General features: G+C 71.5%; 55 protein-coding genes (1 of these 55 only partly in view). 32 read left to right on the top strand and 23 right to left on the bottom strand.

Features of this window, described 5'->3' with window-relative positions; genetic code table 11:
* Both ACWD4B_RS02800 and ACWD4B_RS02795 read left to right on the top strand, forming a co-directional pair.
* Nucleotides 1-1056, top strand: partial view of a sensor histidine kinase gene (locus tag ACWD4B_RS02800; RefSeq protein WP_451419153.1) — the 3' portion only. It extends 147 nt beyond the left edge of the window; 1056 of the gene's 1203 nt are visible here — the last part of the coding sequence; its start codon lies beyond the left edge, outside the window; it ends in the stop codon at nucleotides 1054-1056.
* Between the two features lie 111 nt (nucleotides 1057-1167).
* On the top strand, nucleotides 1168-2064 hold the full coding sequence (locus tag ACWD4B_RS02795; RefSeq protein ID WP_451419075.1) for a C40 family peptidase: 897 nt from the start codon (nucleotides 1168-1170) through the stop codon (nucleotides 2062-2064).
* 56 nt (nucleotides 2065-2120) lie between these two features.
* Here ACWD4B_RS02795 and ACWD4B_RS02790 read toward each other — a convergent pair whose 3' ends face one another.
* Nucleotides 2121-3566, bottom strand: a complete 1446-nt coding sequence (locus ACWD4B_RS02790) for a sensor histidine kinase (protein WP_451419074.1) — start codon at nucleotides 3564-3566, stop codon at nucleotides 2121-2123.
* Nucleotides 3559-4245, bottom strand: coding sequence for a response regulator transcription factor (locus ACWD4B_RS02785; RefSeq protein ID WP_451419073.1), 687 nt, complete (start codon nucleotides 4243-4245; stop codon nucleotides 3559-3561). The genes ACWD4B_RS02790 and ACWD4B_RS02785 overlap by 8 nt, the downstream gene beginning before the upstream one ends.
* A 140-nt stretch (nucleotides 4246-4385) precedes the next feature.
* Here ACWD4B_RS02785 and ACWD4B_RS02780 point away from each other — a divergent pair, with 140 nt between their 5' ends.
* The 5 genes from ACWD4B_RS02780 (at nucleotide 4386) to ACWD4B_RS02760 (ending at nucleotide 10075) form a co-directional block, all read left to right on the top strand.
* Nucleotides 4386-5723 (top strand): peptidoglycan-binding protein, encoded by a 1338-nt coding sequence (locus ACWD4B_RS02780; RefSeq protein WP_451419072.1) that lies wholly within the window; start codon nucleotides 4386-4388, stop codon nucleotides 5721-5723.
* On the top strand, nucleotides 5720-6442 hold the full coding sequence (locus ACWD4B_RS02775) for an ABC transporter ATP-binding protein (protein ID WP_451419071.1): 723 nt from the start codon (nucleotides 5720-5722) through the stop codon (nucleotides 6440-6442). The genes ACWD4B_RS02780 and ACWD4B_RS02775 overlap by 4 nt, the downstream gene beginning before the upstream one ends.
* Complete coding sequence (locus ACWD4B_RS02770; RefSeq protein ID WP_451419070.1) at nucleotides 6439-7716, top strand: ABC transporter permease; 1278 nt, start codon at nucleotides 6439-6441, stop codon at nucleotides 7714-7716. Before ACWD4B_RS02775 ends, ACWD4B_RS02770 begins: the two co-directional genes overlap by 4 nt.
* A 25-nt stretch (nucleotides 7717-7741) precedes the next feature.
* Nucleotides 7742-8389: a hypothetical protein gene (locus ACWD4B_RS02765; protein WP_451419069.1), complete on the top strand. Its 648-nt coding sequence runs from the start codon at nucleotides 7742-7744 to the stop codon at nucleotides 8387-8389.
* A 432-nt stretch (nucleotides 8390-8821) separates the two neighbouring features.
* On the top strand, nucleotides 8822-10075 hold the full coding sequence (locus tag ACWD4B_RS02760) for a L,D-transpeptidase (protein WP_451419068.1): 1254 nt from the start codon (nucleotides 8822-8824) through the stop codon (nucleotides 10073-10075).
* Between the two features lie 20 nt (nucleotides 10076-10095).
* Here the strand turns inward: ACWD4B_RS02760 and ACWD4B_RS02755 are convergent, their stop codons facing one another.
* Nucleotides 10096-10530 carry a hypothetical protein gene (locus tag ACWD4B_RS02755; RefSeq protein ID WP_451419067.1) on the bottom strand — a complete coding sequence of 145 codons (435 nt, stop codon included), beginning with the start codon at nucleotides 10528-10530 and terminating at the stop codon, nucleotides 10096-10098.
* Between the two features lie 76 nt (nucleotides 10531-10606).
* Complete coding sequence (locus tag ACWD4B_RS02750) at nucleotides 10607-11131, bottom strand: MepB family protein (protein WP_451419066.1); 525 nt, start codon at nucleotides 11129-11131, stop codon at nucleotides 10607-10609.
* 312 nt (nucleotides 11132-11443) lie between these two features.
* On the opposite strand from ACWD4B_RS02750, the gene ACWD4B_RS02745 reads away from it, so the two are divergent.
* Nucleotides 11444-11893, top strand: a complete 450-nt coding sequence (locus tag ACWD4B_RS02745; protein WP_451419065.1) for a nucleoside deaminase — start codon at nucleotides 11444-11446, stop codon at nucleotides 11891-11893.
* Nucleotides 11894-11950: 57 nt separating this feature from the next.
* Here ACWD4B_RS02745 and ACWD4B_RS02740 read toward each other — a convergent pair whose 3' ends face one another.
* The 3 genes from ACWD4B_RS02740 to ACWD4B_RS02730 all read right to left on the bottom strand — a co-directional run bounded on the left by ACWD4B_RS02740 (nucleotide 11951) and on the right by ACWD4B_RS02730 (nucleotide 14601).
* Nucleotides 11951-12952, bottom strand: a complete 1002-nt coding sequence (locus ACWD4B_RS02740; protein ID WP_451419152.1) for an alpha/beta hydrolase — start codon at nucleotides 12950-12952, stop codon at nucleotides 11951-11953.
* Between the two features lie 451 nt (nucleotides 12953-13403).
* Complete coding sequence (locus ACWD4B_RS02735) at nucleotides 13404-13562, bottom strand: hypothetical protein (protein WP_451419064.1); 159 nt, start codon at nucleotides 13560-13562, stop codon at nucleotides 13404-13406.
* A gap of 157 nt (nucleotides 13563-13719) precedes the next feature.
* Nucleotides 13720-14601, bottom strand: coding sequence for an NAD(P)-dependent oxidoreductase (locus ACWD4B_RS02730; RefSeq protein WP_451419063.1), 882 nt, complete (start codon nucleotides 14599-14601; stop codon nucleotides 13720-13722).
* 98 nt (nucleotides 14602-14699) lie between these two features.
* On the opposite strand from ACWD4B_RS02730, the gene ACWD4B_RS02725 reads away from it, so the two are divergent.
* A complete protein-coding gene (locus ACWD4B_RS02725; protein WP_451419062.1) occupies nucleotides 14700-15077 on the top strand; it encodes a winged helix-turn-helix transcriptional regulator in 378 nt (125 codons plus the stop codon).
* Between the two features lie 84 nt (nucleotides 15078-15161).
* On the opposite strand, the gene ACWD4B_RS02720 is transcribed toward ACWD4B_RS02725, so the two are convergent.
* Nucleotides 15162-15545, bottom strand: a complete 384-nt coding sequence (locus ACWD4B_RS02720) for a hypothetical protein (protein ID WP_451419061.1) — start codon at nucleotides 15543-15545, stop codon at nucleotides 15162-15164.
* Between the two features lie 313 nt (nucleotides 15546-15858).
* Here ACWD4B_RS02720 and ACWD4B_RS02715 point away from each other — a divergent pair, with 313 nt between their 5' ends.
* The gene (locus tag ACWD4B_RS02715; protein ID WP_451419060.1) at nucleotides 15859-18252 is read left to right on the top strand and encodes an ATP-binding protein; all 2394 of its coding nucleotides are present in this window, start codon (nucleotides 15859-15861) and stop codon (nucleotides 18250-18252) included.
* Between the two features lie 15 nt (nucleotides 18253-18267).
* Here ACWD4B_RS02715 and ACWD4B_RS02710 read toward each other — a convergent pair whose 3' ends face one another.
* Both ACWD4B_RS02710 and ACWD4B_RS02705 read right to left on the bottom strand, forming a co-directional pair.
* On the bottom strand, nucleotides 18268-19167 hold the full coding sequence (locus ACWD4B_RS02710; protein WP_451419059.1) for a DUF4190 domain-containing protein: 900 nt from the start codon (nucleotides 19165-19167) through the stop codon (nucleotides 18268-18270).
* 97 nt (nucleotides 19168-19264) lie between these two features.
* Nucleotides 19265-19693 (bottom strand): hypothetical protein, encoded by a 429-nt coding sequence (locus tag ACWD4B_RS02705; protein WP_451419058.1) that lies wholly within the window; start codon nucleotides 19691-19693, stop codon nucleotides 19265-19267.
* Nucleotides 19694-19958: 265 nt separating this feature from the next.
* Here ACWD4B_RS02705 and ACWD4B_RS02700 point away from each other — a divergent pair, with 265 nt between their 5' ends.
* A complete protein-coding gene (locus ACWD4B_RS02700) occupies nucleotides 19959-21008 on the top strand; it encodes a fatty acid desaturase family protein (protein WP_451419057.1) in 1050 nt (349 codons plus the stop codon).
* A 373-nt stretch (nucleotides 21009-21381) separates the two neighbouring features.
* Nucleotides 21382-21615: a helix-turn-helix domain-containing protein gene (locus ACWD4B_RS02695; RefSeq protein ID WP_451419056.1), complete on the top strand. Its 234-nt coding sequence runs from the start codon at nucleotides 21382-21384 to the stop codon at nucleotides 21613-21615.
* Between the two features lie 66 nt (nucleotides 21616-21681).
* Here the strand turns inward: ACWD4B_RS02695 and ACWD4B_RS02690 are convergent, their stop codons facing one another.
* Together ACWD4B_RS02690 and ACWD4B_RS02685 are read right to left on the bottom strand one after the other, a co-directional pair.
* Nucleotides 21682-22701, bottom strand: coding sequence for a M56 family metallopeptidase (locus ACWD4B_RS02690; RefSeq protein ID WP_451419055.1), 1020 nt, complete (start codon nucleotides 22699-22701; stop codon nucleotides 21682-21684).
* Nucleotides 22702-22705: 4 nt separating this feature from the next.
* Nucleotides 22706-23107: a BlaI/MecI/CopY family transcriptional regulator gene (locus tag ACWD4B_RS02685; RefSeq protein WP_451419054.1), complete on the bottom strand. Its 402-nt coding sequence runs from the start codon at nucleotides 23105-23107 to the stop codon at nucleotides 22706-22708.
* Nucleotides 23108-23260: 153 nt separating this feature from the next.
* Here ACWD4B_RS02685 and ACWD4B_RS02680 point away from each other — a divergent pair, with 153 nt between their 5' ends.
* The 8 genes from ACWD4B_RS02680 to ACWD4B_RS02645 all read left to right on the top strand — a co-directional run bounded on the left by ACWD4B_RS02680 (nucleotide 23261) and on the right by ACWD4B_RS02645 (nucleotide 32834).
* On the top strand, nucleotides 23261-24673 hold the full coding sequence (locus tag ACWD4B_RS02680; protein WP_451419053.1) for an MGDG synthase family glycosyltransferase: 1413 nt from the start codon (nucleotides 23261-23263) through the stop codon (nucleotides 24671-24673).
* Complete coding sequence (locus ACWD4B_RS02675; RefSeq protein ID WP_451419052.1) at nucleotides 24670-25404, top strand: polysaccharide deacetylase family protein; 735 nt, start codon at nucleotides 24670-24672, stop codon at nucleotides 25402-25404. The genes ACWD4B_RS02680 and ACWD4B_RS02675 overlap by 4 nt, the downstream gene beginning before the upstream one ends.
* Nucleotides 25401-26051, top strand: a complete 651-nt coding sequence (locus ACWD4B_RS02670) for a phosphatase PAP2 family protein (protein ID WP_451419051.1) — start codon at nucleotides 25401-25403, stop codon at nucleotides 26049-26051. The genes ACWD4B_RS02675 and ACWD4B_RS02670 overlap by 4 nt, the downstream gene beginning before the upstream one ends.
* 54 nt (nucleotides 26052-26105) lie before the next feature.
* Nucleotides 26106-27707 carry a benzoylformate decarboxylase gene (gene mdlC / locus ACWD4B_RS02665; RefSeq protein WP_451419050.1) on the top strand — a complete coding sequence of 534 codons (1602 nt, stop codon included), beginning with the start codon at nucleotides 26106-26108 and terminating at the stop codon, nucleotides 27705-27707.
* A gap of 409 nt (nucleotides 27708-28116) precedes the next feature.
* On the top strand, nucleotides 28117-29304 hold the full coding sequence (locus ACWD4B_RS02660; RefSeq protein ID WP_451419049.1) for a serine hydrolase domain-containing protein: 1188 nt from the start codon (nucleotides 28117-28119) through the stop codon (nucleotides 29302-29304).
* 174 nt (nucleotides 29305-29478) lie between these two features.
* Nucleotides 29479-30897, top strand: a complete 1419-nt coding sequence (locus ACWD4B_RS02655) for an aldehyde dehydrogenase family protein (protein WP_451419048.1) — start codon at nucleotides 29479-29481, stop codon at nucleotides 30895-30897.
* A 31-nt stretch (nucleotides 30898-30928) separates the two neighbouring features.
* Nucleotides 30929-32026, top strand: a complete 1098-nt coding sequence (locus ACWD4B_RS02650) for a Zn-dependent alcohol dehydrogenase (protein WP_451419047.1) — start codon at nucleotides 30929-30931, stop codon at nucleotides 32024-32026.
* Nucleotides 32027-32072: 46 nt separating this feature from the next.
* A complete protein-coding gene (locus tag ACWD4B_RS02645; protein WP_451419046.1) occupies nucleotides 32073-32834 on the top strand; it encodes a serine hydrolase in 762 nt (253 codons plus the stop codon).
* On the opposite strand, the gene ACWD4B_RS02640 is transcribed toward ACWD4B_RS02645, so the two are convergent.
* Nucleotides 32804-33907 carry an aminotransferase class I/II-fold pyridoxal phosphate-dependent enzyme gene (locus tag ACWD4B_RS02640; protein WP_451419045.1) on the bottom strand — a complete coding sequence of 368 codons (1104 nt, stop codon included), beginning with the start codon at nucleotides 33905-33907 and terminating at the stop codon, nucleotides 32804-32806. The genes ACWD4B_RS02645 and ACWD4B_RS02640 overlap by 31 nt on opposite strands.
* Nucleotides 33908-34174: 267 nt before the next feature.
* On the opposite strand from ACWD4B_RS02640, the gene ACWD4B_RS02635 reads away from it, so the two are divergent.
* The 5 genes from ACWD4B_RS02635 to ACWD4B_RS02615 all read left to right on the top strand — a co-directional run bounded on the left by ACWD4B_RS02635 (nucleotide 34175) and on the right by ACWD4B_RS02615 (nucleotide 37880).
* Nucleotides 34175-34831, top strand: coding sequence for a mechanosensitive ion channel family protein (locus tag ACWD4B_RS02635; protein WP_451419044.1), 657 nt, complete (start codon nucleotides 34175-34177; stop codon nucleotides 34829-34831).
* Nucleotides 34832-34933: 102 nt separating this feature from the next.
* Complete coding sequence (locus ACWD4B_RS02630) at nucleotides 34934-35728, top strand: hypothetical protein (protein WP_451419043.1); 795 nt, start codon at nucleotides 34934-34936, stop codon at nucleotides 35726-35728.
* Nucleotides 35729-35733: 5 nt separating this feature from the next.
* Nucleotides 35734-35907, top strand: a complete 174-nt coding sequence (locus tag ACWD4B_RS02625) for a hypothetical protein (protein WP_451419042.1) — start codon at nucleotides 35734-35736, stop codon at nucleotides 35905-35907.
* A gap of 61 nt (nucleotides 35908-35968) precedes the next feature.
* A complete protein-coding gene (locus ACWD4B_RS02620) occupies nucleotides 35969-36493 on the top strand; it encodes a hypothetical protein (protein WP_451419041.1) in 525 nt (174 codons plus the stop codon).
* Nucleotides 36494-36812: 319 nt separating this feature from the next.
* Nucleotides 36813-37880 (top strand): PucR family transcriptional regulator, encoded by a 1068-nt coding sequence (locus ACWD4B_RS02615; RefSeq protein ID WP_451419040.1) that lies wholly within the window; start codon nucleotides 36813-36815, stop codon nucleotides 37878-37880.
* 72 nt (nucleotides 37881-37952) lie between these two features.
* On the opposite strand, the gene ACWD4B_RS02610 is transcribed toward ACWD4B_RS02615, so the two are convergent.
* The 4 genes from ACWD4B_RS02610 to ACWD4B_RS02595 form a co-directional block, all read right to left on the bottom strand.
* Entirely contained in the window at nucleotides 37953-39419 is a 1467-nt protein-coding gene (locus ACWD4B_RS02610) for a flotillin family protein (protein ID WP_451419039.1), read from the bottom strand.
* 97 nt (nucleotides 39420-39516) lie between these two features.
* A complete protein-coding gene (locus ACWD4B_RS02605; protein WP_451419038.1) occupies nucleotides 39517-40026 on the bottom strand; it encodes a hypothetical protein in 510 nt (169 codons plus the stop codon).
* Between the two features lie 264 nt (nucleotides 40027-40290).
* Nucleotides 40291-41316, bottom strand: a complete 1026-nt coding sequence (locus ACWD4B_RS02600) for an acetamidase/formamidase family protein (protein ID WP_451419037.1) — start codon at nucleotides 41314-41316, stop codon at nucleotides 40291-40293.
* The gene (locus tag ACWD4B_RS02595; protein ID WP_451419036.1) at nucleotides 41309-42784 is read right to left on the bottom strand and encodes an APC family permease; all 1476 of its coding nucleotides are present in this window, start codon (nucleotides 42782-42784) and stop codon (nucleotides 41309-41311) included. Before ACWD4B_RS02595 ends, ACWD4B_RS02600 begins: the two co-directional genes overlap by 8 nt.
* Before the next feature lie 203 nt (nucleotides 42785-42987).
* Here ACWD4B_RS02595 and ACWD4B_RS02590 point away from each other — a divergent pair, with 203 nt between their 5' ends.
* Nucleotides 42988-43383 carry a peptidoglycan-binding domain-containing protein gene (locus tag ACWD4B_RS02590; protein ID WP_451419035.1) on the top strand — a complete coding sequence of 132 codons (396 nt, stop codon included), beginning with the start codon at nucleotides 42988-42990 and terminating at the stop codon, nucleotides 43381-43383.
* 15 nt (nucleotides 43384-43398) lie between these two features.
* Here ACWD4B_RS02590 and ACWD4B_RS02585 read toward each other — a convergent pair whose 3' ends face one another.
* The 3 genes from ACWD4B_RS02585 to ACWD4B_RS02575 form a co-directional block, all read right to left on the bottom strand.
* Nucleotides 43399-43716, bottom strand: a complete 318-nt coding sequence (locus tag ACWD4B_RS02585) for a hypothetical protein (protein WP_451419034.1) — start codon at nucleotides 43714-43716, stop codon at nucleotides 43399-43401.
* 185 nt (nucleotides 43717-43901) lie between these two features.
* Nucleotides 43902-45290: a S53 family peptidase gene (locus tag ACWD4B_RS02580; protein ID WP_451419033.1), complete on the bottom strand. Its 1389-nt coding sequence runs from the start codon at nucleotides 45288-45290 to the stop codon at nucleotides 43902-43904.
* A gap of 149 nt (nucleotides 45291-45439) precedes the next feature.
* Nucleotides 45440-47692, bottom strand: a complete 2253-nt coding sequence (locus ACWD4B_RS02575) for an MMPL family transporter (protein ID WP_451419032.1) — start codon at nucleotides 47690-47692, stop codon at nucleotides 45440-45442.
* A 252-nt stretch (nucleotides 47693-47944) separates the two neighbouring features.
* Between ACWD4B_RS02575 and ACWD4B_RS02570 the strand changes: the two genes are divergently transcribed.
* Complete coding sequence (locus ACWD4B_RS02570; RefSeq protein WP_451419031.1) at nucleotides 47945-49492, top strand: hypothetical protein; 1548 nt, start codon at nucleotides 47945-47947, stop codon at nucleotides 49490-49492.
* Here the strand turns inward: ACWD4B_RS02570 and ACWD4B_RS02565 are convergent.
* A complete protein-coding gene (locus tag ACWD4B_RS02565; protein WP_451419030.1) occupies nucleotides 49453-51042 on the bottom strand; it encodes an FAD-dependent monooxygenase in 1590 nt (529 codons plus the stop codon). The genes ACWD4B_RS02570 and ACWD4B_RS02565 overlap by 40 nt on opposite strands.
* 50 nt (nucleotides 51043-51092) lie before the next feature.
* On the opposite strand from ACWD4B_RS02565, the gene ACWD4B_RS02560 reads away from it, so the two are divergent.
* Nucleotides 51093-51776 carry a TetR family transcriptional regulator gene (locus tag ACWD4B_RS02560; RefSeq protein ID WP_451419029.1) on the top strand — a complete coding sequence of 228 codons (684 nt, stop codon included), beginning with the start codon at nucleotides 51093-51095 and terminating at the stop codon, nucleotides 51774-51776.
* A gap of 57 nt (nucleotides 51777-51833) precedes the next feature.
* Here ACWD4B_RS02560 and ACWD4B_RS02555 read toward each other — a convergent pair whose 3' ends face one another.
* Nucleotides 51834-52196 carry an SH3 domain-containing protein gene (locus tag ACWD4B_RS02555; RefSeq protein WP_451419028.1) on the bottom strand — a complete coding sequence of 121 codons (363 nt, stop codon included), beginning with the start codon at nucleotides 52194-52196 and terminating at the stop codon, nucleotides 51834-51836.
* 251 nt (nucleotides 52197-52447) lie between these two features.
* Here ACWD4B_RS02555 and ACWD4B_RS02550 point away from each other — a divergent pair, with 251 nt between their 5' ends.
* The 4 genes from ACWD4B_RS02550 (at nucleotide 52448) to ACWD4B_RS02535 (ending at nucleotide 55006) form a co-directional block, all read left to right on the top strand.
* On the top strand, nucleotides 52448-52846 hold the full coding sequence (locus ACWD4B_RS02550) for a hypothetical protein (protein ID WP_451419027.1): 399 nt from the start codon (nucleotides 52448-52450) through the stop codon (nucleotides 52844-52846).
* 75 nt (nucleotides 52847-52921) lie between these two features.
* Nucleotides 52922-53338 carry a DnaJ family domain-containing protein gene (locus tag ACWD4B_RS02545; RefSeq protein ID WP_451419026.1) on the top strand — a complete coding sequence of 139 codons (417 nt, stop codon included), beginning with the start codon at nucleotides 52922-52924 and terminating at the stop codon, nucleotides 53336-53338.
* 80 nt (nucleotides 53339-53418) lie between these two features.
* Entirely contained in the window at nucleotides 53419-53865 is a 447-nt protein-coding gene (locus ACWD4B_RS02540; RefSeq protein ID WP_451419025.1) for a hypothetical protein, read from the top strand.
* A gap of 58 nt (nucleotides 53866-53923) precedes the next feature.
* On the top strand, nucleotides 53924-55006 hold the full coding sequence (locus ACWD4B_RS02535; protein WP_451419024.1) for an ABC transporter permease: 1083 nt from the start codon (nucleotides 53924-53926) through the stop codon (nucleotides 55004-55006).
* Nucleotides 55007-55021: 15 nt separating this feature from the next.
* On the opposite strand, the gene ACWD4B_RS02530 is transcribed toward ACWD4B_RS02535, so the two are convergent.
* Complete coding sequence (locus ACWD4B_RS02530; RefSeq protein WP_451419023.1) at nucleotides 55022-55231, bottom strand: cold shock domain-containing protein; 210 nt, start codon at nucleotides 55229-55231, stop codon at nucleotides 55022-55024.
* Nucleotides 55232-55518: the final 287 nt, after the last annotated feature.

The following is a 55518-nucleotide window of genomic DNA, read 5'->3' as shown; positions in this document are numbered from 1 at the left end:
CTGGAACCCGGCGCCGCCTCCCCGGCGCAGCCCCTTCCTTCCCCCCGCCCCTCCGCCGCATCCGCTTCCCCGGGGTCCGAGGTCTTTCAACGCGCCCAGCCTTCCGGAGAGATCGGCACCTTCACACGGGCTGCCGAACAGGCCACCCAGAACCAGCTGTTGACCATCTCCCTGATCACCCTGGCCGTCTTCGCCATCGTCTCGGTCGCGCTCGCGTGGTGGATGGCCGGGCGGGTGCTGCGTCCCGTCGGGGTGATCACCCGTACCGCCCGGAAGCTGTCCGGGGAGAACCTCCACGAGCGCATCGCCCTCGACGCCCCGTCGGGCGAGCTCAAGCAACTCGCCGACACCTTCGACGACATGCTCGACCGCATAGAGCATCTGGTCGGCGCACAGAAGCGGTTCGCCGCCAACGCCGCGCACGAGCTGCGCACCTCGCTTGCGGTGCAGCGGGCGGCGGCGGAGATCGGGCTGGCCACCTCGGACCCCGAGGCCGTCGCCCGTATCCGCCGCAAGCTCATCGAGGTCGCCGACAGCAGCGAACGGCTCATCGAAGGCCTGCTGCTGCTCTCCGTCTCCGATCAGGGCCTGGACCACCGTGAACCGGTCGCCCTGGACGAGCTCGTCCGTTCCGTGACCGCCGAGTACGCCGTCTCGCAGCAGGCCCGCGACCACGGCGTCACCGTCCGGGCCCAGACCACGCCGGTGACGGTGCAGGGCGACCCGGTCCTGCTGACCCACCTCGTGCGCAACCTCGTCGGCAACGCCCTCCGCTACAACCACGACGGCGGCCACGTCACCGTCACCGCACACGGCCGGGCGCTGGAGGTCGACAACAGTGGGCCCCATGTGCCCCCGGAGACCGTCCCGTACCTCTTCGAACCGTTCCGCCGCCTGGAAGAGCGTCGTCACGCGCGCGGCGAGGGCGCCGGCCTCGGCCTGTCCATCGTCGCCTCGATCGCCCGCGCCCACCAGGCCCGTACGGACGCCGAAGCCAACCCCAGGGGCGGACTGACCGTCCGCGTCGTCTTCCCCGGCCCCGAGGATGGTTCGTGAGCGGAGAAGGGCTCCGCTTGGCGCCCCTGACGGACAGGGCGAAGCACGCCAACTGTGGCATATCCCACGATATTTGAATTCGCCGCATCGTTTCTGATAGCCCGTTGTGTTATGTCCCCTCAAACACGCATACGCAGTCACCGGAAGCCCAGCAGTCCCGCCCTGCAGTCGTGGGTGGTCCGTACGGGCGTGGCCGGTGGTGTCCTCAGCACTCTGGCCGTCACCGGGGCCGGCTCCGCCACGGCGGCCGAGAAGCCCTCCGAATCGACCATGGAGATGCCGTCGTTCGACATCGGCCTCTCCGCCTCCATTGCACAGAGCGCGGCCGCCACGCAGCAGGCCGCTGCCGACCAGCAGGCTCGCGCACAGGTGGAACAAGCCGTCGAGCACGCCAGGAACGACGCCAAGAAGGCCGCCCAGAAGACCAGGGAGGAGGCCGAGCGCAAGGCCGAGGCCGAACGCAAGTCGGCCGAGGCGGAGAAGAAGCGCGAGCAGGCCAAGGACAACGGGCCGTCGCGCGCCTCGCGTTCTGCGGACCGTAGTACTCCGTCGGACAAGAACACATCCGAGCCCAGGGCATCGTCCTCGCCGTCGTCCTCTTCGTCCTCGTCCTCTTCGTCCTCGTCCTCCTCCTCGTCGTCCTCTGCGACCGGCAGCGCCGCAGCCGTGCTCGCGTTCCTCAAGGCCCAGGTCGGCAAGGCCTACGTGATGGGCGGCACCGGCTCCTCCGGCTCGTACGACTGCTCCGGCCTGGTCATGGCCGCGTACAAGAAGGTCGGCATCGATCTGCCGCGCGTCTCCCAGGACCAGTCGACGGCCGGCCGCCAGGTGAGCCTCGACAACCTCAAGCCCGGCGACATCCTGTACTGGGGTTCTGCAGGCAGTGCCCACCACGTCGCCGTCTACATCGGCGGCGGCAAGTTCATCGGCGCGCAGAACCCGAGCACGGGTGTCGTGGAGCGCGACATGAAGTGGGACATGCCGACCGGCGCGGTCCGCGTGCTGTGACCGCTGTGTAGTGGCCTGGGCCGGGAGCGAGCTGCACACTCCCGGCTCAGGCAGGCTCAGGCAGGCCCCAGGGGCAGCTCCACCACGAACGTGGCCCCGCCGCCCGGTGGTTCGGGCGCGACGTGGAGCGTGCCGCCGTGCCGCACGGCGATGTCGCGGGCGATGGCCAGCCCCAGGCCGCTGCCGCCGGCATGCCGACTGCGGGACTCGTCGAGGCGTGTGAACCGTTCGAAGATCCGCTCCCGGTCGGCGGGGTCGATGTCCGGACCGTCGTTGTGCACCTGCGCCCGCCAGGTGTCCCCGACTCGCTCGACGGAGACGGTGACCGAGGTACGGGCGTGGCGCAGCGCGTTGTCGAGGAGGTTGCGCAGCAGTCGCGTGAGGTGCAGGGCGTGGCCGCGTACGGGTGCGGTTACGGGTGCCTGGACGTGGATCGCGGGCGCGTCCGGCTGTACTGCCCGTGTCTCGTCGGCCAGTTCGCGGGCGAGGCCCGCCAGGTCGACGAGGGCGGCCTGGTGCGGTTCGGTGTCCGGGCGGGTGAGGAAGAGCAGGTCGTCGGCGAGTGCCTGGAGGCGGCGGGTGGCCGTCAGTGCGTCCCGGGCCGCTTCGGGCCAGTCGGTCTTGCCGGGGTGGGCGAGGGAGATCTCCAGCTGGGAGCGGAGTGCCGTGATGGGGCTGCGCAGTTCGTGCGAGGCGTCGGCGACGAAGCGCTGCTGCTGTTCGGCGGCGCGTTCCAGGCGGTCGAGGGTCTCGTTGGTGGTGACGGCCATGCGGGAGATCTCGTCCCGGGCGCGCGGGACGGGGACACGCCGGTCCAGGTGCCGTTCGCCGATCTCCGCGAGTTCGCGGCGGATCGCCTCGACGGGCCGCAGGGCACGCCGGGTCGAGAGGTACGCGGTGGCCGCGACGACCAGCGCGGCCAGCGGGACGCCGGCTCGCAGGGCGGGGGCCAGCTCGTCCGCGGCGGCCTGGGCGGCGTCGGGCAGGACGAAGACGTAGACCGTGTAACGCCCCCCGTTCGTACCGAAGATGGTGGGTTCGCCCCGCACGACGTCGATGGAGGCCGCGACGGCGGTCAGGGTGCGGTGGGCGAGCGAGACGGTGGGGGGTGCCTCGCCGTGCGGGGTGGGTTCGGCTGCGCCGACGCGGACGGTCCGGGTGTCGGTCCACTCCGGGCGCGCGTCGGCGGGTGCGGGCGGCAACTGCTCCACGAGGCCCTGGTACCCGCCTGCGCCGTTCCCGTGGGTGCCGATGATGCCCTTGGGGGTCAGGACCAGGAACGGCCAGGTCGACTGGTCGGCGAACAGTCCGCTCGCCCGCTGGTTGATGATCATGTTGCGGGCCACGGCGCGGGCCTGGACCCGGGCCTTGTCCATGGTGTCCGCGTAGCGGTTCTCGTACACGTGCCGCTGGAGCCACCACGCTCCGCCGCCGAAGACCATCAGCGCCGCCAGTCCGGCGAGGGTGGCGGTGCGGATGCGGGTGGGCAGCCGGTCAAACATACAGCGGGCCGTCCTCGACCAGCCGGTAGCCGGCGCCGCGCACCGTCTCTATGGAGTGCCTGCCGAACGGCGTGTCGATCTTGCGGCGCAGAGTGCTGATGTAGACCTCGACGATTCCGGGCCCGCCCGCGTAGGCCACGTCCCACACCTCGTCGAGAATGTCCGTCTTGGACAGCACGGCCCCCGGGGTCTGCAGGAGGCACTTCAGCACGGCGAACTCCCGCGCGGTGACGGCGACTTCGCTCTCACCCCGGCCGCAGCGCCGGGTGACCGGATCCAGCCACAGGTCCCCGTGGCGGAGCGTGCCCCCGCCGGTGCCGCCGCCGCGGCGGATCAGGGCACGCAGCCGGGCGCACAGCACCACGTAGGAGAAGGGCTTGGTCAGGTAGTCGTCCGCCCCGGTGTCCAGGCCCTCGGCCTCGTCGTGCTCCCCGTCCTTGGCCGTGAGCATCAGCACGGGAGTGTGCACACCGGCCGCACGCAGTTCCGCGCAGACCCGGTAACCGTGCACGCCGGGCAGCATGATGTCGAGGATGATCGCCTGGTAGGAGCGGCGCTGGGCGAGTTGGAGCCCGGTGAGGCCGTCGGTGGCGTGGTCCACGGCGTACCCCTCGGCCTCCAGCCCGCGCCGCAGAGCGGCGCCGACCTGCGGGTCGTCCTCCACTACCAGGATGCTCATGCCGACCAGGATGGCAGATGCTCCCATCTGCTCCCTTAAGAGGCCTTAAGGATCCTTGGCAGCGCTTAGGCACCCTTCGCGCATTCTGTGTGCAGCCGGCCGGCCGACCCGTGCCGGACGCCGACCTCCGGAGGGTGCTCATGGACACGCATGACGACACCGCGGTGCTGTCCGCGGTGGCGGACGGGGCCGGGGACCCGGACGACGGCCCGCCCGTCGGCTGGTCCCGGCGGAAGAAGGCGCTCACCGGCGGGCTGGTGGTGCTCGCCGTCGCCCTCACCGGTGGCGGCGTGGCCTACACCTGGCTCCGCGACCGCCCCGCCGACGCGGCACCCGAGGGGCCCGGCGAGGCCCGTACGGCCCCGGTGGTCAAGACCGACCTCAGCGAGAAGAAGACCCTGGCCGGAACCCTGGGATACGGCGAGGAGCTGACCGTCAAGGGCGCCGGCCCCGGCACGGTCACCTGGCTGCCGAAGGCCGGGGACAGGGCCGAGCGCGGCAAGCCGATCGCCCGCGTCGACGACCGGCCGGTGACGGTCTTCTACGGGGACATACCGCTGTACCGCAAGCTGGGACAGACCTCCGAACCGTCACCGTCCGCGGGGAACGGTGCTCCGGGGAGCAGCGCCTCCCCTTCCGCGACGCCCCGGCCCGGTGCGAGTCCCACGCCGGAGGGCACGGACTCCGCAGGTCGCGGGAACAGCACCGGCAGCGGTGAGATCGCGGGACCGGGCACCCGGGGCACCGACGTGAGGATCCTGGAGGAGAACCTCTACGCGCTGGGCTACCGCGACTTCGGCCGCCCCGACGACGTCCTCACCGATGCCACCGTCGCCGCCGTCAAGCGCTGGCAGAAGGCCAACGGCGACCAGCACCCCTCCGGCGTCGTCGACCCCGCCGACGTCCGCGTGCTGAAGGAGGGGGCCCGCATCGGGCAGGTCAAGGCACACGTCGGCGACCGCGCCGACGGCGAGCTCCTCACCCTCACCGGCAGCACCCGTTCCGTCACCGTCCTCCTCCCCGTCGCCGACAAGAACCTGGCGCACGTCGGGGCCAAGGTCACCGTCGACCTGCCGGGAGGCGGGAAGAGCACCGGCAAGGTCCGCGGGATCGGCACCGTGACCGCCCAGGACGGCAAGGGCGGTTCCGGCGGAGGTGACGGCGGCGCGGCGGACGGCGCGCCGAACGAGGCCAAGGTCAAGGTCACGGTCTCCCTCGACGACCCCGGCGCCGCCGGCGACCTCGACGGGGCCCCGGTGTCGGTCGGCTTCACCAGCGGCTCCCGCTCCGGCGTCCTGGCAGTGCCCGTCGGCGCCCTGGTGCCGCTGCGCGAAGGGGGCTATGCCCTTCAGATCGCCGCATCCGGCACCGGCAAGCCGCATCTGACCTCCGTGAAGACCGGCATGTTCTCCCAGGGACTGGTCGAGGTCACCGGCCGGGAGATCGCGGAAGGCGTGCGGGTGGTGACCGCCCAATGACCAGCACGCAGGAAGGGGGACCGGTACCCGTCCTGGAGTTGGAGGACGTCTGGAAGAGCTACCCGGGCGGCGTCCACGCGCTGCGCGGCGTGGACCTGTCCGTCGCCGAGGGCGAACTGCTGGGCATCGTCGGCCCGTCCGGCTCCGGCAAGTCCACACTCCTGCACGTGATGGGCATGCTCGACCGGCCCACCTCCGGCCGTGTGCGCATACGCGGCCAGGACGTCGAGGGGCTCGGCGACCGCCGGCTGTCCGCCCTGCGCGGCCGCTCGCTCGGCTTCGTCTTCCAGCAGTTCCACCTCGCCGAGGGCATGTCGGCCACCGACAACGTGGCCACCGGCCTGCTCTACGCGGGCGTGCCCGCCCGCCGCCGACGGGCCATGGCCCGCGAGGCGTTGGCGCAGGTCGGGCTCGCCGACCGGGCCGGGCACCTGCCGCACCAGCTCTCCGGCGGCCAGAAACAGCGCGTCGCCATCGCCCGCGCCCTGGTCCACCGCCCCGCCCTGGTCCTGGCGGACGAGCCGACCGGGGCGCTCGACAGCCGCACGGGCCACGCCGTGATGGACCTGCTGCGCGCCCTCCACACCGCCGGCACCACCATCGCCGTCATCACCCACGACCGGGAACTGGCCGCCTCGCTGCCCCGCCGCGTGGAGATCCTCGACGGCCGCATCCGGCACGACACCGGAACCCGCACGTCCGCGAAGGGAACGACATGATCTCCCGGTTCCGCAGGACCGCCCTGCAGGAGGCCGACGGGCCCGGCCCGGCCGGGGCGGCGGACGGCCGCCCCGTGCGCCTGTCCCCGCGGGACGTCCTCGCGCTGGGCGTGCTGCGCCTGAGGATCCGGCCCCTGCGCGCCGCGCTCTCCGCCCTCGGCATCTCCATCGGTGTCGCCACCATGGTCGTGGTCGTCGGCATACCCGCCTCCGGCAGGCAGGCGCTCGCGCAGGACCTGGCGAAGCTCGGCACCAACGTGCTGAAGGTGCAGAAGACTGCGGAGGCGGGCGGCCGGAAGAGCGGCGAACTGCCCGAGCAGGCCGCAGCGATGGCCGCACGCGTGGGGCCCGTCGAGGCCGCTGCTGCGGTCGGCAAGCTGCCCGGCGCCTCCGTGCGCCGCTCCGACAAGGTCGCCGTGGGCGACACCTCCGGGGTCTCGGTCGTCACCGCGCTCGGCGACTTCCGCACTGCACTCGGTGCCCAGGCCTACGCGGGCTCCCTGCCCGGAGGCGCCGCCGACGCGTTCCCCACGGTCGTCCTCGGCGCGAGCGCCGCCCAGCGGCTCGGCATCACCGACCTGAGTGCGCGGGACGGCACCGCAGGCCCCCAACTCCGCATCGGCGACCACTGGTTCACCGTCACCGGCATCCTCAAGTCGATGCCCCTGCTGCCCGAGATGGACTCCGCGGCCATCGTCGGCTGGCCGGCCGCCAAGGAGAAGCTCGGCTTCGACGGCCACCCTGCCACCGTCTACGTCCGGGCACGGGAGTCCGCCCTGGACGACGTCCGCGCCGTGCTCGCCGCCGCCGTCAACCCCCGGACCCCCTCCGACGTCACGGTCAGCCGCCCGTCGGACGCACTGCAGGCCAAGAAGATGACCGAGACGGCCTTCTCCTCGCTCTTCCTCGGCCTGGCCGCAGTCGCGCTGCTCGTGGGCGGCGTCGGCGTGGCCAACACCATGGTCGTCTCGGTGCTGGAGCGCCGGACCGAGATCGGCCTGCGCCGGGCGCTGGGTGCGAGCCGCGGCCAGATCCGCATCCAGTTCCTCACCGAATCGGTGGTGCTGTGCCTGCTGGGCGGCCTCGCCGGCGTGCTCCTGGGCGTCGCCGGGACCGCGGGCTACGCGGCCTCCCAGACCTGGCCCACCGTCCTGCCGCTGCCCGCCGTCCTCGGCGGCCTGGGATCGGCGCTCGCCGTCGGCACGCTCGCAGGCCTCTACCCGGCCGTACGGGCCTCCCGCCTCACCCCGACCGAAGCCCTCGCCACTTCCTGAACTCCCCCGAAAAGGAGACCCTTTCATGAACCGCACCCGGCACCGCGCCCGGCGGGCCGCCGAACTGGCCCTGGCGGCAGGCGCCGCCGCCGTACTGCTGACGGCCTGCAGCAGCGGCACGGACAAGGACGGCGACGACGTCGCCTCGCTCCGGACGTCCGACAGCAGTACGGCTGCCCAGGACTCCGGCACCGGCACCGGCAAGAAGTACAAGGCCGGCAGCAAGGAGGCCTCCAAGGCCTTCGACGAATGGAAGGCCAAGTTCCGCACGTGCGTGGCCCGGAAGGCCGAACAGCTCGGCATCGAGGTGGTCGAGGGCACCGGAAAGAACGAGGGCGACCTCGTCGCCAAGGGCCTGGGCGGCTCCAGGTCGGAGACTAACGGCAACGTCACCTACGACAACCCCCTCACCAAGAAATGGTGGGAGGAAGTGGACACCCCCTGCCGCAAGGAAATCCCGGTGCCGGAGGTCGAGGACGACAAGAGCGACCCCGCCAAGCTCGCCGAGATACGCAAGAAGTACGAGTGCCTGCGCAAGGAGGGCCTGGACGGGCTGCACGAACCCACCATCGACGACCCGAGCCTCTTCACCGGGGAGGGCACGAAAAAGTATCTGGGCGGCAACCCCGACCCCAAGGCCGAGCAGGCACTGAAGAAATGCGGAATCGGCTGAGCACGGCCCTGCCGGTCATTCGGCGGCGGCCAGGGTGGCCAGGTTTCCGAAATATAAATGACGTTGCACGGTCAACTGCGCGCAGCAGGAGGCTGGTGGCGTTCCACTGTGTACGGGCTGTGTAAATCCCCGATAATGGAAGGAGTTTGGGATATTGAGCAAATCGGTAGACTGCCCGGCATGAGGAATTGCATCCGGTCTCAGGGGCGTGACCCGAGAATATGCCGTCCGGCAAGGGCGTGACCTGTGAGCGTGCCAGCTCGGTCGACCTCCACCGATTGCAGATCCGGCGGACCTGGACCGGAACGTCGATTCCCGGCCTCGACGAGCCATCGAGCCTTCCCAGGACGCCTGGTGGCTCGCGACGACGACCTCTCTTCACCATCCGCCGTGACCTGCTGCAGGCAGGCGTGGCGGGGACTAGGACATCCCATGGGACTCGAACCAGGCAGTGACCTCGCGCCGATCCGGAGCAACAGGCCGCGACGTACGGGCGCCTCCTCCCGCCGTCGATTCCTGGCCGGCGCCGTGACCGTGGTCGGCGGCACGCTGGGGATCGCAGCGTGCGGATCGCGCAGCAAGGCGGACAGCGGCAAAGCGTCCACCGGGCCGACCTCTGAGGCGGTCATCAAGATCACGCCGAAGGACGGCACTGCCGGCGCAGGTGTCACGGGCACTTCGGTGACCAGCGTCAAGGGCGAGCTGACCGAGGTCACCGTCGTCACGGCCGACAAGCAGACTCCCGTCAAGGGCTCGCTGTCGGCCGACAAGAAGACGTGGAAACCGGACTCTCCTCTCGAACGCGAGACCACCTACAAGGTCGCGGCGAGCGCCAAGGATTCACAGGGACGGCCCGTCACCGAACAGGCGACTTTCACCACTGTCTCCGCTGCGAACAGTTTCATCGGCACCTTCACCCCCGAGGACGGCTCGAAGGTCGGTGTCGGCATGCCGGTGTCCATCGCCTTCGACAAGCCGGTCAAGGACAAGAGGGCGGTCGAGTCCGCTCTGAAGGTGAAGTGCAGCAGCGGCCAGGAAGTGGTCGGTCACTGGTTCGGCGACACCCGGATCGACTTCCGCCCCAAGGAGTACTGGGAAAAGGGATCCACGGTGACACTGCAACTCCGCCTGGCCGATGTCGAAGCATCGTCCGGTGTCAAGGGAGTACAGGACAAGACCGTCTCCTTCACCATCGATCGTTCGCAGGTCAGCACCGTCGACGTCGCGACATGCACCATGACCGTGGTGCGCGACGGGGAGACGATCAAGGCCATACCCATCTCGGCGGGAAGCAGGAAGACGCCCACCTACAACGGTCAGATGGTGATATCCGAGAAGCACAAGGAGACCCGTATGGACGGGTCCACCGTGGGCTTCGGAGGCGAGTACGACATCCCCGATGTCCCGCATGCCATGCGGCTGTCCACCTCCGGCACCTTCATCCACGGCAACTACTGGAGCAGCGGTGTCTTCGGCAGAACCAATACCAGTCACGGCTGCATAGGCCTGGCGGATACGCAGGGCGCCGACGACAGCGGGACACCCGGTGCGTGGTTCTATGCGAACTCGGTCATCGGAGACGTCGTCATCGTGAAGAACTCTCCGGACGAGACCATCCGCCCCGACAACGGCCTCAACGCCTGGAACCTGAACTGGAACGACTGGGTCAAGGGCAGCGCCCTGTAAGCGTCCTGTGGCGGAAGGGATCAGAAGAACAGCCTGACTCGCGTCTCGACCGCCTTCGGCTCCCGGCCTTCCGCCACACATTGCAGTGCCTCCCGTACCGCGAGAGCGCCCAAGCGGGCGAATACCTGCTCGCAGGAATCGGTCCAGTGCCAGGACAGGGCACGGACGACAACCCGCGCCTCGACCGGGCTTCCCCGGCGGGCGTCCGGGTCGTCGGATTCCTCGGCGGCCAGCTCCCGCAGCACACCCCGTATGAGCGCCTGTTGGTACTCGGCTGCCGGTTCCGGATATGCAGTGCAGGCGAACTCACACGACGATGCCGTCCCCTCCGGCACCGGCTCGAAGTCCAGCTCCACCCGCCCGTACGTCGGCACGCACGCGCCGAGCGTCTGGCGGGAGTACACCTTCACTCCCCGTACCGGGCGGGCAAGTCCAGCAGTCGGTGCAGCAGTCATGACGGCACCGTACGGCAGCGTCTCGACAACATCATCAGCGTTTTCGAAGCCGACCCCCGCCCCATGGTCGGCTCGCCTACGCGTGATAGAGACTCCTGGCACGCTCCAGGTCCACAACCCCGGCCTCGCCGATGGGCAAGAAGTACTTCACCTGCCACGCCTGGGTGTTGCTGGCCTGGCGGCTCGTGGTGGTCACCCACGGCGGGTAGACGCGGAAAGCGCGCTTCCCGCCGGTGCCGTTCCTGGAGACGATGCCCCGCTCGCAGAGCACGTCCGCGGGAAACACGAACTGCCCGAACCGGTCACCATCACGGCAGCTGATCACGAAGAGATCGACGGAGTCGTCAACGTCGAAAGGCCGGATCGGACCTTCCGCGGACCGCTGCCACACGGTGACGAACTGGCCGGCCTTCGTCGGGGTCGTCTTGGCCACGCGGAACCTGACCGACAGGCGGCCGTCCAGCGTGAATGCGTGAGCCGCGTACTCCGCGCTCTCCGCCTCCGGCGCGGGCTGCGAGCAGGAAAACCCACTCGGGTCGTATACCCGTTCCTTCGCCGCCAGCAGATCGCTATGAGATGCCCACGGCTGCTCTGTTGCCATTCCCTCATCCTGTCACCATGTCGATCGAACCCGCAGCCGGGGCCTTGGTGACACGGTCACCGGCTCGCCAACGCCATCTCCCCTGCTGCGGTGCTGTGCGGTAGAAAATGTGTCGTGCCCGCAGAACGCCCGGGGCGGGGAGGCCCGTACGACGGTCTCGCGGTACCGCCGGCCTCAGACGAGGGGAAGCAAGTGGACTTCGACAGGCGCCGGTTTCTCGGAGGGATAGCCGGAACGGTGGTGACGGGAGCCGCGCCTCCGCGCAGCAGCCCTCGGCACGTACCCCAGGAGAGCCCTGCCCACGAGCGGTTCATGCACTTGGCCATCGAACAGGCCGAGCGCAATCCCGCCTACCCGTTCGGCGCGGTGATCGTCGCGACCCGTACCGGCGAGGTCCTGGCAAACGGGGTCAACGACTCGAAGGACAACCCCCTACTGCACGGCGAGACGGCCGCCATGAACGACTACGTGCGTCGGCGCGGCAACCACGACTGGACCGACACCACCCTCTACACCACAGGCGAGCCCTGCTCGATGTGCATGAGCGCGATGGCCTGGGCGAATCTGCGCCGCATCGTCTGGGGAAGCTCGATCGACGAGCTCCGCCGCACCGGGCTCGACCAGGCGGCCCTGTCCCCACGGGAAGTCGCCGACTCCGCACGGTCCTTCTACGTCCCGGAACTGCTTCTGGGCGGCGTACTGGCGGACTGCACGGACCGCCTCTTCCAAGAGGCGCAATGGCTGCGGCAGATGGAGGGGTGACCGCCCTGCCGGGAGCGGTGCTGCAGGACGCCCTGCCACAACGCGAGCCGGTACGTGTCACCGCCCGACTTCGCCCCGCACAGCGTCGGAACCGCCGTCGACCTCACCCGCCCGCACCGGAGCACCGGACTGCGTGAGAATGCGCCGAAGCCAACGGGTACGGGCACCGCGGGCGTCCTGGCTGACCGCGGCCCGCGGTGCGAAGGTGTCGAAGCCGTGGAACGCCCCGGGCCACACGTGCAGTTCGGCCTGGCCGCCGGACCGCCAGATCGCATGGGCATAGGCCACGCCCTCGTCCCGGAAGGTCTCGGCCGACCCGACATCGAGATAGGCCGGAGGCAGCCCGGACAGATCCGTGGCGCGGGCGGGGGCTGCGCAGGGCGGCAGGTCCTCAGCGCCGTACCGGTCGCCCAGCAGCGCCTGCCACGCGGTGGCGTTGGAGGTGCGGTCCCAGGTGTCGATGCCGGCCATCTGACGGCTGGAGTACGTGTCGTTGCGGTCGTCGAGCATCGGGCACATGAGCAGTTGCCCGATCGGTACGGGCCCGCCTCGGTCACGGGTCAACAGGGCGAGTGCCGCGGCAAGTCCGCCGCCGGCGCTCTTTCCTCCGATGACGATGCGGTCCGCGTCGATATTCAGTCGGTCCGCGTGCTCGGCCGCCCAGACGAGTCCGGCATGACAGTCCTCCAGCGGCCCGGGATACTGCGCCTTCGGTGCCAACCGGTACTCGACGGAGATGACGGCCAACTCCAGCGCGAGAGCCCATTCGTGCAGCAGCCGTGGAAGTACGGACCACGCATTGCCCATGATCATTCCGCCGCCGTGCATGTAGTACAGCAGCGGCAGCGGCCCGGCGATCCCGGCGGGCCGCGCACTCACGAGCGTGACGTCCGGATCCCCCGATGCCCCCGGCACGCGCAGCTCGTCGACCTCGAAGCGGCCACCGGCCTGCAGCTCCCGGACCGTCGGCCTGGGCCGGGCCGCGGCATCCCGCTCCTGCCGGGCCGCAAGGTTCTCCGGGGTGAACGGCTCACCGACCCTGTCCCCCAAAGCCGCCAGTGCCACGCTCAGTTCGGGGTCGAACGGGGGTGCTTCCCGACCGGAACGGCTTGTCGGCACGTCCGTGCATCGAGGGAATGCTCGCGCAAAATCCATGCGGCGTAGTCAATCACCGCTGGGCTACCGTGCCTTCCACATCGCCACCGGCACCGGAGGTCCAGAGCCGGCGATCACCCGCCGGTGACACCGGCTTCCTTGCCCCCGGGCGTGTCCGGCGGATCTTCGTCACGCGGCACCGCAGCGCCCCGTCAGGGGCGCGGGGAACTGCGCGACCAGCCACCGACGGCCTGCAGCCGACGCACTACCCCAGGGTCCGGGGCGCAGCCCCGAGAACCTCGACTGCGGGAGCGTCGTGGCTGATCGCGCAGTTCCCCGCGCCCCTGACGGGGCGCTACGGTGCCGCGCGACGAAGATCCGCCGGACACGGCCCAGGGCCTGCCCGATGGATCCGTCATCCGGTCTGCGGCCCCAGCTTCCGCAGCGTCTCCTCGGCCTTGGGTGTCAGGACGAGCGGCCCCTGCCCGCTCGTCCACACGGCACGGACGTCCAGCCGCCGGAAGCGCCAGCCGTCGGCGGCTCGTACAACCTCGCCCGTGAACGTACCGCCCACGTCGAAGTGGCCTCCCGGCTCCGCACCACGAGCAGCCTGCGTCGAGGCCAGGTGGGTAGTCGGTGCCGACGTGCTGCGTCCGCTCGAACTTCGCCATGGTCGCCCGCTCGGATTCGGCCAGCCCCTCGATGCCCCGGTGCTCCCCGACCGGCGAAGGTCAGTGCACCAGCAGATCGACCACGCCCGTCAGGTCCTCCTCGCCACTCCCCTCGGCCAGGCGGCGGCGCATCAGCTCGAAGTAAGGGAGGAGCAGTTCCGTGCTGACGCCCTGCTGTTCGGCGGTGCTCAGAAAAGTCGGCGCGCCGGCCACCTGCATGGCGAGGTTGGAGACGACACCCTTGGTGTAGTCGCCGCTCCGCAGCCGGTCCGCGGTCTGGTGAACCGCCGGGGCCATCCCGACGAGCCAGTCGGCGAGCAGCGGGGCGAGTGACGCGGGGTCGATGTCCTCGTTGCGGATCAGAGCGAAGGCGTGCGCGGCTCCGGCGAACATCCCGTACATGGCGCTGAGCAGGGCCACATCGTGCAGGGCCGCGAAGCCCGCGTCCGTGCCGACATAGTTGGTGCCGGCCGGGATGCCCAGGGTCTCCTGGTGCCGCACGAACAGCTCCCGCGAGCCGCTGTAGAAGACGTAACCGCCTGCCTCCGGGACGCCGATCATCGGAGGGACGGCCATGATCCCGCCGTCCAGGTAGCGGGCGCCGCGCTCACGGGCCCACTCGGCACGGGCACGGGCCTGGGAAGGGGTGCTGGTGGTCAGGTTGACCACGTCCCGGCCGGCCAGGTCGGTGCCGGCCAGCGCCTCCTCGACCGAGGCGTCGTCCAACAGACAAACGACGACCAGGGTGCTCGCCGCGACCGCCTCAGCGGCACTGTCCGCGACCCTCACGCCCTCGGCCGCAAGCGCCGTGGCGCGGGCCGGGGTGCGGTTCCAGATGGTGAGCGGCCGGCCGGCGGCAAGCCAGGTACGGGCCAGCGCGGTGCCCATCGCGCCGAGGCCCAGCAGCGTGACGGAGGTCTTCTCAACAGTGTTCTGTGTCATGCCGGTTATGCTGGTCACAGGCTCGGGAGTGATCAAGTACGCACTTCGGAGTGGGTGCTTACCCCGGGGTGAGCGAGCAGGTCAGAAGGGGGCGCGGCATGACGACGCCGAACCGGCCGGGCGCACCGGACGGACACGTCTGCGGGATCGACACCGCGATGGAGGTGATCGGTGGCAAGTGGAAGGTGCTGATCCTCTGGGCGCTCCACGAGCACCCGTACCGCCGCTTCGGCGAACTGCGTCGACTGCTTCCGGGAATCACCGAGAAGGTCCTCGCCTCTCACCTGCGCGAGATGGAAGCGGACGGCGTCGTGCACCGCGTCTCCTACGACGAGGTACCGCCCCGCGTCGAGTACTCGCTGACCGAGGACGGCACGCGACTCAACGACGCGCTCCAGCCGCTGGCCGCCTGGGGGCGCAAACGGCCGACCGCTCGAAAGCCGGGGAAGAGGGCGGCCCAGGGCGTTGTCCGATGAGTCGGCGCGGGCCCCGTGACGCTCCCCCAGCTACTGCTGGTAGGTGCCCCCAGCACCAGACCGCACTGACCCACCGGACAGGCCCTAGGGGTGCAACTCCACCCAGTCGACGACCGTGTTGCCCGGTACCTGGGTGTAGTCGTCGCACGGGTCGGTCCGGCGCTGGAGCTTGGAGTGGTGCCGCTCGCCGGGGTTGGGCGCCCAGGCGTAGACCGCCCAGCCGGAGTAGACGCAGACCATGCTGACTCCTGTGATGGGGCCGATCCCGTAGCCGCCTGCGTCGTTGTAGCAGTACCTGTTGCCGGGGGTGAAGACGGCAAAGGCGCAGTCCGGCGCGGCTGAGGCCGGCTTGGTCACGCGGACCCCGTCGTCGGACGCGGCAGACGGGGAGGCGGAGGTCGTCCCCAGGAAACCGAGGCTCGCGACGAGAACGGACGTGACGGCGGCGATTCTTCGCGGTGTGTTCACCGTGCTCCTTCGGATACGGGCCGTCGGCGGTGTCCCCCTCCGACGGCGGATCGGAATGGGGGAAAGGCGCGTCGGCATCACGGCGGCCTCGCGGTGTTTCAACAGCCCTTCCCCCGTTGCGGTTTGACCGCAGTGCGGCAATCCGCGTGCCCCCTGTTCGGCGGGGCACGCATGATGCTGCCGTGCGTCCCGCGCCACCGACAGGACGTCCAGCGGACGTTTAGCGGACGTTCTCCCGGGGTGGCCAGAGTCGGGACGTCAAGCCGTGCGGCCCGGGGCCGCACGGTCCGGGCCTGCGGGGCGAGGAGAAGACATGCCGGAGCGGTTCGACACAGTGCTGCGCGCCTACAGGCGGCGGGCCGGGCTGACCCAGGAGGAGTTGGCGGAGCGGGCGGGGCTGTCGGCCCGGACCATCCGCGCGCTGGAGTCCGGGCAGGGACGGACGCCCCGCCTCGCCTCGGTGCGGGAGGTCGCAACGGCGCTCGGGCTGGAGGCGGACGACCAGCGGCGCCTGATCGCCACGGCCACGGCCACGGCCGCGACCGACGGGCCGGAGGGGACGGCGGAGGCCGGGCATCCCGGGCGCCGACGGTATCTGCCCTATGACACACCGGACTTCACCGGGCGCACCGCCGAGGTGGCCCGGCTCGCGGAACTGGTCGGCAGCGGCGCCGCGAGCGCGGTGGTGGTCTCGGCGATCGACGGTATGGCGGGCGTCGGCAAGACCACGCTGGCGGTGCACGCCGCCCATCTCATGGCCGGGAGGTTCCCGGACGGCCAGTTCTACTGCGACCTTCACGGCTTCACCCCGGGGTACGACCCGGTGGGCCCGGCGTCGGCGCTGGAGGCACTGCTGCGCATGGCCGGTGTCGACGGCGCGCGCATTCCGCACACCCTGGAGGAGCGGGCGGCCCTGTGGCGTACCACGCTGTCGGACTGGCGGGCGCTGGTGGTGCTGGACAATGCCGCCGCCGCGGAGCAGGTGCGTCCGCTGCTGCCCGGCTCCGCCTCATGTGCGGTGCTGGTGACCTCGCGGCGGCGGCTCCTGGCGCTGGAGGGCGCGGTCCCGCTCTCGCTCGATGTGCTGCCCGAGGCGGAGGCGTGCGCGCTGGTGGCCCGGATCGCGGGACGCCACCAGGTGGCCGACGCGGCCGAAGCGGTTGCAGAGATCGCCGAGTTGTGCGGCTACCTGCCGCTGGCCATCCGGATGGCGGCGGCCCGGCTCGCCCACCGGCCCGCGTGGACGGCGGAAGACCTCGCCGTCGAGCTCCGCGCGGGCCGCCGCCGGTTCGGCCCCGGCGGCAACGAGCAGGCGGTCAGCGCGGCCTTCGCCCTCTCCTATGCGCGCCTCGGCCCAGGCCGTCAGCGGCTGTTCCGGCTGCTCGGCCTGCACCCCGGCGCCGATCTCGACGCGTACGCGGCCGCGGCCCTGGCGGGCACGGACGTGGCGACGGCAGGGCAGTGGCTGGAGGAACTCGTCGACGTCCACCTGCTGGAGCAGTACGCACCCCACCGCTATCAACTGCACGATCTGCTCCGCCGGCACACGCAGGGGCTCCTGCACGAGACCGAGCCGCCCGCACAGCGGGAGGAGGCGGAGCTCCGGCTCCTCGACCACTATCTGCACATTGCGCTGAGCGCCCGCCCCGTGGTGGCGCCGGGACAGCGGCTGCTCCCGTTCGAGGTCGCCCACCCGCCCGCCGACACCCCGGACGTGAGCAACCGGGCCTCGGCGCTGGCCTGGTACGAGGCCGAGCACGCCAACCTCGTCGCGATGATCGCGCACGCCGCCGCGCGGGGCAGGAACGAGCACGTCTGGCAGTACACCCACGTCCTCCAGCACTTCTTCGACATCCGTGGACGCACCCTGGACTGGGTCACCACCCATGAAGCCGCCCTGGCCGCGACCGAGAACCTCGACAACCGCCTGGCCCATGCCGAGATCCTGACCAGCCTCGCCATCGCCTGCTGGCACGCCGGGCGCCACGAGGATGCCTTCAACCGGGGGCTGGAGGCGCTGGCCCTGTGCCAGGAGATCGGCGACGCGTGGGGCGAGGCCGTCATCCTCACGAACTTCGGTATCGCGCAGGGGCAGTTGGGGCAGTACGAGGAGGCCATCGACCTCCACCAGCAGGCCCTGGCTCTCTACGGCGGCATCGACGCCCCCTGGGGCGAGGCCCTGAGCCTGACCAGCCTGGGCGCGGTCCACGCCGAGCTCGGGCGGGCCGCGGAGGCCCTCGACCACCACCGGCGGGCGCTCGACCGCTACCGGCGGATCGGCGACCCGTGGGGCGAGGCCCGCACTCTGACGAACATGGGTACCGCTCACCGGCAGTTGGGGCAGTTCGGCGAGGCCGTGGCCCACCACGCACACGCGCTCTCCCTCGACCGCCGGATGGGCGACCGGCGTGCCGAGTGCGAGGTCCTCAACGACCTCGGTGCCACCTACCACGCGGCCGGCCGTCGCGACACCGCCCGCCGTCGGCACCAGCGGGCGCTGGACATCGCCTGCACCATCGACAGCAGCCTGCAGATCGCCCGTGCCCACCAGGGCATCGCCTACGCCCTGGTACCGGACGACCCCGACGCCGCCCGCGACCACGCCGAGCGGGCACTCGCGGTCCACGGCGAGCCGAGCGCCCCCGAAACCGCCGAACTCACCGCGTTCCTCGACACCCTTGACCAGGGCCCGGCCCCGGGCCACTGACCTGCAGGGGGTTGCTCAGGAAGTGGGCCCGGACCAGTAGGCGTCCGGCCACTGCTTTGTGTCGGGGCTGAACTCGACCTCGGCCTTGCCGGCTGCGTCGGCGGGCAGGGAGAAGGCGTACTTGCCGACGGCTTCCTTGCCGGGCAGGACGTAGCCGGTGATGACCTTCTGGCGTCCGCTTCCGTCGATCACCAGCTCCGCGGAGGCCCCGTTGGCGTCGTTGACGCTGGGCAGCCCTGTCTCGACCGAGAGCCGCTCCGTGCCGGTGTTGACGACGGTGACCGTCACCTCGACGGCCTTGTTCCCCTTCGCGTGGCCGTTGGCAAACTCGTCCGGGGTGAACGGCTGCGGCGTGTCCACCGTGACCTTCAGGCCGTTCTCGAACGTGTACGACTGGCCGAACGACAGGTGCCTGGCCTTCTCCTCCGCCTTCTGCTTCTCGTCCTCCGCGGCCGCCGACGCCTTCACCTCGTCGACCTTCGAACGCACGTCGTCGGCGGCCACCTTCACCGCCACCGCGGCGAACACGCCCACGCCGGCCGAGATCAGCAGACCGGCTCCGCCCAGGATCACACCGGCCAGCGCCATCGACTTGTTGGTCGCAAGCCCCTTGCGCGCGTTGCTCAGCCCGACGAAGCCGAAGACCACGGCCAGCAGGGCCGGCAGCCAGGACACCCAGAACAGGATGACGAGGAGACCGAGGACCACACCGATGATGCCGAGCACCAGTGCCGCGACCCCCATGCCGTTGCGGGCCTGCGGCATCGGCATCGGCATCGGCATCGGCGCCGGGTACGGCTGCCAGGGCGGAGCGGCCGGCCCCGCCGTTCCCGAAGGCCGTGGGCCCCAGGGGTCCTGGACGGCCGGTCCCTGGTCCACAGGGTTCTGGTCGCCGGGCGGGGTGGGCATGGTCATGCAAAATCCTTCAAGTGGGCCAAGCTGACGGGTCAATGACACTGCCAGCCAGTTTTACCATTTCCTTACCAATTGGTGGAACGGGGGGCGCGGATTCCTACCTGCCCTGACGCACCTTGACGCCGCCGACCAGGGAGTACGAGCGGATCTTGACCACTGCGCCGCCCTGCTCGCCTGCCACGTCCTTGCTGCGGCCGCCGATCAGGGAGAAGCCGTGGACCTCGACCGTGGTGCCGGCCGGGACGGTCAGGTCGACGCCGCCGAAGACCGAGAAGGCGTCGACCTCGGCGGAGGCGCCTTCGGGGTAGGCGAGTTCTGCACCGCCGACCAGGGATGCCTTCACCAGGCGGGTCGGGCCCGCGGGCAGTTCGGCGTCGGTGTGGTCGAGCTTGGCCCCGCCCACCGCGGCCACGTGCACGGTGCGCTCCCGGGCCGTGAAGTTGCCCTGCTGCTTGAGGCCGCCCAGGAGCGACAGGCTCCATTCGGTGCGAGGGGTGCCGGGCGCGGTGCTCTTCGTGGTCTCCATGCCCTCAAAGCTATAGCCGGGACCGGACGTGTGGTCAGTGTCTGCGGCCACCGGATGATCATGACAAATGTCATGGGCCCGGGCGCCCCTCGAACCGCTCGGGCAGAGGCCCGTTGCCAAATGGCCCGTCGGGAGCCAGGCCCCCTGCCGTCACCGGGGGTTGTCCCCCCTACGGGTCCGGGTGGTGCCGCCATGGTCGCGCCATGCCCGCCGGCCATACGTTTCATGAGGTCGAACCACCCATCGAGCCACGGGAGAAGCCCTCGTGACACAGGTCAGTGCCGTCCTCGCGGAACCCGCCGCAGGCAGCGACTTCGCCCCGCTGCTGCGCCAGGTACGGGAAGCAGGGCTCCTGGAGCGCCGACGCGGCCGGTACGCGGCGGCCATCGCCGGCGATCTGCTCATGCTCGCCGCCACGGCCACCATGATCGTGCTCACCGGCGACACCTGGTGGAACCTGCTGCTCGCCGTGCCCCTGGCGGTCTTCTCCGCCCGTATCGCCTTCATCGGACACGACAGCGGACACGCCCAGATATCCAGGACCCGCCGCGCCAACCGTGTCCTCGGGATCGTCCACGCCGATCTGCTGCTGGGTATGAGCTACGGCTGGTGGAACGACAAGCACAACCGCCACCACGCCAACCCCAACCACGTGGACAAGGACCCCGACGTGGGGGTGGGCGCACTCGTGTGGACCCAGCGCCAGGCCGCCCGGCGGGAGGGCTTCGCCCGGTGGCTCACCCGCCATCAAGCCCGGCTCTTCTTCCCCCTGTTGCTGCTCGAAGGCATCAACCTGAAGGTTTCGAGCGTGCGCGACCTCAAACAGCGGAAGGCGCGCGACCGCCACATCGAAGCGACACTTCTGACACTGCACGCGGCGGGGTACGCAACCCTGCTGCTGACCGCCATGTCACCCGGCAAGGCGGTGGCCTTCGCCCTGCTCCACCACGCCCTCTTCGGCCTTCACCTCGGCATGGTCTTCGCCCCCAACCACAAGGGCATGGAGATGCCGGACCCGGACGGCGAACGCTGGGGGCACCTGCAACGCCAGGTCCTCACCTCCCGCAATGTGCGGGGCGGCGTGGTCACCGACTGGTTCATGGGCGGGCTGAACTACCAGATCGAACACCACCTCTTCCCCAGCATGCCGCGTCCCCATCTCCGGCTCGCCCGGCCCCTGGTCCGCGCCCACTGCCGGGCGACCGGCCTGCCGTATGCCGAAACCGGACTCGTCGACTCCTACGTGCAGGCGCTGAGTCACATGCACGACGTCGGAGCCCCACTGCGGGACGGACGAGGAACCGGGCCTCGTTGAGCCGCGGAAGCTCCCGCGGGGGAGCAGCGGAACTCCACGGCGGGGGTGACCGGTTCGGACACTCGGCCGGACTGTTGCGCGGGCGCCAAGGACGGGTCAAGTGCTTGCGCATATACGCAACCATGGCGCTACGCTCGGATGCGTGAGGCACCTCGTTCGGTGAGGCGTCTGTACGGACACAGGCCACTGACCCCACGACGTCGAGAGACGCCCAGGGTCGGGACAGGTCTCCCCGGCCCAAGGGGAGAGACATGGATCGCAGTCACAGCAGTCCGGGCCGTCACCGGCCCCGCTGCCGCCCGTCCTCGCTTCGGCCCGGTGTGCGGTAGTCGCCTTCTCCGCGTGCGTTCCGCGTCCTTGCCCGGACGCCTATATGCCTTTACCGGTCCCGTACGCGCATCCCCAACGGCTCTTCAGCCGCGATCGGTTGATGCAGCTGGTGTGGCAGCAGTCCACCGTGGGCGAAGAACGCACGGTCGACACGCACATCGGCAGCCTGCGCCGCAAGCTCGGCCCCCGTTACAGGGCCATCGTCACCAGTGCGGGGCGATCCGGATACGTACTCGACCCGGCGAAAGCGGCACCACGAACCCTTGGTGGCCACTGACCCGTTCCTCTCCTGCGAAGCGGCGGCCGCGACCCGGCCCCCTCCCTCGGCAGCGGGCTGCCCCTGCTATGCGTGGTGTTCTTCGCGCTCGTGATGGCGGCAGCAGACGTCGGGCAGGTGCCGGTGATCTTCGGCCGACGGTGCGTCTGTGGCCGGGGCCTGCGCTGCGACGTGTGCTGCGCACTGCGCCCGTTGCGCGTTGTCGACCATCCGATCGCTGTCGGAGGCGGCGTTGGCCACGCTTGCGCAGCACAAGGTCAGCAGGAGGGCGCCTGCCATGAAGGGCAGGCTTCGATGTGCAGGAGGCGGGGCCAGCAGGGCTCGTACCCGCTGGGGCACTGCCCCGCCGGTCGCGGCGAGTGCGGCCGGGCGGGACGCACCGGCGGAGACGAGGGCGGCCCGTCCGACCGCGCGGGCGACGGCCGTGCGGCTGCCGACCTGCGCCGCGGCCTCCTCGTCGGCCCAGCGTTCCAGGACGTAGGCGCCGGTGTCGGCCAGGGGCCGCAGCAGGGGATTGAGGGCTGCCGCGAGCCGCCAGAGGATCTGGAAGAAGTGGTGTCCGCCGCGCAGATGGGCCCGCTCGTGCGCCAGCAGGGCTTCGCGTTCGTCGTCGCCGAGACAGCGCAACATGCCCCGGGACACCACGATCCGTCCGGGGGCGCCGGGCAGGGCGAACGCAAGCGGGGCGTCGTCGTCGAGCACGGTCAGTTCCGTGTCGCCGGGCATCCGGGCGCACTCCTGCCGGGCCCGGCGAACGGCACGGACCTGCCGTGCACCGGTCACCCCGAGCGAGACGACCCCGAGGGCCAGGACCAGGGCACTGGCGGTCGCGACGGAGAGGTGCACGGGATCCTCGGCACGCAGTGCGGACACCGACCAGCGCCCCTCTGCGGCGACCTGCGGAATCTGGGCGACCCCGGTGAACGCCAGCAGGGCCAGCGATCCCGCCCAGCCGGCCGCCGTGACCAGCGCTGCCCAGGCCAGGGCCCAGGCGGCGGGGCGCGGGGCCAGCCGGCGGGCCAGCCGCGGTGCGGCCACGGTGAGCAGGACGGTCACGGCGAACGGGACGTAGACGCTGATCAGCACGGGTTCACGGCCTCTCGTCGAAGCGCCCGGACAGCAGCTGGTGCAGCAACTGCTCGTCCTTATCCGACAGTTCGGAGACGAAGCGGGTCAGCACGGCCTCGCGGTCGGAGCCGCCCTCCAGCAGCGACCGCATGCGCTGGGCGGTGTGGGACGCCTCGTCGCGGGCCGGCTCGTAGGCGTATCCGCGCCCCTCGCGGTGCCGGACGAGCATGCCTTTGCCGTGCAGCCGGGACAGGATCGTCAGGACGGTCGTGTACGCGAGGTCGCCCGGCAGTCGCTCCCGGACCTGACGCGCGGTCAGCGGCGCGTCGGCGGCCCAGAGGGCGGCGAGCACATGGGTCTCCAGCTCGCCGCGCGCCCGCCTGCCGGTCGCGCCGCGGGCGCCGCCGCCTCTTCGTCCGTCCACCGTTCGCCTTCCGTTCCTCCCGCCGACATACGGGCTGCACAGCCTACCCGGTGAGCTACTACGAGATGTAGGAAGTATGCTCCGGCTTCGACGTACGAACTACTACATCTTGTAGAGTCGCGCTGCTCCCCTTCTCGCGCAGAGGAAAAGCCCATGCCCCAGGCCGGAAGCACGGCACCCGCACCCACCCCCGCGCTCCCGGGCGGCGTGCCCCGGTCCGCGACGACCGGCGCGGCGGACCGGGTCGACCGGGTCGCCATCGTCTCTGCCAGTGTCGGAGCCGGACACGACGGCGCCGCCACCGAGCTCGCCCGCCGCCTCGCGGCGGACGGCATCGCCGTCGACCGCTACGACCTGCTGGATCTGATGCCCGCCCGGCTCGGCCGGGCCGTCCAGCAGGGCTACCATCGGATGCTCGTCCGGGCCCCCTGGGCCTACCAGCGGATCTACGCCGGCACCGAACGCGCCGGGGGCGGCGGTCCGGTGGCGCGGGCACTGCTGCGCACCGCCGAGGACCATGTGCTGCGCGCCCTGTCCCCGGACGCCGGAGCGGTCGTCTCCACCTACCCGGGAGCCAGCCGGGTCCTGGGCAGCCTGCGCCTCAAAGGCCGCCTCGCCGTCCCCGTCCTCACCTACCTGACCGACTTCTCGGTGCACCCCCTCTGGGTGGCGGACGGCGTGGACGTCCACCTCGCCGCCCATCCCGTGCCCGCCGCCCAGGCGCGAGCCGCCGGGGCGCGGGACGTGCGGGTGTGCGGGCCGGTCACGGATCCGCGGTTCACCCCCGGCAGCACGCAGGAGCGCGAACAGGCGCGGGTCAGGTTCGGCCTGCCCGCGGACGCGCCGCTCGCGCTGCTCGTCGCCGGATCCTGGGGCGTGGGGCCGGTCCGGCAGGTGGCTCGGGAAGTGCGCGACTGCGGCGCCGCCGTCCCCGTCGTCGTCTGCGGCCGCAACCGGGCCCTGGCCGAGCAACTGCGCGCGGACGGCATCGAGCACGCCTACGGCTGGGTCGACGACATGCCCGGCCTGATGCACGCCGCCGACGTCCTCGTCCAGAACGCCGGCGGGCTCACCTCCCTGGAGGCGTTCGCCGCCGGTCTGCCCGTCGCCAGCTACCGCTGCATACCGGGCCACGGACTGACCAACGCCGCCGCCCTGGACGAGGCCGGGGCGGCCGTGTGGATCCGCGAACCGGCCGATCTCGGGGCCGTGCTGCGCGACTTGATCGACGGTCCGCTCGGCCGGCAGCAGCACGAAGTCGCTCTCGCCCTGTTCGCCATGGGCCGGGACGGCGGTCCGGCAGCCGAGATAGCGCGTGTCCACGGATCCGCACCCCGGCTCCGGAATCCGGAACCGGCGGCGCGGCGGCGCACCGCCCCACGCCGGCTCGCCACCACCACCGCCGTGGCGTGCGCCCTGTCGGCGTGCGCCGTCGGCATGGGCGCCGCAACGCATGATCGCCCGGGCCTGATGCATGCCATCGACCACCGCCTCGACCCGGACGACTCCGCCCCGGACGACTTCTCCCCGGGCCACGGCCCCCGACCGGAAGGCCACCACTCGTGACCACCGCCCGACTGCTGCGCACGGCAACCCTCGCCGCCCTGCCCGCACTCGCAGCAGTGCACGCCGCGCCCGTCGTCTCGACCTTCGGGCCGCTGCGCAACCGCGCCATGCCCCGCCTCTCCGGCCGGGGCCGGCCGGACCATGTCGCCCTCACCTTCGACGACGGGCCCGATCCGCTCTCCACGCCGCGCTTCCTGCGGCTGCTCGCCGAACGCGAGGTGCACGCCACGTTCTTCCTGCTCGGCAGCGCGGCGCACCGATCTCCCGGCCTGGTCCGCGAGATCGCCGCAGCGGGCCACGAGATCGGCATCCACGGCTGGCTGCACCGGCCGCTGCTCCTGCGCGGCCCGCGCGCCACCCACGACGACTTCGCCCGCGCCCGCGACACCGTCGCCGCGATCACGGGACGGCAGCCCGCACTCTTCCGGCCCCCGTACGGCGTCATGTCGGCAGCCGCCCACCTGGCAGCCCGCCGCCTCGGCCTCACCCCGGTGCTGTGGACCTGCTGGGGAGAGGACTGGACGGCCCGGGCCACCCCCGAGTCCGTCCACCGCACCGTCACCTCCGACCTCGACGGCGGCGGCACCATCCTGCTCCACGACTCCGACTGCACCTCCGCCCCCGGCGCCTGGCGCTCGGCCCTGGGTGCCCTCCCGCACATCCTCGACACCTGCCACCGACGCGGCTACGAAGTGGGCCGGTTGTGCGACCACGGTCGGCCCCGCGCATGAGCCGGCGCAACGTCCGCAGCCTGTCCGGCCGTTGTGCTCTCGGCGCGTGGACGGCGTTCGCCGCGCTGACCGCGGTCGTCGTCGGTGGCGCAGGCGGGCCGCTGTGGCCGGACAACGGTCTTCTGTCGTGGGCGGTGGCCCATCGCCCGGCGGCGGCACTGACCCTCGCCCGCGGGGTGACCGACACCGGGACCGGTGCCGTCCCCTACCTGCTCGCCGTGCTGGCCGGCCTGGTGGCGGGACGCACCGCACGCCACCGGCTCCTTGCCGCCGCGCTCGGTGCCGCATGCCTCGGTGCGGGGCAAGCGGTGCGGTACGGCGTGATGGAACTCGTTCACCGGTCCCGCCCGCCGCACGGCGACTGGGCGGCGCAGGCGAGCAGTTGGTCGTTTCCCTCGGGGCACACCACGACGGCCGCCCTCGCTGCCGGGCTGCTGATCGTCGCAGTGTCCCTGCGCGCCCCGCGCGGTGCGACGCCGCTGCGGCTGCTCGTCGGCTGCTGGGGCGTGCTGGTCGGGCTGACCCGCGTCTATCTCGGGGTCCATTGGTTCACCGATGTGGTCGGCGGCTGGTTGTTCGCTGCGGGCTGGCTGGGGGCGTGCCTGTGGGCGATGGAAGGAGTGGTGCCACCGCAGGCCGCCCGGTAGTGACAGCAGCGGGAGGTATTGCGCGAACAGCGGCTCCGGGACAGAGTGGCGGCCGTGACTTCCGTCCGAGACGCGGCTCTCGATCTGCTCCGGTCGCACGGGCTGACCACCTGGTTCGGCAACCCGGGCTCCTCGGAGCTGAGTTTGCTGGAGGACTTCCCGGCCGACTTCCGGTACCTGCTCGGGTTGCAGGAGATGGTCCCGGTCGGCATGGCCGACGCCTTCGCCCAGATCACCGGCCGGCCCGCGTTCGTCAACCTGCACACCGCGCCGGGCATGGGCAACGCCCAAGGGGCCCTCTACAACGCCTTCGTCAACAAAACCCCGTTGATCGTGACTGCCGGCAACCAGCGCAGGTCCATGCAGAACCAGTACTGCCTGCTCACCAACGTGGATGCCACGCTCGTGCCGAAGCCGTTCGTGAAGTGGTCCGCGGAGCCGGCTGTGGCGAGTGAGGTCCCGGCGGTGCTCGCGCACGCGATCCACCTCGCGCAAACCCCGCCGACCGGACCGGTGTTCGTGTCGCTCCCCATGGACGACATGGACGTCGAACTGGACGGCAAACAGGTCGCCGACATCCGTGTCCTCCGCGACCGGACGGTCACCCACGCCCGGTCCTTCCCCGGCCGGCTCGCCGCCGACATCGCCGCCCGGCTGGACGGTGCCGCGTCACCGGCACTGATCGTCGGGGGCGATGTCGACCGGTACGGCGCCTGGGACGCGGTGGTCGCGCTCGCGGAGCGCATGAACTGCGCGGTCTGGACCGCGCCGCTGACCGGGCTGTCGGGCTTCCCGGAGGACCATGCCCTCTATCAGGGCATGCTGCCGCCCGGTGCCGGCTGGATCTCCCGGGCGCTGGCCGGCCACGACCTGGTGCTCGTTCTCGGTGCGCCGGTGTTCCGCTACTACCCCATGATTCCCGGGCCGTACCTGCCGGAGGGCACCCGGCTGATCCACATCACCAACGATCCGGACGAGGCCGCCCGGGCTCCCGTCGGCGACGCGATCATCGCAGACCCGCGCGCGGCGGCCGAGGCGTTGCTGGCACGAGTGGGCGCGGCCGGCCGTCCCGCCCCGGCCGCCAGGGCCCCCGTCCCCGCTGCTGAGCCGGCGGCCGCACCGCTCACGCCCGAGGCGTTGTGGGCGACCGTGGGCGGCAACGCGCCGGCCGACACCCTGTGGGTGACCGAGGCGGGCAGCAACGAAAACACGATCTTCAACTGCATCCGGCCGGGCGGCCGGTTCTCGCACCTCACGGCCGCGGGCGGCGGCCTGGGCTTCGGACTGCCCGCCGCGGCCGGTGCCCAACTCGCAGCACCCGACCGGCCCGTCGTGGCGCTGATGGGTGACGGTTCCATCCAGTACGCGATCACCGCGCTGTGGACCGCGGTCCGCCACCGCATCCCTCTCACCGCCGTCGTCGCGTCCAACGCCGAGTACGGCATCCTCAAGCAGTTCGGCGTCCTCGAACACACCCCCGGCGTGCCCGGCCTGGACCTGCCGGGCCTGGACGTCGTCGCCACCGCCGCCGGCTACGGGGTGGACGCGCACACCGCCCACGACACCGACGAACTGGCGAGCCTGCTCCGTTCCGGCATCGCCGACCGAGAGCGCCCCACGCTCATCAACGTCCGCACCACCAAGGTCGACGTCTAGAGCCTGTCCGGCGGATCTTCGCCGTGGGTGCGGTGCGCCCCGTCAGGGGCGCGGGGAACTGCGCGATCAGGCGCCGCCGGCCTGCAGCCGACACACTGCCCCTGGGGTCCGGGGCGAAGCCCCGAGCATCTCGGCTGCGGGTGCGTCGTGGCTGGTCGCGCAGTTCCCCGCGCCCCTGACGGGGCGCTGCGGTGTCGCGCGACGAAGATCCGCCGGACACGGCCTAGCGCCGTACTGTGACGACCACGGCGCCGTCGCGCACGGCCGGCACGCAGCCGGCCCGCCCGGCGGCTGCCGCGGCAGCCGGAACGCGGTGCGGCTCAACCCGGGCGGCCGCCGTGAAGTCTCCTCTGTGCGAAGGGCGTTGACGCTGCGCCCCGTAAGGGCAAGGACCCGTAAGGAGCGAAGCATGGCAGCTTGTCGGATGGCGCGCTGCGCAGCGGTGACGCTGGCTGCCGGAGCCCTCGTCGTCAGCGCGTTCACCGCCCCTGCCGGGGCGGCGTCGTCGGGCGGCACGGCGCGGGGTGAGGGGCATCAGGCCACCCAGCGGGTCCTGGACGCGATGGTGCAGGCCGGGGTTCCCGGGATTACGGTGCAGGCGAGGGACCGTAGGGGCGTCTGGCGGAGTACATCGGGGGTCGGCGATCGCGTGACGGGCCGGCCGCGCAGCGTCGACGACCGCTTCCGTGTCGCCAGTATCACCAAGACATTCGTGGCGACCGTGCTGTTGCAGCAGGAGGCGGAGGGGAGGATCGCTCTCGACGACACGGTGGAGCGGTGGCTGCCGGGTGTGGTGCGGGGCAACGGCAACGACGGGCGGAGGATCTCCGTACGGCAGTTGCTCAACCACACCAGCGGGATCTATGACTACACCGATGATCCCGGCTATCTGAAGAAGTACGTCCAGGCCCCGGGCTTTCTCCGGCACCGCTATGACACGGTGACACCCGATCTGGCCGTACGGACTGCCCTCTCGCACCGGCCGGGCTTCGAACCCGGCGCTCGCTACGGTTATTCCAACACCAACTACGTCCTGGCCGCCCTGATCATGGAGAAGGCCGGCGGCCGCAGTTACGAGGACGAGGTCCGTGCGCGCATCATCGAGCCGCTCGGGCTGCACGGCACCGTCCTGCCCGGCCATTCCGTGGACGTGCCCAAGCCGAGCAGCCGGGCCTACTCCACCCTGAGCACCGACCCCGGCGCGACGAAGATCTACGACGTCACCCGGCTGAACGCCTCCCAGTCCTGGGGCGACGGCGACATCATCTCCACCACCGCGGACCTGAACCGCTTCTTCAGCGCCCTGATCCGCGGCGAACTACTGCCTGCCAAGCAGCTCGCCGAGATGAAGACGACCGTCCCGCACCCGCAGAACCCCGCATACCGCTACGGTCTGGGCATCGCCACGTTCAAGGCCGCCTGCGGGGTGTGGCTCTGGGGCAACGACGGCGGCTGGCTCGGCTCGTCCTCCCAGGCCGTCACCACCGAGGACGGTCGGCACACCCTCGCCCTCAACCTCAACGGCGACTGGGGCGTCCCCAGCAGCGCAGGCGCCGACATCATGAAGGCGGAATTCTGTTCACCGGCGGGCAGTTGACCGGTCAACGGTGGTACGGCTCGGGGCTCCGTTGAGAGCGACGCGCTGAATCGGCAACGCCATGAAGCAGCCGGTCTGCACAGGTGTTACTGCAGTCGCAGGCGCCCTGGTGTGCCCCAGTGGCAGCGGTTAGGTTGACCGTGTATCCACCGGGACGGCAGGAGGCGACGGACTGTGAGCGCGCACGACGGCATGTACCTCGACGGCAGTTGGCGCCCCGCCGAGGGCAAGGACAGAATCGACGTCGTCAACCCCGCGGACGAGCAGGTCATCGGGACCGTGCCCGCCGGTACCGCCGCGGACGTCGACGCCGCCGTGCGCGCGGCACGCGCCGCGCTGCCCGGCTGGGCCGCCACCGCGCCCGCCGAGCGCGCGGAGTACCTGACCGCGCTGCGCGACGCGCTCGCCGCCCGGCAGACGGAGATCGCCGAGACGATCACCGCCGAACTGGGCGCGCCCACCGGCTTTGCGCAGCGCGTGCACACCGGGCTGCCGATCGCCGTGGCCGGCTCGTTCGCCGAACTCGCCGCCTCGTACCCCTTCGAGGAGAAGATCGGCAGCTCGGTGGTCCTGCACGAGCCGGTCGGTGTGGTCGGCGCGATCACGCCGTGGAACTACCCCCTGCACCAGATCGTCGCCAAGGTCGCCCCCGCGCTCGCGGCGGGCTGCACGATCGTCCTCAAGCCTGCCGAGGACACCCCGCTCACGGCCCGGCTGTTCGCGGAGTGCGTGGACGCGGCGGGCATTCCGGCGGGCGTGTTCAACCTCGTCACCGGCCTCGGCCCGGTCGCCGGGCAGGCCCTCGCCGAGCACCCGGACGTCGACCTGGTCTCCTTCACCGGCTCGACGGCCGTCGGCAGGCGCATCGGTGCGCTCGCGGGCGGCGCCGTCAAGCGCGTGGCCCTGGAACTGGGCGGCAAGTCCGCGAACGTGATCCTGCCGGGCGCCGACCTCGCGAAGGCGATCGCCGTCAACGTGGCGGACGTCATGTGCAATACGGGGCAGAGCTGCAACGCGCTGACGCGCACGCTCGTCCACACCGACCACTACGAAGAGGCGGTCCGTCTCGCGGCGGAGGCCGTCGCAAAGTACGTGCCCGGCGACCCGACCGACCCCGAGGTGCGCCTCGGCCCCGTCGTCAACGCCAAACAGCGGGAACGGGTGCGCGGTTACATCGCCAAGGGCGTCGAGGAGGGCGCCCGGATCGTCACCGGAGGCGAGGACGCGCCGGAGGGCAGGGAGAAGGGCTACTTCGTCCGCCCGACCGTCTTCGCCGACGTCACCCCGCGGATGACCATCGCGCAGGAGGAGATCTTCGGCCCGGTCCTGTCCTTCCTCAAGTACGAGACGGAGGACGAGGCCGCCGCCATCGCCAACGACTCCGTGTACGGGCTCGGCGGCGCGGTGTGGGCCGAGGACAAGGACCGGGCCGTGGCCTTCGCCCGGCGCCTGCAGACCGGCCAGGTCGACATCAACGGCGGCGGCTTCAACATCCGTGCCCCGTTCGGCGGTTACAAGCAGTCGGGCGTGGGGCGCGAGCTGGGGGCGCACGGTCTGGCGGAATACCTGCAGACGAAGTCCCTGCAGTTCTGACGGCTCTGACGGTTCACGGAAAGGCACCGACATGGTCCGCGCTGCGGTTCTGTCCGCCGTCGGAGCCCCCTTGCGGGTGGCCGACATCGACCTGCCCGCCCCGGGACCGGGCCAGGTGCGCATCGCGCTCGCGGCAGCGGGGGTCTGCCACTCCGACCTCTCCCTCTCCAACGGCACACTGCACCAGCCCGTGCCCGCCGTCCTCGGCCACGAGGGCGCGGGCACGGTCATGGCGGTCGGCGAGGGCGTGAGCGAGGTCGCCCCCGGCGACCGTGTCGTCCTCAACTGGGCGCCCGCCTGCCGCGCCTGCCGCTTCTGCGGTCTGGACGAACCGTGGCTCTGCACGAACGCGGCGAGCGCCGCGGGGGTCCCGTACGCCACGCTCGCCGCCGACGGCTCGCCGCTCTACCCGGGCCTGGGCACGGCGGTCTTCGCGGAGGAGACGGTCGTACGGGCGGAGGCGGTGATCCCGCTGCCGGACGGGATCCCCCTGGCCGAGGCCGCCCTGCTCGGCTGCGCCGTCCTCACCGGCTACGGCGCCGTGCACCACAGCGCGCGGGTACGGGCCGGCGAGTCGGTCGCGGTGTACGGCGCCGGCGGCGTCGGCCTCGCGACCATCCAGTCCGCGCGGATTGCGGGCGCGGGGGCGATCGTCGCCGTGGACTCCTCCCCGGAGAAGGAGGAGCTGGCCCGGGCCGCCGGCGCCACCGAGTTCGTCCTGGCGGACGGCGACACCACGGCCAAGCGGGTCCGCGCGGCGGCGGGCGGTCCGGGCGCCGATGTCGCCATCGAGTGCGTGGGCCGCGCCGAGACCATCCGCACGGCCTGGTCCTCGACCCGGCGCGGCGGCCGCACGACAGTCGTCGGCATCGGGGGGAAGGACGAACAGGTCGCCTTCTCGGCCCTGGAACTCTTCCATTTCGGACGGACGTTGTCGGGCTGCGTCTACGGCAACAGCGACCCCGCCCGGGACCTGCCGATCGTCGCGCGCCACGTGCGGGAGGGGCGCCTGGACCTGTCCGGCATGGTGACGGACCGGGTCGGACTCGGCGACATCCCGGAGGCGTTCGCGGCGATGCGGCAGGGGAGGGGCGGGAGGTCGCTGGTGGTGTTTCCGGGAGCGGGCTGAGTGGATGTGCTGCCTCGACAGGTCTCTCCGGGCGTACCGTCGGATCGTGCTCTCACTCGTCGTGGCGCCGTGGCGGCGCACCCCCGTGGTCGAACGGAACCAGGACGTGCCGCATGACGCGGCCAGCACGATGAAGGTGGCGGTGCTGGCCGCGCTCCACCGCAGCGGAGTCGACCTGGACAGAAGCATCCCCGTGGTCAACCGCTTCACGTCCGTGGCCGGTTCGGCCACCTACGCCAACTCGCCTGCTGCAGACAGCGATCCGGAGCCGTGGGAGCTCCTCGGTGCAGCCGCGTCGCTGCGCTGGCTCGCCGGGCGGATGGTCACGCACTCCTCGAACCTCGCCACCAACCTCTGCCTGGCCGAAGTCGGCCACGACGCCGTGGCGCGGGTGTGGCGGCAGGCCGGCGCGTCCGCCAGTGCGAGCCCGCGTGGTATCGAGGACCATCCCGCCCGTGCGGCCGGTGTCCGCAACCGGGTCACCGCCGCCGATCTGGTCAGGCTGCTGGAGTCGCTGGAGCCGGAGGTCCTCGGACTGCTGGAGGGCAACGTCCACCGCGTGGACCTGGCGGCCGGGCTGCCGCCGCGGTCCCGGCTGGCGAGCAAGAACGGCTGGTTTCCCGGAGTGCGGCACTGCGCCGCCGTGGTGTATCCGCAGGACGCGGAGCCCTACACGATCGCCGTCTGCTACACCGGCCCCCTGGCGAACGGGCACGACGTCGACGACCCGGCGGCCCGCCTGCTGGCGCGGATCTCGGCACGCGTCTGGGCCGGCCGTCACACCTTCCCGGGCCGGCCGGCCTGCTGACGGACCGTGGCCATCAAGGCTTCGACACCAGTGCGGTTGAGCAGGTTGATGCGGATGTAGCCGGGGTGACCGTCGAGTTCGAAGTACTTCCCGTCCAGGGCGAGGAACCAGCGGTCCGGCACCCGCGGCCGGGCGAACAGGAAGAAACCGGTCTCCACCGGCATCCGCGCGCTGAGGGCGCCGCTGTCCGCCAGCACCCGGTGGCGGTCGCGGAGATGCCGTATCAGTGCGCCGTTGCCCTCGCCGAGCATGAGGTCGGCCGCACGGTGCGCGAAGAGGCGGTCGGACACCGCCACATCGCCGTGCAGATTGATGTGCAGCTCGGCCAGCTCGTTGCGCAGGTGACCGGGGACGAGCAGATGGGCGCAGCGGTAGCCGTGGATCGACAGGTATTTGGTGGGGCACACCATGCGGAGGGTGAGGTCGCCGGGCAGGCGGGTGGCCGACTCCTCGCCGCGTTCCCCGTCCCAGCGCATGTACTGGAAGGTCCCGTCGACGAAGACCAGTGAGCCCGTCTCCTGCTGCCAGACCCCGATGGCCTTCAGCACCGTGGAAGGGACTCTTCTGCCCGCGTACCAGACCGGGTCGGTGAGGACGAGCACGGTCCGTTCGTCGGGCAGGCGCAGGTCGAATTCCCTTTGGTAGGCGTGGCCGCGGGCGACGGGGACGGGTTCTATGCCCATGCGTCTGAAGAGGTAGGCGAGCTTGTAGTACACCGGCGCGACGTAGTGGATCCGTCGCCGTCCTGTCAGCAGCAGCCAGGTGGCGAACGTGCCGAGGAGGCTGCTGGAACCGCCGCCCGGGAGCACGTTGCGCAGCGTGCAGTCGGCCCCGTCGTAGTGCCGGTGCATCGCGGCGATTTTGGCGCGCAGCTCGACGTCCTCGTCCTGGCCGGAGTAGCGGGTGATGTCCGCCAGGCGCCCCGGGGCGGTGTCGGCGAGTTCGCCGAGGAACTCCTCGACGAACGGGTGGCCGCCGTTGTAGTCGGAGACGAAGACCCGGGCGCCGGGCTGCTGCCGCTCGGCCTCTATCAGCTCGTGCCAGTCGAGCATCCGGAACAGTGACGGCGTCACGGGCACCCTCATTCGCGTGGGCTGATGGTTGTGTCTCACCGGACAGCAGTGTCCGGACTCGAAGGTGCCCCCGGCAACAGGACCCTGGGGCGCCCCCGGCGCCTCCCGCCTGCCAGAGCGACGGGGTGCAGGTCGCCCTGCCGCCGGTCGGTCCCGCTGCTGGTCAGAGGACAGCCCGGTGCCCTGGGTAGTCTGCTCCGCGACCATTCTCACCACATCCGCACCACGTGCGCACCACAGAAGGGCTCATCGGTGGACCAGGACCGCATGTCCGCAGGCGTCATCGCCATGCAACACCGGCTGCACTGGCGGGGGACGATCCGGACCCGGCGGGCCGTCGTCATCACGTCGTTGGCCATCGGCGGGCTCGTCGTGTCGCTCAACTTCGGCGGACTGCTGGGGAATCCCGGCAGCCACGAGTCGCTGACCTCCCGGGTGATCGCCGGCGTCAGCGCGGGCGTCTTCCTGGTGGGTGCACTGATCGCGGTGCGCGGGGCCACGGACGACCTGGTGAAACTGCTGTCCGGCCGGATCAGCGACGACCGGACCGCTGCGCTGCGGGTGATCTGCCTGCTGTCCGGCTATGCGCTGGTGATACTCGGCGCGCTGAGCCTGCTCCGGGTGCCCTGGGAGAAACTGCTGCTGGGCGGCGCGCTGACCGGGGTGATCCTGGGCATCGCGGCCCAGCCGGTGCTGGGGAACATCTTCGCCGGTCTGGTGCTGCTGGTCGCGCACCCGTTCACGATCGGCGAGCGGGTCAGCGTCCAGTCGGGTCCGCTCGGCGGCCGGATCGAGGGCGAAGTCACCGACATGACCCTGCTGTTCGTCGAGCTCCACACCGACGACGGCAAGATGCTCATCCCCAACAACGCCGTGCTCGGTGCCGCCATCGGGCCGCCGAGCCGCGAGGCGCTGGACGCCTGACGGCTGTGACGCCGGATGCAGGGCCTCCTCCACCCGGCGGGGGTCCGAACTCGGCCGATCGGCCGACCCAGGCGGCCGTGGCGCATGCCTAGCATGAGCCGCATGGGCAACAGGACTCGCATACTCCGCTTCCCGGAGCACGGACTTCCCGGCACACTGGTCAGCTGCACCGGGCACGGTGACCTCATGGAGCGGGAGCCCCGCGGCCTCCTGGAGGTCCCGTCCGAGGCGCAGTTGATCTACGCGGCGGACACGGGCGGGGACAGCCTCGCGGCCCTGGCCGAGCTGCCGCCCGACACGTTCACGGTCGTCGACCTGGGCGGTGCGGGCGACGCGACGATCCGGTCCGTGGCGGGCCATCGCAGCCTCAAGACGCTGGTCCTGTCCGGCGACTTCACCGACGAGGGCGTCGGGGCGCTCGGCGGAATGCCCGAGTTGACCTATCTCGTACTGGAATCATCGCATTTCACCGGGGCGGGGCTCACCGCCCTCGCCGGAACCGAGACCTTCGACTCCCTCCGGAGCCTCGTCCTCAGCGACGTCCCCGACCTGGAGCCGGAACGGCTGCACGCCCTGTCGGAAGCACGCCACCTGGCCAACCTCACCCTTGAGAACATCCGGGTCGACCATGCCCTGGCCGACGTGCTGCTCGCCCTCGCACCGTCGTTGGCCGAGGTGTGGCTCACCGAACGCCCCGGCCGTGAACTCGACCTCGCCGTGCTGGAGCGGCTGCTCGGCGCAGGACTCGAGGTGAACGGCGTCTCCGCCGCTCCCGAGCATGCGCCCCGCTTCGCCCGTACCGCCGCCGATGCCGCGGTCATGCCCGACCTCCCCGACGACGAGGCCGCCGCACCGCCCCGCGGCGGGGTACTCCACGAGATCACCGAGAAGGCCTGATCGGTGTGCAGATCGACATCGCCCGCGCCGAGTGGGCGCGGCAGCGCTTCGACGCCCTCGGCGTGCCTGCGGTCGTCCTGCTGCGGGACGGCCGGGAGGTCTCCCGCTTCAGCGGGGTCCGGCCCCGGCAGCGCATCACGGACTGGCTCGCCGCAGCGGGTGTCGGCGGTATGCGATAGGCAGACCCGAGGCGGGTATCACATAGGTGGCTTACCCCCCTCGCGTGCCGCGGAGCCGTCGATGATGCACACCACCCCCATGCCCGCAGACATCGGGCTCACCCAGATAGCAGGCCCCACCGGCAGGCTGATCCGCGTCGGCCAGTGGCTGAACGGCAACGGATTCGCCGACTACGAACACGCCTTCCTCGTCCTGCCCGGCGGGAAGTTGCTGGAGGCCGAACCGGGCGGGGCGCGCATCCGCCCGCTGGAGGAATACACGCACTCGCGCGTCCTGTACGTGTACCCGCCCGGCCTGACCGGGCAGCAACGTGTGGCCGTGTGCGCAGCAGCCGGCCGCTATGTCGGAGTGCCGTACAGCTTCCTCGACTACGGAGCCATCGCCGCACACCGGTTCCGGCTGCCGCTGCCCGGGCTGCGGCGCTACGTGGCCTCGACCCGGCACCAGATCTGCTCGCAACTGGTGGATCAGTGCTACCAGGATGCCGGGGTGCACCTGTTCGCCGACGGGCGCTGGCCCGGGTACGTGACCCCGATGGCGCTGTACGGGCTCCTCGCCCGGGGAGAGCAGGTGCTGGCGGCCTAGGCCGTGTCCGGCGGATCTGCGTCGCGCGGCACCGCAGCGCCCCGTCAGGGGCGCGGGGAACTGCGCGATCGGCCATGACGCGCCCGCAGTCGAGGTTCCCAGGGCTTCGCCCCGGACCCCTGGGATGGTGCGTCGGCTGCAGGCCGTCGATGGCCGATCGCGCAGTTCCCCGCGCCCCTGACGGGGCGCCTGGTCGCGCCCACGAGCGAAGATCCGCCGGACAGGCCCTAGGGATACGGTGCGCCCGCTCCCGTGGCAACGCACGCCACGCCGTGTGCGTAAATAGGAGGTAAAGCGGCGCCGAACCGGGAGAACACGCGTGGGAGCGAGGACAGGACCCGAGTCGTACCTGGACGGGTACGAGAAGATCCTGACCGATGCGGCCGGCACGGGCCGTCGGCCGGACCGGACGCAGATCGGGGCGCGGCGGGCGAGCGGCGAACAGGCGGCGGAGGCCGGGCTGTCCCTGCGCTCGTGCGTGGCCGCCCACCTGGCGGCCACCCGGCGGCACTGGCCCGCAGGGCGCACCTCCCCGTCCGACGCCGACCGTGTGCTCGGTGCGGCGGAGCAGGCGATCGACGCGTTCGCGGAGGGGTACGAGCGGGCTCAACGGCTCGCGGCGCGTCAAGAGGAGGCGGACCGGCGGGAGTTCGTCGACGACCTGCTGCACGGCCGCAGCAATCTCGGGCGTCTGGCGGCGCGGGCCGAGCGGTTCGGGCTGCTGCTCTCCCACGCCTACGCGGTGGCGGTCGCCGCAGGGCCCGAGGCGTACGACGACTTCCACCCGGTGACGCGGCAGGTCGCCGATTCCCTCGTCGGCCGGTTCGGCAGCCGGAACATCCTCATCACGACCAAGGACGGCCGGGTCATCTGCATCGCCCCGGGCGACCAGACCGATGTGCTGACGTACTTCGCCGAGCAGGCGTACGCGGCGATCGGCACGGGCGGCCGGACAGCCGTCGGCAGGCCCAAGAGCGGCGGCGGGGGTGTCGCGCACTCCTATGAGGAGGCTCTGTCGACGTTGGAGCTCGCTGCCCGGATGGGCTTCGACGAGCCCGTGTTGAAGGCGTCCGACCTGCTGGTCTTCCCGGTGCTGGCCCGCGACCGGCAGGCACTGGCGGACCTGGTCCACACGACGCTGGGGCCGTTGGGCCAGGCCCGTGGCGGGGCCGTGCCGTTGCTGGAGACGCTCACCGCCTATTTCGACGCGGGGTGCATATCGGCGGAGGCCGCCCGCACGTTGTCGCTCAGCGTCCGGGCGCTGACCTACCGGCTCCGCCGCATCCACGTCCTGACCGGCTGCGACCCGGCCGACCCGACCCACCGCTACACGCTGCAGACCGCCGTCATCGGGGCCCGGCTCCTGGACTGGCCTGCGCAGCCCTGACACGCGGCAGCGGCGGGGCCGTACCCCCGTGGCCGGCCTCGCCGTGTTCCCCCGTGTCCTGTCCGATGCGCGTTACTCGGTAATCGCGATCTTGCCGTTGCGCGGAGCCCGTGCCGCGTCCCCCTGGGCGGGCTTGCCCTTGTCCGCGGTCAGGCCCTTGAGGAGCCCGGCCAGGTCGACGCCCGTGGTGGAGCCGATGAGCTCCATGCCCTGGGCGACGTTGTCGGCGACCGTGCGCGGCAGCTTGCCGGCGCCGTCGGTGGAGATGACGGTCAACTTGTCGATGGCACCGAGCGGTTCGGCCGCCTTGCCGACCACCTGGGGCAGCACCTCGACGAGCATCTGCAGGACGGCCGCGTCACCGTAGCGCTCGAAGGCGTCGGCCTTCTTGTTCATCGCCTCCGCCTCGGCGGTGCCCTTGGCGGCGATGGCTGCAGCCTCCGCCTCGCCCTCCTGGCGGACGGCGTCCGCGATGGCCACACGCCGGGCACGCTCGGCCTCGCCCCGCTTGGCGCCCTCGACGGCCACGGCCTCGGCCGCGGCGATCGCCGCCAGACGCTCGGCCTCCGCCTGCTTGACCCGGGCGACCCGCTTGGCCTCCGCCTCCTGCTCGGCCTCGTACCGCCTGGCGTCGGCGGGCTTGCGCACCTCGGTATCCAGCTGACGGTCCGTCAGGGCGGCCTGGCGCTCGGCGACCTTCTCCTGCTCGACGAGGACCTGCTGCTGGCGGTCGGCCTCGGCCAGCGGCCCGGCGGCGTTGGCCTGCGCGGCCGCCGCGTCGGTCTCGGCCTTGATCTCCGCCTGCCGCAGATACAGGGTCCGCTGTGCGACCGCGATCTCCTCCTCGGCCTTCAGCCGGGCCTGTTCGGCCGCCTGGCGGGCGTTGGCCTCGGCGATGTCGGCCTCCTGCATGGCCCGGGCGGCCTCTGGCCGGCCGAGGTCCTCCAGGTAGCTGCCCTCCGTGGTGATGTCCTGGATCTGGAAGGCGTCGAGGACGAGCCCCTGCCCGGACAGGCTGGCCTCGGCCTCCTCCGCGACCTGCCCGGCGAACGCGGCACGGTCACGGATGATGTCCTCCACCGACATCCGGCCCACGATGGAGCGCAGGGCTCCCGAGAGCACCTCCTGGGTGAACCCGACGATGCCGTCCTGCTGTTGGAGGAAGCGCTGTGCGGCGGCGCGTATGGCGTCCTCCGTGCCCCCGACCTTCACGATCGCGACGCCCTCCAGGTGGGCCTTGATGCCACGCAGGGTCACCGCGCCGCGAACGGCGACGGGGATGTGCCGGCTGGACAGGTCGAGCACGAACCGCTGCTGGACGAACGGGACAACGAACACCCCGCCCCCGACCACGACCTTCTGGCCGCTGTTGTCGGTGAACACCTTCCCGGTCTGCGGGTCCGTGGCCTTCTTCCCGCGCCGCCCGGTGATGATGAACGCCTCGCTGGGGCCCGCCACCTTGTAGCGGGTGACGACGACCAGCGCGAGCAGGACGAGGAGCACCACCACTCCTACGACCGCGATGACGACTGGGCTCATGGAGAATCTCCTCTCCTGCCGCCGGGGGAGGGGCGGCAGGTCGTACTGGCAGGGAAAAGCAGTGAAAAATGCAATGAAGAAAGGGGACTTGCGCGCGTCAGCGCTCGACCGTGCGCACGCTCACCGACGTGGACGACGGGGCGGCGGCGACCCACACCTCCGCGCCCCGGCCCACCGGCCCGTCCGCCGTGGCGGCGTACTTCGCCGGCTGCCCGGCCAGGCGCAGCAGAACTTCTCCGTAGCCGTCGGCCGGGATGGCGGTCACCACCGTTCCGGCGGTCCCGATGAGATCGTCCCTGGTGAGTGCGGCCGGGCCGCTGTCGCGCAGGAGAGCCCGACTGAACCGGTACGTCAGCCAGCCGGCGCCCGACCCCGCGACGCTCCCCGCGGCGGCTGCCGCTCCCGCCCCGAGTCCGGTGGACCCGAGCACGATCGCCCCCGTGAAACCGAGCATCGAGACGAAGCCCGCGACCACCGGGAGCGACAGCCACCCGTCGAACAGTCCGCCCAGGGCGCCGTCGAAAACGCTCTCCAACACCCCGTCGAACACCAGCGAGAGGACCAGGAGCGCGATCCCCCCGATGCCGAGACCCAGAAACCAGCCCATGAGCATCCTTCCCGCCTCACTGACAACCTCGCTGGACGGGGGCATCGTGCCATCGGATGCAGGCTGCATTCATTTCCTGGTTCCGGCAATCTTTACGGCTCTTTAACGCCCTGTCCCCGTGGCCGGAGGGTCCCACCGAAGCGAACCCTCTTCTCCGAAAGGACGATCCATAGGGCCTTCGGGCCTCCTGGCCCGCGGCCAGCGGTCGTCGGGCCGGCGCAGCACATCGGCGGCACCTGTGTCCCGTCGGCGTGCTCTTCCCGCCTACCGCCCGCCGAGCTGCCCCAACGCCCGCGCCGACTCCCTCAGTTGCCCGTGCACGTCCCGGTGCGTACTCCCCGGCGGCAGCCACTCCCTGCGCAGCTTCGCCACGCACGTGTAGTTCGCGTCGCAGACGTTGGCCAGCGGTGACTCGGACGCCTGCGTCACCAACTGGTAGGCGTCCAGCCGCGACAGCCCGAAGTCCCGGTGCAGCCAGTCCACCAGGCCGAGCTGGGCGATCCGGAAGGCGTCCTCCAACGGGCGGGCGGAACCGGTGGAGATGATGTGCGTGTCGGACTCCAGGCGGGGCCACGGTGTCGCGATGTCCTTCAACAGCTCGACGATCACGACCGTGTTCATCGCGCACTCCACGGCCACACCGCACGCCTCGCCCTCGCCCTGCCGTGCGTGCCCGTCGCCCAGGCTCAGCAGTGCGCCCTCCACGTTCACCCCGAGGAAGCAGGTGACCCCGGCCCGCATCTCGGGCGTGTCCATGTTGCCGCCGTGCGCGTCGGGCACGAGCGCCGAGCGGACCTCCAGGTTCGCGGGCGCGACACCGACCGTGCCGTGCATCGGATCCATCGGCAGCTCGATCTCGGTATCGCTGTCCCGGGCACTGAACAGGCAGGTGCGGCGCGCCCGGTCGAGCTGCCACATCCAGACGACCTCGGGCAGCGGCTCGTGCAACGAAGCCGTCGCGTGCGTGGAGGTGAGTGCCCCGAACAGCGGCACGGTGGTGGAGGCGGCCCGGTCGCGGGCCGGTTCGACGGACACGAAGTGCACGGCCAGCGTGTCCCCGGGCTCCGCGCCCTCCACGTGGAACGGGCCGGTCTGCGGGTTGAGGAAGGGGAACTCGCACACCCGCGAGACCAGGTCCTGCTCGGACCGGACCCGCCCCGCGAAGCAGTCCTCCGTGTACAGGTCCAGCACGGTGCCGGGCGCGATCCGCGCCACCGGCGGCGCGCCGCCGAACGTCCAGGCGAAATCGCCCGGTTCGGGGCGTACGGTCAGGATCCTCGGATCAGTCATGGTCCTGCAGCTCCGCTTCGTCGTCGAGATGGACCCGCCCGATCGCCGCCAGCCGCTCCGGATGCCGCCGCCGCAGCACCAGCAGCACGACCACGCCGAGCAGCATCCACACCGCCACCACCGGACCGGCGTACGAGACGGGCGCCGCGAGCCGGGTGACGAACCAGAAGACCGGCAGTCCCGCGGCCGTCAGCAGGGCCGGCACGAACGCGACCACGCCCAGCGCCGGGACGAGCAGATGGCGCACGGGCCGCAACTCCGCGCGCCGGCGGCGCAGGAAGAAGCCCGCACAGGCGAGGTCGGCCACGATGTACACCCCCATGACCACGGTCACGACGACCGTCGCCAGGAGCGAGAAGGCCGTCGTCGGGCCGTAGGCGGCACCGAGCCCCAGCGCCACCGCCAGAGTGACCACGCCCTGCACGGCGACGGCGACCACGGGGGAGCGGTGCCGGGGATGCACGACGGCGAGGGCCCGCGGCCACACCCCGATGCGGCCGAACGCGAAGGCCGTGCGGGTCGCCGCGTTGACGCCTGCATTGGCATTGGCCACACAGGAGTTGACGACGGCCAGGAGCACCAGCACCCAGAAGAACCCGAACGAGGCCCGCGCCACCCCGCCCCACGACGCCGCCCCCGCCACCCCGAACGACGCGAACCTGTCGGGCCCGTAGAAGACGGTCATGGCGTAGGTGGCGGCCACATAGAACAGCCCGACGCCCAGCGCCGCCCCGACCACCGCCCGCTGCACCGTGCGCCGCGGCCGCCGGGCCTCCTCCGCCAGCGGCGCCGCGGCCTCGAACCCGGCGAAGCCCAGGACGCAGTACGCGGCGCCCGCGAGTACCCCGCCCGCGCCGCTGCCCCCGGGGGCGTGCCCGGTGGTGAACACGGAGAGGGAGTTGGCCGATCCGGCCCGCACGATCAGCAGGACGGTGAGGACCAGGAAGACCGCGATCTCCAGCACGCCGAGGACGGTGCCGAGCCGCGCCGAGGCCCGGATCCCGTAGAAGCCCGCGACGATCACGACCGCCGCCCCCGCCAGCGCCCACGGCCACCACAGGTCCTCCGGGTACCCGGCCCACTCGTCGTGCAGCGTCCCGGCCGTGGTGAAGCCGATCTGGAGCATCAACAGCGCCGGGATCAGCGCCTCCACGAAGACGTACGCCCACGCGACGAGGAAACCGGCCGCCGGGTGCAGGCCCTGCGAGCTGTAGGCCGCCACCGACCCGGCGGCCGGAAGGCGGCGTGCCAGCTCCCCGATGCACGAGGCGGCCAGCAGGCAGGCCAGGAGGGCGAGCAGCACGGACAGCGGCAGGCTGCCGCCCGCGAAGGGCGCACCGGTGGGGATCGAGGCCGCGATGGCGGCTCCGGGGGCCATCGCGGTGATGCTCTGGAACAGCACCTCGCGCATGCCCACCGCGTCGCGCCGCAGCCCGGCGCCCGTCCCCCGGTTCCCGGTCGTGGTCATCGGAGGCCAGGGTAGGGGCGGGACGGGTGCGGCGGAAGAGGGCCAACAGGCGTGCCCCGCCCGGCTGCTGCGCCGGGTGGAGAGGGAGGCGGTCTACCGCCCCGGGTGCAGGACGGATCTCCACCCCGTGCGGGACGCCCCGGAGCCGGGCGCCTCCCTATCTTTGCGGGTGCAGGAACCCCGACCGACGGAAGCGGGAGACCATGAAGACCGCGATCACAAAGACGACGATCACGAGGACGAGAAGGACCACCGCCCTCACCGGCCTGCTCGGCGCGGCCCTCGCCGTGACCACCGCGGTGGCCGTACCGGCCGCCGCTGCACCGGCCCAGCACCATCAACCGGCGCAGCGGACCGGGTACATCGGCTGCCTCTACTACGACGGGAACGACGTCGTCTCACGCGGCGACCACGGCAAGGCGGTTCAGGAGGTCCAGTGCCTGCTGGACTACTGGCACTACGACATCGGCCCGTGGGGCGCCGACGGCGACTTCGGCCCCGCCACCGAACGGGCGGTGCTCAAGTTCCAGCGCGACCACCACCTGCACGTCGACGGCATCGTCGGCCCCCGGACCTGGAAGGTCCTGCACGGCGAATGACGCACGGCGAACGACTCAGCGGCCGCCGAACTTCACGCTCTTGAAGACGAACTTGGCGGGGGCCTTCTGCCCGCGGCCCAGGCGGTGCTCCGCGCCCTTGCAGCCCTTGTCCGCGTAGACCACGGCCACGCCCTTGGTCCCGTTCTCCGCCTGGCGCGCCTCCTGTTCCATGGCGAAGCACTTGCCGTCCGGCGGGTTGGTGATGAAGTAGGGATGCCCTCCGGGTCCCCTCCAGTGGAAATCGCCGCCGGAGGCGCCTGCCGTGGCGGCAGGCAGCGAGACGGCGAGGAGGAGGCCTCCCAGGGTGGCGACCGCAGTGCGGAACAGGCGCATCACAGATCCTTGCTCTCGACGGCGAAGCAGGCGGGGGAACGGCCCCCGATGCGCTCAACGACGCTCGGCCTCGTTACGACACGCAGTTGTCCGGTCGCGGTTGGTGACGGCCGGTCAAGCAGGCCGGGGGAGCAGGGTGTTCCCTGCTCCCCCGGCACCCTTGCGGGTGAGTGTCCTACGGTGCGTCAGCCGCGGCGGCTCGCCCGGGCGAGGGCCGGGACGAAGCGGGCGGCGTCCACGGTGCCGACGCCGGTCGCCATGTCGTAGCCGTTGACGGCGGTGTAGCCCTCGACGCCCTGGTAGCTGTTGTTCGTACCGTCGTTGACGTCGACGATGCCGGTGTTCTTGCCGTGCGCGGACTGCTTGTTCAGCGTGTACAGCGCCTCGTTGATGTTGCCCACGCGGTGCCCGGCGGCCTGGTCGGCCAGGGCGACGATGCCGGAGAACAGCGGGCAGGCCTCGCTGGTGCCGCCGGTGATGTCCCAGCCGGTCGCGGTCGGGTCGTAGCTGGAGTAGATCCAGGCACCGCCGTCGACCGCGGCGGACATCGAGATGTCCGGGGTGCCGCGGCGGTCGCCGACGACGCCCTTGACGCCGTTCTGGAACGACGGGCGGCCGAAGACGTGCGACTGGCCGCCGCCGCCCGCGCCGTGGTCGTTGTAGACGCTGTCGGGCTTGACGCGGTTGCCCTTGTCGTCGAGGTGCAGCTGGGTGCCGCCGATGGAGGTCACCAGCGGGTCGGACGAGGGCCAGGAGTTGACGCGCTCCTTGTAGTAGCCCTTGCCGTCGGCCGTGTTGTCGGTGGCACCGCCGTCACCGGAGGAGGCGAGCACGGTCACGTGCTTCTTCGCGGCGTCCTTGAAGGCGTACCGCAGGTTCTTGATGCTGGAGAAGTCGCCCTTGTCGAAGCCGGGGAAGGTGTTCTCCGTCGCGCCGAAGCTCTGGCTGATCACGTCGCCGACGCCGCGGTCGATCATGGCCTTCTCGGCGTCCATCATCTCCGGCAGACCGGTGGTGCCCTCGGTCTCGGCGACCGCCGTCTCGACCAGGACGATCTTCGCGTCGGGCGCCACGGCGTGCGCCATCTCGACGTCGAGGGTGGTCTCGCCGGCCCAGCCGGTCATGTCCGGGTTCTTGGGGTCGAACGCGGGGACGTTGCCCCACTTGACGACGTCGACCTTGGTGCTGGGTATGCCGAACTGCTTGCTGTAGACGTCCAGGTCGTGCTGGATCGTCGGCGAGCCGAAGGAGTCGACGATGACGATCGTGCGGCCCTTGCCGGTGATGCCGGCCTTGTACAGCGGCTCCAGGTTGTACGCCTTGCGGTACTGGATCGGGTCGTAGCAGTTCAGCTTGAACTGGGCCTGGCACTGCTCGATGGAGAGCGGGCTGCCCACGGCGCGCACCAGGGCGTGACCGGCACTGGCCGGAACCGCCTTGGTGTGCGGGATCGTCGCGGCGTGCGCGGCAGCGGTGGCCCCGGTCAGCGGGGCGGCCGTCAGTGCAACGGCGGTGAGGGCGGCGGTGGCTGCCGTTGCGGCCGCGACGCGCGACCGGAGACGAGCTACGTGCATGAATTCTCCCTGAGAGGACCGGAGCCGCACGGAGCGGCTGTCGCGATCTCACGGGATGGTCATGCGCAGATCAAGAGTATTTGACGCTTGATATCGAATGTTTTGCCTAAACGCGAAGTTGACGGCCGTTTGCGGAGTCATGCCCTCCGTTACGGCCCGTCCCGTCGGCTCCGCGCGCCGCGTGCGGGCCACCAATTGGCCCGGCCCGCCAGGCACATGACGGCGGGCACCAGCAGGGCCCGTACCAGGGTGCAGTCCAGGACGACGGCGACGGCCAGGCCGAAGCCGATGAGCTGCAGCATGGCCAGGTCGCAGGCGGCGAGGGAGGCCATGACGACGGCGAACACCAGCGCCGCCGACGTGAACAGCCGCGCGGTGCGCTGCAGTCCGGTGGCCACCGCGAGACGGGTCTCCGTGCCGTTGCGGTGCTCCTCCAGGATGCGGGAGAGCAGGAAGACCTCGTAGTCCATCGACAGGCCGAAGGCCGTGCAGAACATCACCGCGGGGATGATGACGTCGGTGGTGTCGGGTGCGTTGAGCGGCCCGATCAGCCATTCCAGCCGGCCCTGTTGGAAGACCGCGACGATGATCCCGAACGTGGCCGCCAGGCTGAGGGCGTTGAGCAGCACGGCCTTGACGGGCACCAGCAGGCTGCGGGTGTAGGCGAACAGCAGCACCAGCGTGGCGGCCACGGTGAGCAGGATCGCGGCGGGCAGCCGGTTGCTCAGTGCGTCCTCGGTGTCGGTCATCCGGGCCCCGGAGCCGCCCACCAGCGCGGGGGCGGGGGCGGGTTCGCGGCGCAGCCGTTCGGTCAGCAGCCGGCCCTCCGGGGACAGTACCGACGGCACCGACGGGGTGATGCTCAGCCAGGTCCCGGCAGGCCCGGCGAAGCCGGCCCCCCGGACGTCCGCGTCGGCCGTGAGCCGGCCGTTGCGGTACGTGCCGGTCGCTGTCTGCACCTGCCGCACGCCCGGCAGCTGCGACAGTCGCGCGGCATAGCCGTGCACGGCCGCCGCGGCGGACGCCGCGCCCGGGTCCGCCTCGGGCGCGTCGGAGGTCAGGGCCTCGGCCGGGGGCGCGATGCGCAGGCCCGGCAGCACCACCGTGGCCGTGTCCTCGGCCTCCGCGGCGAAGTCGGTGCGCAGCCGCCGCGAGGCCTGGGCCACCGGCGAGGAGGGCGGCAGGATGCGGTCGTCGTACATGCCGAACCGCACCCCGGCCCCCGGCGCGGCCAGCACCCCGAGCACCAGCAGGGTGCCCACGGCGACGGCCGCCGGGCGCCGCGTCACCCACATCGCCAGCCGGTACCAGCGGCCCTGCGCCACCGGCCGCCGGGCGCCGCGCCGCCAACGGGCGAACAGGTCGAAGCGGTTGACGCGTGCGCCCAGCAGCACCAGCATCGCGGGCAGCACCAGCAGGGCGCCGGCCGCCGAGCACACCGCCACGGCCGCTCCGCCGACGGCCAGCGAACGGGTCAGCGGCAGCGGGAAGACCATCAGCGCACCCAGCGCCGCCGCCACGGTCGTCGCGGAGAACGCCACCGCCCGCCCCGCGGTGCCCAGGGCGCGCTCGGCGGCCTGCACGGGCTGCGCTCCCGCGGCGAGCTCCTCGCGGTACCGGCTGACCATCAGCAGGCAGTAGTCGACGGCGAGTCCGAAGCCGAGCGCGGTGGCGATGTTCAGCACGAACACCGACACCGTCATCACCTCGCTGAGCAGCCGCAGCACGGCGGTCGTGGTGACGACCGCGAAGCCGCCCACGAGCACGGGCAGCAGCGCGGCGACCAGACTGCCGAAGATCCACAGCAGGATCAGCAGCACCAGCGGCGCCACGACCATCTCGGCGACCAGCGCGCCCTCGGTGCTCAGCCGCTCCATCTCGGCGAACAGTGCGGCCTCGCCGGCGGCCGAGACCTGCAACGGCCCCGCGCGCCCGGTCTCCCGGGCCGTCACGGCCTTGCTGGCCGCCAGTACGGCCCGTTCGTCGCCGTGGAACCGCACGGCGACCACGGCGCTGTGCCCGTCCCGGCTCCGCAGCTCGGGCACCTGCTGCGGCCAGTAGCCCCGCACCCAGGCCGTGTGCGGGTCGGACGCCAGACGCCCGGTCAGCGCCCGGCCCGCGTCCGCCGCCGCGGGCGCGTCGACCTGCCCGTCCGAGGTGACGACCAGTACCAGGTGCGGCTCGCCGCCGCCGAAGTGCGACGCGAGGAAGGCGTCGGCCCGGGTCGACTGCGCCATGGCCGGGGTCCACCCGCCCGGTGCCAGCCGCTCGCCCACGCCGTGCCCGCCCACGGCGGCCGCCAGGGCCACCAGCGTGAGCAGGAGGAGCGTCCCCAGGGCCCGTCGCGGAGAGCCGTGGGCGACCCCTGCGAGAAGGGAATGGCGAGGCTTTCGGGGGAGCATCACATGGGCGTCCTTCGCAGGGGTCGGAGGCGCCTCCCACCATTAATCATTCAATGTCAAAATAGGTGCATTGCGGTGATGTGGGCGTGTCGCCCGGCCCGGGCGCGCCGGCCGGACCGCCGCTGCGCGGGCAGCCGCGGTCGGCATATGACATCTGTCAGCGTGCACCGGTGACACGGCCAACTGCCCCGGAGTCGACCTTCCTTGCGACGCTGGTGAACACAACGGTTCACCCACGGAGAGGACTTGGCCGTGTCCAAGCGCATCATCGCCCTGGCCGTCGCCACCGCCGCCCTGGCCGGAATCGCCTCGGCGCCCGGTGCGGCGGCGGGAGCACCGGAAGGCGCGGAGATCACGGTCGGCGGCCGGGTCACCAACACCGTCACCGCCACCGCGATCGGCGTCAACACGCCCTTCTGGAACCCGTACTTGAAGGATGCCAGGACACCCGGCCTCATCCGCAAGGCGGGCATCAGGACGCTCTCCTTCAACGCCGGAGGGCCCACCGACCTCTACCACTTCGAGCACGGCGGCTGGCTCAGCCCCGACCCCAACGGCAAGGACAACGGCGGATACCAGGACCTGAACCCGGAGTTCAGCTTCGACCGGTTCGCCGCCACGGCACGCGCCGCCGACGCCCGCATGCTCGTGCACGTCAACTACGGGACCGGACCGACCGACACCAAGGACGCCCCCAGTACCCCGGAACACCCCAAGCCCGGCGACCCCCGCGAGGCGGCCGCCTGGGTGCGCTACGCCAACAAGACCCGCCACTACGGGGTCCGCGACTGGGTGATCGGCGAGGAGACCTACCTCAACGGCTGGTTCACCCTCCCCGGCCGCAACTTCCCGCACCAGCCCGACGCCCACACCGACAAGTCCCCGGCCGCCTACGCCCGCAACGTCATCGCCTACTCCGAGGCGATGAAGGCGGTCGACCCCGGCATCCGGATCGGCATCGGGCTGTTCCCCTACGACCCGGCGAAGCTGAACGAACCCGGCTTCAACAAGGCCATGAAGGAATGGGACGACACCGTCCTCAACACCCCCGGCCTGGCCCGCGCCGTCGACTTCGCCGACATCCACTGGTACCACGCCGCCTTCAGCCACAAGCAGAGCGACGCCGACGTGCTGGCCGACACCGCGGCCACCGGCCCGGTCCTGCGCGCCCTGCGCGCCGACATGGACCGGGCCTCGGGGCCGGGACACCGCATCGCGGTCACCGTCGGCGAGACCAACTCCGCGACACTCAACGCCACTCAACAGCAGGACAACGCCGTGGGAGCCCTCTACCTGCTGGACAACAACCTGTCACTCCTGGAGAACGGCGCCTCCGACATCGATTGGTGGGCCCTGTACAACGGCCCCTTGAACACGGGCACCGCCAACTGGGGCGATCTCGGCCTGCTGTCGTCCGGAGTGTGCTTCTCCGACGACAAGAAGGGCAAGCAGTGCCAGCCCCCGGTGGGCACTCCCTTCGCGCCGTACTACACGATGCAGATGCTGACCACCGCACTCAAGGGCGGCGGCAGCACCCTCGCCACCGCCGTATCCGGCAGCAGCGACACCCTCACCGCCCACGCGGTCCGCCGGGCCGACGGCACACTCGCGGTCGTGGTGGTCAACAAGGACCCCCGGCAGACGCAGAAGATCTACCTGAACCTGCCCCGCGGCTACCGCGCGGACCGCACGCTGACGTGGCAGCAGGGCGACAAGGACCCGGCCACGCAGCGCGGCCGGGTGCCCACCGCCCTCGCCCCCTACTCCGCCGCGGTCGTGCTGCTCGCGCCGCGCGGCTGAGGCACCCCGAACCACTGCGTGAGCGCGGTGTCGAGCCCGTGGAGGTCCTCACCGTCCGTGGCCCACGCGACGAAGCCGTCGGGCCGCACCAGCAGCGCCGCCAGTCCGGGATGCGAGGTGCACCGGGCCGCGACCGTCCGCACCCGGCCCCCGAACGCCTCGGCCCGGTCGGCGAGACCGGGCCCGGCGGCGCCGAGGTCGAGCAACAGCGCCTGGCCGTCGTGGAGATGATCGGCCAGGCGCGTGCCGTCGGCCAGGAGAAGGTCCGGCGCACTGCGTCCCGTCAGCGGATGGTCGCCCGGCAGGTCGTACGCCTGCCAGACGCCCAGGATCTTCTTGACGAAGTACGTGGTGCCCGTGACGGTGTCCATCAGATCGCGCACGACGCTGCGCATCGCCTGCGCGTGCGGCGTCAGCCGCATGACGGCGATCTGCGCCCTGGTCCACTCCAGCACCCAGGCGCCGATGGGGTGCCGCTCGGCCGTGTAGGTGTCGAGCAGCCCCTCGGCGGCCGTGCCGTGCACCGTGGCGGCCAGCTTCCAGCCGAGGTTCATCGCGTCGCCGATGCCCAGGTTCAGCCCCTGGCCGCCGAACGGCGAGTGCACGTGCGCCGCGTCACCGGCCAGCAGGATGCGCCCCTTGCGATACGAGCTCGCCTGGCGGGCGTTGTCGGTGAAGCGGGTGGCGGTGTGCACCTTGGTGATCCGGACGTCCGCTCCGGAGACCTTGCGCAGGCTGGTCTCCAGCTCCTCGGCGGTCACCGGTGCGTTCCGGTCGGCCGGCGGGCCGTCGAACTCGACGGTGAGGATCCGGCCGGGGAAGGGACCGTGGACGTAGACGCCGGTGCCGGTGCCCTGCCAGCCGCTGCCCAGGGCCTCCGCGCCCTCCAGCTCCACCACGGCCTGATGGCCGGTGATCTCCGGGTCCGTACCGGGGAAGTCGAAGCCCGCGAGCCGCCGGACCGTGCTGCGGCCGCCGTCGCAGCCGACCAGCCAGCCCGCGCGGATCGTCCCCCCGCTCGTGCGGACGCTCACTCCCTCGTCGTCCGCATCGAATCCTTCGAGCTCCACGCCCCGCCGCAGCTCCACGCCCAGGGCGGCGGCGCGCTCGAGGAGCACGCCCTCCAGATCGGCCTGGGGCACCAGGCCGACATCGCCCGCCGGGCCGAGGTGGGCGAAGTCGGGGTCGGACGTGTCCAGCATGTTGCCGTACAGCGGTATGCCCGCGAAGTGGCCCACGAACTTCGGCGCGCTCTTCGCCGCCTGCCCGTCGGGGGCGTGCGCGCGCAGGAACTCCGAGACCTCCGCGAGGCGGAGCTCCTGCACCGCGGCCATCGCGGGCAGCAGGCCCCGCCGGTCGAACGCCACCGCGCTGGGCGCGTTGATGGCCCCCGCCTTGATCGTCCTGTCGGGCTCCGGCAGCCGCTCGACGACGACCACGGCCGTCCCCGCCAACGCGAGCTCGCAGGCGAGCATGAGGCCCGTGGGGCCGGCGCCCGCCACCACGACGTCGTAGTCCGTGGTCCTGACTTCCTGGGTCATGTCTTCCATGGCGCTCACTGTAGTCACTAAAAAGATGTGGCCGCTATATAATTTTTGGCGTGGAGGATCACGAGGGCTACGAGGACCGCAACGAGAACCCGGGGGCCCGGCAATCGGCCCCGCAGCGCCCGACGCTGCGCGAACAGAAGAAGCAGCAGACGCGGCAGCGCATCTCCGCGGCGGCCACGGAGATGTTCTGCGCGCGCGGCTTCGACCACGTCACCGTCGCCGAGGTCGCGGAGGCCGCACAGGTCTCGGCCATGACGGTCTTCAACTACTTCCCGCGCAAGGAGGACCTCTTCCTCGACCGCATCCCGGAAGCCGTCGAGCTCGTCGGCCGCACGGTCCGGGAACGGGATCCGGAGCACTCCCCGACGGAGGCGGTGCGCCGCGCGCTGATCGAACTCCACGACCAGCAGCACCCGTTGGCCGGTGTGGCCAACCGGTTCGTGAACTTCTGGCAGGTCGTCATCGACTCGCCCGCCCTGCAGGCCCGTGCCCGCGAAGGCGTCGAGGAGGTGGAGAACGCGCTGGCCGAGGCCATCGCGGAGGGGACCGGCGCCGACCCCGACGACGAAGGCCCGCGGCTGGCCGCGGCGCTGACCGTCGCCGCCTACCGCACCGCCTATCTGACCGCGGTCCGCCGCCTGCTGGCCGGCGAGCGCGCGGAGGACTTCGCCGACGAGCAACGGGCGCTGATCCACCGGGTCTTCGACGCCGTGGAACGCGCCCTCCGGCAGTGAGCCGGCGACGGGGGCGGGCCCGGCCCGCCCCCGCGCTTCATCTCGTGCTCACGTGCCTCACTTGCACAGCGGCACCGGCGACAGGTTCTGCACGTAACGCGCAGCGACGTAGCCGGGCTTGCCGTTGCCGAGGAGGTACCACAGGTCGTTCCCGTTCACGTTCGACCCGTGCTTCTTGCAGGACAGCTCGACGACCGTCCCCGGCTTGAGAGCGCCGAGGTACTTGGACGACTGCGTCGGGCGCTCGCGTACGGACAGCGGCAGCTTGGACACCACCTTGCCCTTCGGCGGGACCGGCTTCGCCACGGCGGCCGTCGCGGCCGAGGGCGTCTGGGCACCGGCCGGAACGGCGGCCAGGAGCGTGCCCGAAGCGACCAGCAGTGCGGATGCGCCGACAGCCGCCGCACGACGTACTGACATATACATCAACTTTCCCCCTGTTCCTTCCCCAATGGGCTCAACGGGCTCAATGGGAGATGCATGGTGTATGACCCATGGGGGAGCGAAACGGTTGCATGGGGGCGCACGGTCCGTATGCACATCCCCCCTTCGGGGGTTTCCTCCCGCAATGAGGGCGTACGGCGCGGAGATTGCTGCCAGCCTCTGCGGACGACGGACGGTCATCGGGACCGTTACCGGGACTGCAGAGGGCGGAGCGGATGAAGCGTACGGTGACGAAAGCGCGTTGGGTGTGGCGCACGGTGGTGAGCGCGGTGGGCGCCACGGCGGTGTTCCTGGCCTCCGGCCCTGCAGCCTTCGCGGGTTCGGCGTGCGGAGGGCCGGTCTGCCTCACCGTCGACAACAGCGGCCGGTACGTCGCCCGGGCCACGGCCACGCCCGCGAAGGGCGGTGACTTCTTCGGCTACTTCGAGCTGCACGGTCCCCCCGGCCTGCAGGGCAAGAGCGCATCGCGGCACTGGCGCGCCGGCCAGAAGTACGGCATGGCCCTGGGCCGCGTCGTCCCCGACCGCACGAAGATCTGCGTCGACAGCTGGAAGACGGCCGAATACAGCAAGGACGTCAAGCCCGAGCACTACGGGCACGTCTGCGTGGAGGTCCGCGGCCAGTAGTGCTCCGGCGACCGGCACACTGGAGAGGGGAGCCCGGTGCGGGGCCGGGCGACGGCTCCTTGGAAGGAGCGCACAGTGACCGAACGCAAACCGCCGGGTGCCAGATTCGAGTCGTGGGTCGAGCAGCAGATCCGCGTGGCGGAGGAGCGGGGCGACTTCGCGAAACTGCCGGGCTTCGGCAAGCCCCTGCCCGGCGACGCGCACAGGCCCTACGACGAGGACTGGTGGGTCAAGGAGAAGATGCGCCGCGAGCAGATCTCCTTCCTCCCGCCGGCGCTCGCCCTGCGCAAGGAGGCCGAGGACGCCCTGGCCGCCGCGGTGGGCGCCGGGACGGAGGCGCAGGTCCGGCGGATCGTCGCGGAGATCAACGAGAAGATCGCCGCGGCTCTCAGGATGCCGCCTCCCGGACCGCCGCTGCAGCTCGCCCCGTTCGACGTGGAGGAGGTCCTGACGTCGTGGCGCGAGCGGCGCGGCGGTCAGGAGATGGCGTGATGTGGTGAGGACAGGTTCCGGGCCGGGCGGGCAGTGTTGGGGCGGTCAGACACCCCCCGACACACGTGAGGACGGACGACATGAGGCTCACTGCCCTGCTGACCGTGCCACTGGCCGTGGGAGCGCTGCTGGGAGTTGCGGCATCTCCCGCCCCGGCGGCCGCGCACGCCCCGGCCCCGGTCAGGGCGGCGGGCGTCAGTGATGTGACGCTCACCAATGCCGACAACGGCAGCACGCTGACCGTGCAGAACGATACGAACCTACGGGTCCGGCTCACCGGATTCCGCTCGCCGTCCGCCACCTGGGCATGGAGCCTGCCGACGGCGGACAACCCTGGAGTCGCCGACCGGACAACGGCGTTGACGTCCGAGGACGGCAGCGCGATGGCGGACTTCCTGATAGAAGGGCCCGGCGCCACGGGCATCGAGGCCTACGAGCGCTGCATTCCGCAGCCCGGCCGGGTGTGTCCCCACCTGGTCATCCTCTGGAAGGTGAGAGTCAGGGTGGACGACCGCCCGGCCCGCTGAGCCCTGGCCGGCTCTGCGGAAACCTGCCGGATCCGGCAGGTCCGCTTATGGTGACCCCATGACGGACGGGAGCGGCGAGGGCGGAGACCGTACCGGCGCCGCCGGGCAGCGCAAGCGCCCCGGCGAGCGCTGGACGGCGTTCCGCCGCTCGCCGTTCCTGCCGGCCACGGTGCTCGTCCTCCTCGTGGCCGCGGCCGCCGGGCTGTTCGCCGGCTCGTACACCTATGCCATGGCCAACCCCACGCCGCACCGCGTCCCGGTGGCCGTCACCGGGGTGGCCGAATCCAGGATCAAGCGTGCCGCGTTCGTCCAGGGGATGGAAAAGGCCCTGGGCGCCGAACTGCAGCTGCACCACTACGCCACCTACTCGGCCGCCCGGAACGCGGTGGACGAACAGCAGGTCTTCGCGATCCTCCGGGAGCGCCCCGGCAGCAACCCCGCACTGGACGTCTCCGGGGCATCAGGAGCCACCGTGGCGCAGTTGCTGGCCACGGCTGCGCCCGAGGTCGGCACATCCATCGGCGTGCCGGTGACCGTGCGGGACGTCAACCCGCTCCAGCCGGGCGACCCGCGAGGCCTCGCCCTCTTCTACATCACGCTCGCCGCGGTGGTCGTCGGCATGATCGGTTCCATCCAGCTGAGCGTCCACGCCCGCGACCTCACCCCGGCCGAACGCATCGCCTTCACCCTCGCCTATGCGCTCCTGGGCGGCTTCGCCATCACGGCCGTCGTGGACTGGGGACTGAGTGCACTGCGGCTGCCGTTCGTCGAGTCCTGGCTGATCCTCGCGTTCACGATGTTCACGGCGGGCATGTTCTTCACCATGTGCAACACCCTCATCGGCCGGTGGGCGATGATCCCGGTGTGGGGCGTGCTGGTCATGCTGGGCAACCCGTCCTCCGGCGGCGCGGTCTCCTGGCCGCTGCTCCCGTCGCTCCTGGGCTCGATCGGCCGCTGGCTCCCGCCGGGCGCCTCGGTCAACGCCCAGCACACGGCGGTGTACTTCCGGAGCCACCAGCACGCCCTGCCCTTCGTGGTGCTGGCCGTGTGGGCGACGGTGTCCTGCGCGGTCTTCTGGATCTGGCGCCACCGGCACCCGGGCGGCCGGGAACGGGAGGTCGGCGCGGTGGCACCGGGGTGACCCGCGCCTCCCTGCTCACCGCACGATGCGCACGTGCTCCGCGTGAAGGGTGCCGTCCGTGTCCATGGCGGGCACGTACGTGACCCGGATGCCCTCGGTGACGAAAGTGAGGTCTTCAATGGCCTCGCTGGTCACCCGCACCTCGGAGCCGTCGTCGCCGTCGATGTACCCGTATCCCCTGGCCTGGTTGAACCAGCGCACCACACCACTGACCCTGTCGCTCATTCCCCCGCCTCCAACAATCGGGCGCCTTCTGTCAACTACCGTGTATCACATGGGCGTTCCGGCAGTACAGACGTACGGCGCAGGCGGGCTCGGCGCCAGGGTGTGTCCGACGGATCTTCGTCGTGCGGCACCGCAGCGCCCCGTCAGGGGCGCGGGGAACTGCGCGGCCAGCCGCGACGCTCCCGCAGTAGAGGTTCTCGGGGCTTCGCCCCGGACCCCTGGGGTGGTGCGTCGGCTGCGGGCCGTCGGTGGCTGGTCGCGCCCACGCGGCGGAGCCGCATATGTCA

The sequence above is a fragment of the Streptomyces sp. NPDC002536 genome (genome assembly GCF_053594995.1).
This window is presented reverse-complemented; position numbering and strand designations above follow the sequence as displayed.

Excerpts from the sequence above, each read along its gene's own strand:
- ACWD4B_RS02795 (WP_451419075.1), top strand. The coding sequence starts at position 1,168 with ATGTCCCCTCAAACACGCATACGCAGTCACCGGAAGCCCAGCAGTCCC.
- ACWD4B_RS02790 (WP_451419074.1), bottom strand. The coding sequence starts at position 3,566 with ATGTTTGACCGGCTGCCCACCCGCATCCGCACCGCCACCCTCGCCGGA.
- ACWD4B_RS02785 (WP_451419073.1), bottom strand. The coding sequence starts at position 4,245 with ATGAGCATCCTGGTAGTGGAGGACGACCCGCAGGTCGGCGCCGCTCTG.
- ACWD4B_RS02780 (WP_451419072.1), top strand. The coding sequence starts at position 4,386 with ATGGACACGCATGACGACACCGCGGTGCTGTCCGCGGTGGCGGACGGG.
- ACWD4B_RS02775 (WP_451419071.1), top strand. The coding sequence starts at position 5,720 with ATGACCAGCACGCAGGAAGGGGGACCGGTACCCGTCCTGGAGTTGGAG.
- ACWD4B_RS02770 (WP_451419070.1), top strand. The coding sequence starts at position 6,439 with ATGATCTCCCGGTTCCGCAGGACCGCCCTGCAGGAGGCCGACGGGCCC.
- ACWD4B_RS02765 (WP_451419069.1), top strand. The coding sequence starts at position 7,742 with ATGAACCGCACCCGGCACCGCGCCCGGCGGGCCGCCGAACTGGCCCTG.
- ACWD4B_RS02760 (WP_451419068.1), top strand. The coding sequence starts at position 8,822 with ATGGGACTCGAACCAGGCAGTGACCTCGCGCCGATCCGGAGCAACAGG.
- ACWD4B_RS02755 (WP_451419067.1), bottom strand. The coding sequence starts at position 10,530 with ATGACTGCTGCACCGACTGCTGGACTTGCCCGCCCGGTACGGGGAGTG.
- ACWD4B_RS02750 (WP_451419066.1), bottom strand. The coding sequence starts at position 11,131 with ATGGCAACAGAGCAGCCGTGGGCATCTCATAGCGATCTGCTGGCGGCG.
- ACWD4B_RS02745 (WP_451419065.1), top strand. The coding sequence starts at position 11,444 with ATGCACTTGGCCATCGAACAGGCCGAGCGCAATCCCGCCTACCCGTTC.
- ACWD4B_RS02730 (WP_451419063.1), bottom strand. The coding sequence starts at position 14,601 with ATGACACAGAACACTGTTGAGAAGACCTCCGTCACGCTGCTGGGCCTC.
- ACWD4B_RS02725 (WP_451419062.1), top strand. The coding sequence starts at position 14,700 with ATGACGACGCCGAACCGGCCGGGCGCACCGGACGGACACGTCTGCGGG.
- ACWD4B_RS02715 (WP_451419060.1), top strand. The coding sequence starts at position 15,859 with ATGCCGGAGCGGTTCGACACAGTGCTGCGCGCCTACAGGCGGCGGGCC.
- ACWD4B_RS02710 (WP_451419059.1), bottom strand. The coding sequence starts at position 19,167 with ATGACCATGCCCACCCCGCCCGGCGACCAGAACCCTGTGGACCAGGGA.
- ACWD4B_RS02705 (WP_451419058.1), bottom strand. The coding sequence starts at position 19,693 with ATGGAGACCACGAAGAGCACCGCGCCCGGCACCCCTCGCACCGAATGG.
- ACWD4B_RS02695 (WP_451419056.1), top strand. The coding sequence starts at position 21,382 with ATGCCTTTACCGGTCCCGTACGCGCATCCCCAACGGCTCTTCAGCCGC.
- ACWD4B_RS02680 (WP_451419053.1), top strand. The coding sequence starts at position 23,261 with ATGCCCCAGGCCGGAAGCACGGCACCCGCACCCACCCCCGCGCTCCCG.
- ACWD4B_RS02670 (WP_451419051.1), top strand. The coding sequence starts at position 25,401 with ATGAGCCGGCGCAACGTCCGCAGCCTGTCCGGCCGTTGTGCTCTCGGC.
- ACWD4B_RS02660 (WP_451419049.1), top strand. The coding sequence starts at position 28,117 with ATGGCAGCTTGTCGGATGGCGCGCTGCGCAGCGGTGACGCTGGCTGCC.
- ACWD4B_RS02650 (WP_451419047.1), top strand. The coding sequence starts at position 30,929 with ATGGTCCGCGCTGCGGTTCTGTCCGCCGTCGGAGCCCCCTTGCGGGTG.
- ACWD4B_RS02635 (WP_451419044.1), top strand. The coding sequence starts at position 34,175 with ATGTCCGCAGGCGTCATCGCCATGCAACACCGGCTGCACTGGCGGGGG.
- ACWD4B_RS02630 (WP_451419043.1), top strand. The coding sequence starts at position 34,934 with ATGGGCAACAGGACTCGCATACTCCGCTTCCCGGAGCACGGACTTCCC.
- ACWD4B_RS02620 (WP_451419041.1), top strand. The coding sequence starts at position 35,969 with ATGATGCACACCACCCCCATGCCCGCAGACATCGGGCTCACCCAGATA.
- ACWD4B_RS02610 (WP_451419039.1), bottom strand. The coding sequence starts at position 39,419 with ATGAGCCCAGTCGTCATCGCGGTCGTAGGAGTGGTGGTGCTCCTCGTC.
- ACWD4B_RS02605 (WP_451419038.1), bottom strand. The coding sequence starts at position 40,026 with ATGGGCTGGTTTCTGGGTCTCGGCATCGGGGGGATCGCGCTCCTGGTC.
- ACWD4B_RS02600 (WP_451419037.1), bottom strand. The coding sequence starts at position 41,316 with ATGACTGATCCGAGGATCCTGACCGTACGCCCCGAACCGGGCGATTTC.
- ACWD4B_RS02595 (WP_451419036.1), bottom strand. The coding sequence starts at position 42,784 with ATGACCACGACCGGGAACCGGGGGACGGGCGCCGGGCTGCGGCGCGAC.
- ACWD4B_RS02590 (WP_451419035.1), top strand. The coding sequence starts at position 42,988 with ATGAAGACCGCGATCACAAAGACGACGATCACGAGGACGAGAAGGACC.
- ACWD4B_RS02585 (WP_451419034.1), bottom strand. The coding sequence starts at position 43,716 with ATGCGCCTGTTCCGCACTGCGGTCGCCACCCTGGGAGGCCTCCTCCTC.
- ACWD4B_RS02580 (WP_451419033.1), bottom strand. The coding sequence starts at position 45,290 with ATGCACGTAGCTCGTCTCCGGTCGCGCGTCGCGGCCGCAACGGCAGCC.
- ACWD4B_RS02575 (WP_451419032.1), bottom strand. The coding sequence starts at position 47,692 with ATGCTCCCCCGAAAGCCTCGCCATTCCCTTCTCGCAGGGGTCGCCCAC.
- ACWD4B_RS02565 (WP_451419030.1), bottom strand. The coding sequence starts at position 51,042 with ATGGAAGACATGACCCAGGAAGTCAGGACCACGGACTACGACGTCGTG.
- ACWD4B_RS02555 (WP_451419028.1), bottom strand. The coding sequence starts at position 52,196 with ATGTCAGTACGTCGTGCGGCGGCTGTCGGCGCATCCGCACTGCTGGTC.
- ACWD4B_RS02540 (WP_451419025.1), top strand. The coding sequence starts at position 53,419 with ATGAGGCTCACTGCCCTGCTGACCGTGCCACTGGCCGTGGGAGCGCTG.
- ACWD4B_RS02535 (WP_451419024.1), top strand. The coding sequence starts at position 53,924 with ATGACGGACGGGAGCGGCGAGGGCGGAGACCGTACCGGCGCCGCCGGG.
- ACWD4B_RS02530 (WP_451419023.1), bottom strand. The coding sequence starts at position 55,231 with ATGAGCGACAGGGTCAGTGGTGTGGTGCGCTGGTTCAACCAGGCCAGG.